This window comes from Cohnella sp. GCM10012308 (assembly GCF_042649185.1).
In the GTDB taxonomy this organism is placed as follows: domain Bacteria; phylum Bacillota; class Bacilli; order Paenibacillales; family Paenibacillaceae; genus Cohnella.
This window is the reverse complement of the sequence record NZ_JBHRYU010000002.1, coordinates 1-57671: the sequence shown is the minus strand read 5'-3', so window position 1 is coordinate 57671 and position 57671 is coordinate 1. Positions and strand designations below refer to the sequence as shown.

At 60.2% G+C, this 57671-nt stretch carries 54 protein-coding genes and 1 other annotated feature (1 of these 55 running past the window's edge); of the genes, 49 read left to right on the top strand and 5 right to left on the bottom strand.

Features of this window, described 5'->3' with window-relative positions:
* The 26 genes from ACFOTD_RS03565 to yajC all read left to right on the top strand — a co-directional run.
* On the top strand, window positions 1-674 hold the 3' portion of the coding sequence (locus ACFOTD_RS03565; protein WP_378115809.1) for an FtsW/RodA/SpoVE family cell cycle protein. The gene continues 475 nt to the left of window position 1, outside the view; only the last 674 of its 1149 coding nucleotides appear in the window; the start codon falls outside the window, past its left edge; it ends in the stop codon at window positions 672-674.
* Between the two features lie 132 nt (window positions 675-806).
* Window positions 807-2012 carry a peptidoglycan DD-metalloendopeptidase family protein gene (locus ACFOTD_RS03560; RefSeq protein WP_378115807.1) on the top strand — a complete coding sequence of 402 codons (1206 nt, stop codon included), beginning with the start codon at window positions 807-809 and terminating at the stop codon, window positions 2010-2012.
* Window positions 2005-2880, top strand: a complete 876-nt coding sequence (locus tag ACFOTD_RS03555) for a M50 family metallopeptidase (RefSeq protein WP_378115805.1) — start codon at window positions 2005-2007, stop codon at window positions 2878-2880. Before ACFOTD_RS03560 ends, ACFOTD_RS03555 begins: the two co-directional genes overlap by 8 nt.
* A gap of 80 nt (window positions 2881-2960) precedes the next feature.
* Window positions 2961-4196, top strand: coding sequence for an Rne/Rng family ribonuclease (locus ACFOTD_RS03550; protein ID WP_378115803.1), 1236 nt, complete (start codon window positions 2961-2963; stop codon window positions 4194-4196).
* Window positions 4197-4273: 77 nt separating this feature from the next.
* Window positions 4274-4358: a sequence feature (ribosomal protein L21 leader region), on the top strand.
* 11 nt (window positions 4359-4369) lie between these two features.
* Window positions 4370-4681 (top strand): 50S ribosomal protein L21, encoded by a 312-nt coding sequence (rplU, locus tag ACFOTD_RS03545; protein ID WP_090115596.1) that lies wholly within the window; start codon window positions 4370-4372, stop codon window positions 4679-4681.
* A gap of 10 nt (window positions 4682-4691) precedes the next feature.
* Complete coding sequence (locus ACFOTD_RS03540; protein ID WP_378115800.1) at window positions 4692-5009, top strand: ribosomal-processing cysteine protease Prp; 318 nt, start codon at window positions 4692-4694, stop codon at window positions 5007-5009.
* Window positions 5010-5034: 25 nt separating this feature from the next.
* Complete coding sequence (rpmA, locus tag ACFOTD_RS03535) at window positions 5035-5343, top strand: 50S ribosomal protein L27 (RefSeq protein ID WP_090115598.1); 309 nt, start codon at window positions 5035-5037, stop codon at window positions 5341-5343.
* A 123-nt stretch (window positions 5344-5466) separates the two neighbouring features.
* A complete protein-coding gene (locus tag ACFOTD_RS03530; RefSeq protein ID WP_378115798.1) occupies window positions 5467-6240 on the top strand; it encodes a Spo0B domain-containing protein in 774 nt (257 codons plus the stop codon).
* Window positions 6241-6292: 52 nt separating this feature from the next.
* Window positions 6293-7636, top strand: coding sequence for a GTPase ObgE (gene obgE, locus ACFOTD_RS03525; RefSeq protein WP_378115796.1), 1344 nt, complete (start codon window positions 6293-6295; stop codon window positions 7634-7636).
* Between the two features lie 171 nt (window positions 7637-7807).
* Window positions 7808-8245: an ACT domain-containing protein gene (locus ACFOTD_RS03520; RefSeq protein WP_378115794.1), complete on the top strand. Its 438-nt coding sequence runs from the start codon at window positions 7808-7810 to the stop codon at window positions 8243-8245.
* A gap of 62 nt (window positions 8246-8307) precedes the next feature.
* Window positions 8308-9594 carry a homoserine dehydrogenase gene (locus tag ACFOTD_RS03515; protein ID WP_378115792.1) on the top strand — a complete coding sequence of 429 codons (1287 nt, stop codon included), beginning with the start codon at window positions 8308-8310 and terminating at the stop codon, window positions 9592-9594.
* A gap of 45 nt (window positions 9595-9639) precedes the next feature.
* Window positions 9640-10650, top strand: a complete 1011-nt coding sequence (thrB, locus tag ACFOTD_RS03510) for a homoserine kinase (RefSeq protein ID WP_378115790.1) — start codon at window positions 9640-9642, stop codon at window positions 10648-10650.
* Window positions 10647-11543, top strand: a complete 897-nt coding sequence (gene pheA / locus ACFOTD_RS03505) for a prephenate dehydratase (protein WP_378115788.1) — start codon at window positions 10647-10649, stop codon at window positions 11541-11543. The genes thrB and pheA overlap by 4 nt, the downstream gene beginning before the upstream one ends.
* A 24-nt stretch (window positions 11544-11567) precedes the next feature.
* Window positions 11568-12449, top strand: a complete 882-nt coding sequence (gene ilvE / locus ACFOTD_RS03500) for a branched-chain-amino-acid transaminase (protein ID WP_378115786.1) — start codon at window positions 11568-11570, stop codon at window positions 12447-12449.
* Between the two features lie 793 nt (window positions 12450-13242).
* Window positions 13243-14115, top strand: coding sequence for an SPFH domain-containing protein (locus ACFOTD_RS03495; RefSeq protein ID WP_378115785.1), 873 nt, complete (start codon window positions 13243-13245; stop codon window positions 14113-14115).
* A gap of 12 nt (window positions 14116-14127) precedes the next feature.
* Window positions 14128-14319, top strand: a complete 192-nt coding sequence (locus ACFOTD_RS03490; RefSeq protein WP_378115783.1) for a type II toxin-antitoxin system antitoxin — start codon at window positions 14128-14130, stop codon at window positions 14317-14319.
* Between the two features lie 177 nt (window positions 14320-14496).
* Entirely contained in the window at window positions 14497-16563 is a 2067-nt protein-coding gene (locus tag ACFOTD_RS03485; RefSeq protein ID WP_378115781.1) for a LysM peptidoglycan-binding domain-containing protein, read from the top strand.
* Between the two features lie 66 nt (window positions 16564-16629).
* Entirely contained in the window at window positions 16630-17334 is a 705-nt protein-coding gene (locus tag ACFOTD_RS03480) for a BofC C-terminal domain-containing protein (protein ID WP_378115779.1), read from the top strand.
* Between the two features lie 157 nt (window positions 17335-17491).
* Window positions 17492-17995, top strand: coding sequence for a crossover junction endodeoxyribonuclease RuvC (gene ruvC, locus ACFOTD_RS03475; protein WP_378115777.1), 504 nt, complete (start codon window positions 17492-17494; stop codon window positions 17993-17995).
* Complete coding sequence (gene ruvA / locus ACFOTD_RS03470) at window positions 17992-18609, top strand: Holliday junction branch migration protein RuvA (RefSeq protein ID WP_378115775.1); 618 nt, start codon at window positions 17992-17994, stop codon at window positions 18607-18609. Before ruvC ends, ruvA begins: the two co-directional genes overlap by 4 nt.
* Window positions 18610-18632: 23 nt before the next feature.
* Entirely contained in the window at window positions 18633-19640 is a 1008-nt protein-coding gene (gene ruvB, locus ACFOTD_RS03465; RefSeq protein WP_378115773.1) for a Holliday junction branch migration DNA helicase RuvB, read from the top strand.
* Window positions 19637-20116 (top strand): thiol-disulfide oxidoreductase DCC family protein, encoded by a 480-nt coding sequence (locus ACFOTD_RS03460; RefSeq protein ID WP_378115771.1) that lies wholly within the window; start codon window positions 19637-19639, stop codon window positions 20114-20116. The genes ruvB and ACFOTD_RS03460 overlap by 4 nt, the downstream gene beginning before the upstream one ends.
* Entirely contained in the window at window positions 20113-22221 is a 2109-nt protein-coding gene (locus tag ACFOTD_RS03455) for a SpoIID/LytB domain-containing protein (protein WP_378115769.1), read from the top strand. Before ACFOTD_RS03460 ends, ACFOTD_RS03455 begins: the two co-directional genes overlap by 4 nt.
* The gene (gene queA / locus ACFOTD_RS03450) at window positions 22218-23267 is read left to right on the top strand and encodes a tRNA preQ1(34) S-adenosylmethionine ribosyltransferase-isomerase QueA (protein WP_378115767.1); all 1050 of its coding nucleotides are present in this window, start codon (window positions 22218-22220) and stop codon (window positions 23265-23267) included. Before ACFOTD_RS03455 ends, queA begins: the two co-directional genes overlap by 4 nt.
* 42 nt (window positions 23268-23309) lie before the next feature.
* Entirely contained in the window at window positions 23310-24446 is a 1137-nt protein-coding gene (gene tgt, locus ACFOTD_RS03445) for a tRNA guanosine(34) transglycosylase Tgt (protein ID WP_378115765.1), read from the top strand.
* Window positions 24447-24478: 32 nt separating this feature from the next.
* Window positions 24479-24793, top strand: coding sequence for a preprotein translocase subunit YajC (yajC, locus tag ACFOTD_RS03440; protein ID WP_378115763.1), 315 nt, complete (start codon window positions 24479-24481; stop codon window positions 24791-24793).
* A gap of 667 nt (window positions 24794-25460) precedes the next feature.
* Here the strand turns inward: yajC and ACFOTD_RS03435 are convergent.
* Together ACFOTD_RS03435 and ACFOTD_RS03430 are read right to left on the bottom strand one after the other, a co-directional pair.
* Complete coding sequence (locus ACFOTD_RS03435) at window positions 25461-26333, bottom strand: phosphatase PAP2 family protein (RefSeq protein ID WP_378115761.1); 873 nt, start codon at window positions 26331-26333, stop codon at window positions 25461-25463.
* An 88-nt stretch (window positions 26334-26421) separates the two neighbouring features.
* Window positions 26422-26829 carry a TIGR04086 family membrane protein gene (locus ACFOTD_RS03430; protein ID WP_378115759.1) on the bottom strand — a complete coding sequence of 136 codons (408 nt, stop codon included), beginning with the start codon at window positions 26827-26829 and terminating at the stop codon, window positions 26422-26424.
* Between the two features lie 175 nt (window positions 26830-27004).
* Between ACFOTD_RS03430 and ACFOTD_RS03425 the strand changes: the two genes are divergently transcribed.
* Window positions 27005-27691 carry a DUF421 domain-containing protein gene (locus tag ACFOTD_RS03425; RefSeq protein WP_378115757.1) on the top strand — a complete coding sequence of 229 codons (687 nt, stop codon included), beginning with the start codon at window positions 27005-27007 and terminating at the stop codon, window positions 27689-27691.
* 9 nt (window positions 27692-27700) lie between these two features.
* On the opposite strand, the gene spoVB is transcribed toward ACFOTD_RS03425, so the two are convergent.
* Window positions 27701-29299 carry a stage V sporulation protein B gene (gene spoVB, locus ACFOTD_RS03420; protein ID WP_378115755.1) on the bottom strand — a complete coding sequence of 533 codons (1599 nt, stop codon included), beginning with the start codon at window positions 29297-29299 and terminating at the stop codon, window positions 27701-27703.
* 204 nt (window positions 29300-29503) lie between these two features.
* Here spoVB and ACFOTD_RS03415 point away from each other — a divergent pair, with 204 nt between their 5' ends.
* The 17 genes from ACFOTD_RS03415 (at window position 29504) to ACFOTD_RS03335 (ending at window position 50155) form a co-directional block, all read left to right on the top strand.
* The gene (locus ACFOTD_RS03415) at window positions 29504-29773 is read left to right on the top strand and encodes a post-transcriptional regulator (RefSeq protein ID WP_378115753.1); all 270 of its coding nucleotides are present in this window, start codon (window positions 29504-29506) and stop codon (window positions 29771-29773) included.
* A gap of 166 nt (window positions 29774-29939) precedes the next feature.
* Window positions 29940-31190 carry a protein translocase subunit SecD gene (secD, locus tag ACFOTD_RS03410; RefSeq protein ID WP_378115751.1) on the top strand — a complete coding sequence of 417 codons (1251 nt, stop codon included), beginning with the start codon at window positions 29940-29942 and terminating at the stop codon, window positions 31188-31190.
* The gene (secF, locus tag ACFOTD_RS03405) at window positions 31180-32088 is read left to right on the top strand and encodes a protein translocase subunit SecF (protein WP_378115749.1); all 909 of its coding nucleotides are present in this window, start codon (window positions 31180-31182) and stop codon (window positions 32086-32088) included. Before secD ends, secF begins: the two co-directional genes overlap by 11 nt.
* A 31-nt stretch (window positions 32089-32119) precedes the next feature.
* Window positions 32120-33049: a cation diffusion facilitator family transporter gene (locus tag ACFOTD_RS03400; protein ID WP_378115747.1), complete on the top strand. Its 930-nt coding sequence runs from the start codon at window positions 32120-32122 to the stop codon at window positions 33047-33049.
* Between the two features lie 67 nt (window positions 33050-33116).
* Window positions 33117-35540: a single-stranded-DNA-specific exonuclease RecJ gene (gene recJ, locus ACFOTD_RS03395; protein ID WP_378115745.1), complete on the top strand. Its 2424-nt coding sequence runs from the start codon at window positions 33117-33119 to the stop codon at window positions 35538-35540.
* A gap of 38 nt (window positions 35541-35578) precedes the next feature.
* On the top strand, window positions 35579-36091 hold the full coding sequence (locus ACFOTD_RS03390; RefSeq protein ID WP_277564015.1) for an adenine phosphoribosyltransferase: 513 nt from the start codon (window positions 35579-35581) through the stop codon (window positions 36089-36091).
* 641 nt (window positions 36092-36732) lie between these two features.
* Entirely contained in the window at window positions 36733-37416 is a 684-nt protein-coding gene (locus ACFOTD_RS03385) for a response regulator transcription factor (protein WP_378115743.1), read from the top strand.
* Complete coding sequence (locus ACFOTD_RS03380; RefSeq protein WP_378115741.1) at window positions 37413-38990, top strand: sensor histidine kinase; 1578 nt, start codon at window positions 37413-37415, stop codon at window positions 38988-38990. The genes ACFOTD_RS03385 and ACFOTD_RS03380 overlap by 4 nt, the downstream gene beginning before the upstream one ends.
* A 294-nt stretch (window positions 38991-39284) precedes the next feature.
* Window positions 39285-41129: a glycosyltransferase family 39 protein gene (locus tag ACFOTD_RS03375; RefSeq protein WP_378115739.1), complete on the top strand. Its 1845-nt coding sequence runs from the start codon at window positions 39285-39287 to the stop codon at window positions 41127-41129.
* Between the two features lie 212 nt (window positions 41130-41341).
* On the top strand, window positions 41342-42988 hold the full coding sequence (locus ACFOTD_RS03370; protein WP_378115737.1) for an efflux RND transporter periplasmic adaptor subunit: 1647 nt from the start codon (window positions 41342-41344) through the stop codon (window positions 42986-42988).
* Between the two features lies 1 nt (window position 42989).
* Window positions 42990-43694 carry an ABC transporter ATP-binding protein gene (locus ACFOTD_RS03365; protein WP_378115735.1) on the top strand — a complete coding sequence of 235 codons (705 nt, stop codon included), beginning with the start codon at window positions 42990-42992 and terminating at the stop codon, window positions 43692-43694.
* Window positions 43691-44857, top strand: a complete 1167-nt coding sequence (locus tag ACFOTD_RS03360) for an ABC transporter permease (protein WP_378115733.1) — start codon at window positions 43691-43693, stop codon at window positions 44855-44857. The genes ACFOTD_RS03365 and ACFOTD_RS03360 overlap by 4 nt, the downstream gene beginning before the upstream one ends.
* Before the next feature lie 37 nt (window positions 44858-44894).
* Window positions 44895-45575 (top strand): response regulator transcription factor, encoded by a 681-nt coding sequence (locus ACFOTD_RS03355; protein WP_378115731.1) that lies wholly within the window; start codon window positions 44895-44897, stop codon window positions 45573-45575.
* Window positions 45572-47014, top strand: a complete 1443-nt coding sequence (locus ACFOTD_RS03350; RefSeq protein ID WP_378115729.1) for a sensor histidine kinase — start codon at window positions 45572-45574, stop codon at window positions 47012-47014. Before ACFOTD_RS03355 ends, ACFOTD_RS03350 begins: the two co-directional genes overlap by 4 nt.
* Before the next feature lie 116 nt (window positions 47015-47130).
* Window positions 47131-49329, top strand: a complete 2199-nt coding sequence (locus tag ACFOTD_RS03345) for a RelA/SpoT family protein (RefSeq protein ID WP_378115727.1) — start codon at window positions 47131-47133, stop codon at window positions 49327-49329.
* Window positions 49330-49415: 86 nt separating this feature from the next.
* On the top strand, window positions 49416-49859 hold the full coding sequence (dtd, locus tag ACFOTD_RS03340; protein ID WP_378115725.1) for a D-aminoacyl-tRNA deacylase: 444 nt from the start codon (window positions 49416-49418) through the stop codon (window positions 49857-49859).
* 125 nt (window positions 49860-49984) lie between these two features.
* Complete coding sequence (locus ACFOTD_RS03335) at window positions 49985-50155, top strand: hypothetical protein (RefSeq protein ID WP_378115723.1); 171 nt, start codon at window positions 49985-49987, stop codon at window positions 50153-50155.
* A 153-nt stretch (window positions 50156-50308) separates the two neighbouring features.
* Here the strand turns inward: ACFOTD_RS03335 and ACFOTD_RS03330 are convergent, their stop codons facing one another.
* A complete protein-coding gene (locus tag ACFOTD_RS03330) occupies window positions 50309-51358 on the bottom strand; it encodes an NAD(P)/FAD-dependent oxidoreductase (protein ID WP_378115721.1) in 1050 nt (349 codons plus the stop codon).
* A 569-nt stretch (window positions 51359-51927) separates the two neighbouring features.
* Here ACFOTD_RS03330 and hisS point away from each other — a divergent pair.
* The 3 genes from hisS to ACFOTD_RS03315 are packed head-to-tail and all read left to right on the top strand — an operon-like array spanning window position 51928 to window position 55846.
* Window positions 51928-53208: a histidine--tRNA ligase gene (gene hisS, locus ACFOTD_RS03325; RefSeq protein WP_378115719.1), complete on the top strand. Its 1281-nt coding sequence runs from the start codon at window positions 51928-51930 to the stop codon at window positions 53206-53208.
* 2 nt (window positions 53209-53210) lie between these two features.
* Complete coding sequence (gene aspS, locus ACFOTD_RS03320; protein WP_378116477.1) at window positions 53211-55055, top strand: aspartate--tRNA ligase; 1845 nt, start codon at window positions 53211-53213, stop codon at window positions 55053-55055.
* 32 nt (window positions 55056-55087) lie between these two features.
* The gene (locus tag ACFOTD_RS03315; protein ID WP_378115717.1) at window positions 55088-55846 is read left to right on the top strand and encodes a tRNA threonylcarbamoyladenosine dehydratase; all 759 of its coding nucleotides are present in this window, start codon (window positions 55088-55090) and stop codon (window positions 55844-55846) included.
* Between the two features lie 333 nt (window positions 55847-56179).
* On the opposite strand, the gene ACFOTD_RS03310 is transcribed toward ACFOTD_RS03315, so the two are convergent.
* Entirely contained in the window at window positions 56180-56752 is a 573-nt protein-coding gene (locus ACFOTD_RS03310; protein ID WP_378115715.1) for a hypothetical protein, read from the bottom strand.
* A gap of 196 nt (window positions 56753-56948) precedes the next feature.
* On the opposite strand from ACFOTD_RS03310, the gene ACFOTD_RS03305 reads away from it, so the two are divergent.
* Complete coding sequence (locus tag ACFOTD_RS03305) at window positions 56949-57149, top strand: hypothetical protein (protein WP_378115713.1); 201 nt, start codon at window positions 56949-56951, stop codon at window positions 57147-57149.
* 42 nt (window positions 57150-57191) lie between these two features.
* On the top strand, window positions 57192-57671 hold a 480-nt coding region (locus tag ACFOTD_RS03300), incomplete at its 3' end, for a transposase (RefSeq protein WP_378115711.1).

Genomic DNA, 57671 nt, shown 5'->3' with positions numbered 1-57671 from the left:
GAAATGCCACCATCTACGTGTTTATCGTGCTCGGCATGCTCTGGATCGGCAACGTGCGTTACACGTACGTTCTTATCGGCCTTGGCGCCGTCGTAGGCGGTTTGGTGCTGTTCGTTACGTTGTTTAATTCTTACAATACGGAGATCAAGACGTATCTGAACGACCATTCCAAAGGGCATTGGTACGAACGGATTAACACTTATATTCATCCCGACGAAGCGTCCGACGACGCGAGGCGGCAGACCGAGTACGCCAAGATTGCGATCGGATCGGGCGGACTGGCCGGAGACGGTTATATGCAAGGCGAGTCCAAAAATCGCAAGTTTATCCCGTACACGTATTCGGACTCGATCTTCGTGGTCGTCGGGGAGGAATTCGGTTTTCAAGGCGCCGCGGTGTTGCTGCTCCTGTACTTCGTCTTTATTTACCGGATGATTATAATCGCTTATCAGTGCATCGACATCAAAGGCTCGTTCATTATTATCGGAATCGCTTCGATGCTGGTGTTTCAAATTTTCCAGAACGTCGGCATGATGATCGGACTGATGCCGCTGACGGGCATTACGCTGCCGTTCGTCAGTTATGGCGGCACCTCGCTCTTGCTCAACATGCTGTCCATCGGACTTGTATTCAGCATCAGGGCGCATCAGGACAAGTACACGATTGAAGAATAGTTTGGTCTTCGCCATGCAGCCGTCCCAAGCCGTCTAATCCAAGACGCCGGGGCGGTTGTTTGCGTTCGGCGAGGTCTATTCCTTGTCCTGCAGCCATAAGGTGTTAGAAGTAGAGGACAAGGAGGGCTCGGCATGGCGAAGAAACCGGACAGGCGGGAGGCGGAACGGACGGGCAGAGCCGCGGGGGACGCGGGTCCCGGAGGCGGAGCGCCGTCGGCGCCCTATGCGTACAGGCCGTATTCGCCGGAGGAGCTGGAGTCCGATCCCGAGCTGTGGTGGAAGGAACGGCAGAGGCAGCTGCGGATGAGCGCGGCGTGGAGTCCGATCGTTAAAACGAGAAAGCGCGCCGAAACCGACGGGATCGCAGCGGGCGCCGGATCGGCCGGCAGCCTGCGCATCGGCGGTGAGAAGACGCTGGGAGACCTTCCGGCTGCAGGCGCCGGTATCGGACACGACCGGAATGCCCGAACCGTCTTTTCTGCCGGAGGAATCGCGGGCGCTTCGAACATGCATGGGGGCGGCGGTATCGCAGGCGAAACAGCAGTAGGAGCCGTAGGCGGAACGATTGGAGGCTCTATGAGCGGAAATGCCGGCAGCGTCTCCGGCGGCGCAGGCTTATACGGAGGGAGTATACCGATCGCGCCTTGGTACAACGAGCCCGCGGGTCCTGGCGCGGGACGGCCTCCCGGCCGGAGCTACGACGATCGCGGAATGCTTGCGAGGCTGCGACGGGGATTCGTCAGGCGGGCGGCCGTCGCCCTGCTGCTCTACGGCGCCGCCTGGGGCTGGCTCAACTGGGATCTGCCGGGCCGCGGCGAAGCCGAGGCGTGGATGACGCTCGCGGTGACCCAGGACATGGATTTCTCCGCCGCCGAAGCCTGGTACGGCCGCGTATTCGGCGATTCGCCGTCCTTCTTGCCCGTTTTCCGCCATGGAACCAACGATGCGGAGGAAGTGACCGCGGAGTGGGACGGCCAAGCGACGGTCGTCCCGGTTCAAGGCCGCGTTGCGGAGAATTTTAAGCAAAACGGCAGCGGCGTCAGGATCGAGGCCGCTCCGGGGAGCGCGGTGAACGCCGTTCATAGCGGCAGAGTCATCCAGGTTACGTCCTCGTCCCAGGGGGACGCGACCGTGCTCGTGCAGCATGCGGGGCGGATCGTGACCGTCTACGGGGGCGTAAGCGCGGCGTCGGTTCGCGCGGACGACTGGGTCGAGGCCGGAGGCAAGCTGGGCGCGCTAGGTCCGGCTGCGGACGGCGCAGGCGTACGCTCCCTCTATTTTGCGATTCGCCTGGGCGACAAGCCGCTCGATCCGCAGGAAGTGATTCCTTTTGATTAAACTCGGGGGAATCGTCTTCAGGTTCCACCCGCTCTTCGTGCTCCTCATGCTGCTCTCCGTGCTCACCGGCCGCTTCCAGGAGATGATCGCCCTCTTTTTTATCGTTTTGCTGCACGAGCTTGCCCATCTCTGGACTGCGCTTCGCTTCGGGTGGAAGGTCCGCGAGGTCAAGCTGCTGCCGTTCGGGGGCGTCGTCGAAACGGAGGAAGCGGGCTCCGTGCCGGTGCGGGAGGAGGCGCTCGTCGCCGCGGCGGGGCCTGCTTTTAATGCGCTGCTGTCTTTGGCGGCTTGGGGGCTGGGCCAAGCCGGACTTATCGACCGGCTCTGGGCCGAGGATTTCGCCAGGGCGAGCGGCTTGATCGCAGCGTTCAATTTGTTGCCGGTACTGCCGCTGGACGGCGGCCGGCTGCTGCAGTGCTGGTTTTGTCTGCATTTCCCCTATCATCGCACGCTTATATGGAGCGCCCGGATCAGCCTGTTGTTCAGCGGGGCTGTCGTCCTCGGCGCCATGTCCCCGCCGCTTTATGGCGGACTCGTGCATCTTAACTTGCTGGCAATCGGCTTGTTTTTGTTCGCTTCGAATTGGACTTATATGCGCAACCTGCCGTTCGTCTTCCTGCGTTTTCTCGTTCGCCGGGCGGAGCGCTCCTCGAGCCGGATCGATGCGGGGACGCTGGCGCAGCCGATCGTCGTATCGCGTCATCGCCAGCTTTCCCACGTCGTCCGATTGCTCATGAAGGAGCGCTACCATCTCGTCTATATGATGGATCACGGAAAAATCTCGCGCGTCCTGCCCGAGGGACAGGTCATCGACGGCTTTTTGGGCAGCTTGACGGAAGGGAATGCGGATTTTCGTTTTTTCATGTAGAATGGGTTAAAACGGCTGTCGTCCGCAGCCCGGCAGCGCTTGCTCCGGGAAATGCGGGACCGTTCGCCCAGGAGGTAGGCATGAAGCAGCTCTTCGTTCACTGCACGCGCAACGTGACCCAGTCGTCGCTTCTCGAAGACGGCGTGCTGACCGAATTCAGCGTCGAGCGCTCGGAAGGCACCTCTCTGGTCGGGAATATTTATTTGGGACGCGTCGTTAATGTCCTGCCCGGCATGCAGGCGGCGTTCGTCGACATCGGGCTCCCCAAAAACGCCTTCCTGTACGTGGACGACGTGCTTCATCCCCATCTGGACCGTCAGCCGAAGACCAAGCCTTCCATCGCCGAGCTTCTGAAGCCGGGCGACAGGCGCGTCGTACAGATTATGAAGGAGCCGCTCGGAGGCAAAGGCGCGCGGATCACGACGCACTATTCGCTGCCGGGCCGTTGTCTTGTGTATATGCCGCACGCCGATTACGTTGGCGTATCCAAAAAGATCGAGCAGGAGCACGAGCGCGCCAGGCTCAAGGGACTCGCCGAGGAGCTGCGGGAGACGGGAGAAGGGCTTATTCTGCGGACCAACGCGGAAGGCGAATCGCGGGAATCGCTCGCGCGGGATCTGGAGGGGCTCCGCAACGTGTGGCGCCACATTTCGGAGCGGGGAGCGGGAGCCGAGGCGCCCGCGGAGCTTCACCGCGACTTCGGGCTCGTGCAGCGGACGGTGAGGGATGTCTTCAAGCCCGATATGGAGGCGCTGATCGTCGACGACGAGCGCGCTTACCGCGATGCGCGGGCTTATCTGCGTCAAGCGGCGCCGCATCTCGAGCATCGCGTCAGGCTCCATGCCGAAGCGGCGCCGTTGTACGAGCATTATGGGATCAAGTCGCAGATCGACCGGGCTTTCCAGCGGCGCGTGACGCTTGGCAGCGGCGGGTATCTGGTTATCGACCATACGGAGGCGTTGACCGTCATCGACGTCAATACCGGCAGGTACACGGGGGCGATCGACCTTGAAGAGACCGTCTTTCAGACGAATCTCGAAGCTGCCGCAGAGATCGCTCGATTGCTTCGCCTGCGCGACATCGGAGGCATCGTCATCGTCGATTTTATCGATATGACCGACGAGGAGCATCGCAGACGGGTGGTCGATCGGATCGAGGACACGATGCGGCTGGACCGGACCAAATGCCAGGTCGTAGGCTGGACAAGGCTGGGCTTGCTCGAGATTACGAGAAAGAAAACCCGCGCCGATCTGATGAGCTACTTTTACGAGACGTGTATCGCCTGCAAAGGAACCGGCAGAACGTACGTGCGTTGAAGTCCGTTACAAACAGGTTGCCACAGGCGACTGCTTGTGATAGAATACTCTAGTGCGTGCAATGGGCTCCTGTCAATTGCAAGCTACAACCGCACTCCAAAGGGTATCGAAGACCGGACGCTCAAGCGGCCGGCACCCCATGAGGCGAGTCTTAGAATGAGGGAGGTGCACACATGTACGCGATTATCGAGACTGGCGGCAAGCAATACAAGGTTCAAGCCGGCGACGTCATCTTCGTGGAGAAGCTCTCCGCAGGCGAAGGCGACAGCGTTACGTTTGACAAGGTTCTGGCCGTATCCAGCGACAAGGGCTTCGTTACCGGAGCTCCGCTTCTGTCCGGCGCTAGCGTGACGGGCAAGGTTGAGAAGCACGTCAAGGGCGAGAAGATCATCGTCTTCCACTATAAACCGAAGAAGAACGAACGCAAGAAGCAAGGCCATCGCCAACCGTACACCAAGGTGACGATCGAGAGCATCCAGGCTTAAGAGGCGCAGGATGATCAAGATCGACATTCGCCGCGACGAGCGGCAGCGGATCATGTCCTTCGCAGTATCCGGGCATGCGGGATACGACGATCCGGGTAAGGATATCGTATGCGCGGGCGTGTCGGCCGTCACGGTCGGCGCTGTCAACGCCATCGAGCGCCTGACCGGCATCGTGCCGAAGGCTAAGGTGAAGTCGGGCTTTCTCTCCGCGGATATGCCTCCCGAGGGCGTCGATTCCGACCGCGCCCAGCTTCTGCTGGAAGGGATGGTCGTCGCGCTCGAGGACATCGCGGAGGAATACGCGAAGCACGTTCGGATCAAGCAATAATTATGCACAGAAGGAGGTTGACACCATGTTGAAGCTCAATCTTCAGCTCTTCGCATCCAAGAAGGGCGTAGGTTCCACGAAGAACGGACGCGATAGCCAATCCAAGCGTCTGGGCGCGAAGCGCGCTGACGGCCAAGCCGTTACGGGCGGCACGATCCTCGTTCGCCAACGCGGCACGAAGATCCACCCGGGCAACAACGTCGGCATCGGCAAGGACGACACGCTGTTCGCTCTTGTCGAAGGCGTCGTGAAGTTCGAGCGCTGGGGACGCGATCGCAAGAAAGTTAGCGTCTATCCGGCTCCGGTGGCGCCAGTCGCCGCCGCACTTGAATAATCGACATCCAGAACCCCGGCCGCGCGTAGTGGCCGGGGTTTTTGCGTAGACGGACACGAATACGGCTTCTGCCATTTACAAGGCAGCCTGCGTCGGCTGTATCCAAAGCGGGGAAAAGTAATGATGCCTGGACAAAAAACCTACGGCTTAATGCTTGCTGCCGCGACGCTCCTGATCCCGGCTTGCGCGGTCGTAGCGTGGCGGGATCAATGGTGGCCGGTCGTACTGTTTCTCGTTTGGGCGGTCGCTGCGGCCTTGGTCGCAGGCATCATCTGTCGGCGCGCCTTGAGGCGCGAAACGGACAGGCTGGTGGAGCGCGCCTCGCGAGACATCGTCAAGTCGCGCCAAGATCTCGTCGGCACGCTGAGCCACCATCGACACGATTGGATGAACGAGCTGCAGATTTTATACGGCTACCTGCGCATGCAAAAAATCGATAAGGCGATCGCGGTCGTGGACAGAATAAAGGAAGAAATGGAGCGAGACAGCCGCATATCGCGGCTCGGCAGCCCGGAGCTGTCCGCATATCTGCTCTCCTTTCGAACATTCTGCGATACGATGACGCTCGATGCCCGGGTCGACGAGAGCCTGCAGGCGTCTTGCGTCGCGTCGGCGGGCCCGGAGCGCGTCTCCCGGGCGGCCATTAGCCTCATCAATGCTTACCGGATACGTGCTTCGGCCGTAACGGCCGAAGAAAACAAGCTCCATATCGCCTTCTTGGAGGCGAGCGGCGAGCTGCGTATCGCAACATCGTACGAAGGCGGCTGGTCCGCCTGGAGCAGCCTGCGCGAGGACGTGTCGCAGTCGCTGCCGGACGGTGCGCGGTTATCCGCATCTGCTGACGGAGACGGGGAAGAAGGCGCACGCAAGCTGACGGTCGTCGTGCCGATCGAGTGAACGCATTTTCAGATTGCCTGCTCATCGAAGCGGAAACGAGAGTGATCACAACATGTTTGTAGACAAGGCAAAAATATACGTTAAAGGCGGGGACGGCGGCGACGGGCTCGTCGCGTTCCGCAGGGAGCTGTACGTACCCGAAGGCGGACCCGCGGGCGGGGACGGCGGAGATGGCGGCGACGTCGTGTTCAAGGTCGACGAAGGACTCCGTACGCTCATGGACTTCAGGTACCAAAAACACTTCAAGGCCACGCGGGGAGAAAAGGGACGCAACAAGTCCCAGCACGGCGCCAATGCGGACGACATGATCGTACGCGTGCCTCCCGGCACGATCGTCTTTGACGACGACACCGGCGAGATGATCGCCGACCTGACGCAGCACGGCCAGGCCGTCGTCATCGCGAAAGGCGGCCGCGGCGGCCGCGGCAATACGCGCTTCAAGAGCTCCGTCAACACTGCGCCGGCCATCGCCGAAAACGGAGAAGAAGGCAAGGAGCGTTGGGTGACGCTGGAGCTGAAGGTTATGGCGGACGTCGGCCTCGTCGGATTTCCGAGCGTCGGCAAATCGACGCTTCTGTCGGTCGTATCGGGCGCGCGTCCGAAGATCGGCGCGTATCACTTCACGACGCTGACGCCGAATCTCGGCGTCGTCGAACTCGGCGACGAGAACAGCTTCGTCATGGCGGATCTCCCCGGACTGATCGAAGGCGCGCATGCGGGCGTCGGGCTTGGCCACGAGTTTCTGCGGCACGTTGAGCGGACCCGCGTCATCGTGCATGTCGTGGATATGTCCGGCCTCGAGGGACGCGATCCTTTTGAAGACTGGGTCAAGATCAACGAAGAGCTCAAGCTCTACAATCTCAAGCTGACCGAGCGTCCGCAGATCGTCGCGGCGAACAAGATGGACATGCCCGAATCCGAAGAGAACCTGGCGGCGTTCAAGGCCAAGCTCGCGGAAGTTCGTTCCGATATCGAAGTGTATCCGATCTCGTCGCTCACGCGAGCCGGCGTGCCGGAGCTGCTGTACAAGACGGCCGAAGTGCTTGCAACGGCACCGGATCCGACGGAGCTGGCCGCGCAGGAGGCAAGGGAAGCAGAAGAGGCCGAAGGCGTCGTGTACCGGCTGGAGCACCGCGAGGAAGTGCACGACTATACGATCACGCGGGAAAACGACACGTTCATCGTCGAAGGCGAATCGATCGAGCGCCTGCTGAGGCGGACGCAGTTCGGCTCGTACGAAGCGGTCATGCGCTTCGCGCGCATCATGCGCAAGATCGGGCTTGACGCGGATCTTCGCAAGCGCGGAGCCAAAAACGGCAACGTCATCCGGATCGGCGAATTCGAGTTCGAGTTTTTCGAAGGCGGCGAGCAAGAGTATTTGTACGAAGACGAATAAGCGCTTGGCGTCCACTCGAACAGCGCTTGGCACGGAGTCTTATCGCCAGCCGGCGTTCGCGCGGCGGGAGATAAGGCTTTTTTTAATGCCATTCGACTATTGCCGCCCCGGTGCCGATCGGATATAATGTCCACTATACACAAACATGCGTCTTTCCTAGGAGGACGGGGAATGGCGGAGCAATATTACGCGGTCCGAGAGGACCTGCTGCCCGAAGGCATGCGCAGGGCCGAGCAGGCGAAGGCGATGCTGCGGCGCGGCGAAGCGGCTACGATTAACGAAGCGGCCGAGCGGGCGGGCATTAGCCGCAGTGCTTTTTACAAGTACAAAGACGGCGTATATGCGCTCGACCAGGCTGCCCGGGAGTCGATCGCGACGCTGTCGATCGATCTGGAGCATCGGTCGGGCATTCTGTCGAGGATGCTGGCGCTGCTTGCGGACAGCGGAGGCAACGTGCTTACGATCACGCAGTCCATCCCGCTGCAAGGCTTGGCGAACGTCGTCGTAACGATCGATGCGGCGCAAATGACGGGCGGCATCGGCGAATTGGTCGAGCGGCTAAAGGCGCTGGACGGCGTTCGGCGTGCGTCCGTCGTCGGCCGCAGTTAACGAAAGCGGTGCGGTCCATGCGTAATAAGAGCTCGCAGAGCATGAAGCGGAGGAGAAAAGCTATGAAGCCGGTAAAAGTTGGATTGATGGGATTGGGCACCGTAGGCACCGGCGTCGTCCGGATCGTGGAGGGCCATCAGGCGGATCTGCAGAGCCAGGTCGCCTCGCCGATCGAGATCGCGAAGATTCTGGTCAAGGACGCGTCCAAGGCGCGCAGCGTGGCCATCGATACTTCGAAGCTGACCGAAGATCCGTGGGAGCTCGTGCGCGACGAGGAGATCGACATTATCGTCGAGGTCATGGGCGGCGTAGGCGCCACCAAGGAGCTGCTGCTCGAGGCGCTTGAGCGGGGCAAGCATATCGTCACGGCGAACAAGGACCTAATGGCGCTGCACGGCCAGGAGATTCTGGCCAAGGCCAAGGAGAAGGGCTGCGACGTATTTTACGAAGCGAGCGTGGCTGGCGGCATTCCGATTATCCGGACGCTAATCGAAGGCTTCTCTTCGGACCGGATCACGAAGATCATGGGCATCGTCAACGGGACGACCAACTATATCTTGACCAAGATGAGCCAAGAGGGCGCCGACTATCAGGACGTTCTGAAGGAAGCGCAGGCACTCGGTTATGCGGAGGCCGATCCGACGTCCGACGTCGAAGGGCTCGACGCCGCGCGCAAGATGACGATCCTGTCGACGCTGGGCTTCCGCGCGAACGTGGCGCTTGAGGACGTGGACGTGCGCGGCATCAGCGCCGTTACGCAAGAGGACATTCGCTACGCGCATCAGCTGGGCTGCGAGATCAAGCTGCTCGGCATCGCCGAGCGCCAGGACGATTACATCAGCGTCAGCGTGCAGCCGACGCTCGTGCGCCGCAGCCACCCGATCGCCTCCGTGAACGGCGTATTCAACGCGGTCTACGTGCACGGCGAAGCGGTCGGCGAGACGATGTTCTACGGACCCGGCGCCGGCGAGATGCCGACGGCGACGTCCATCGTGGCCGATCTCGTGGCCGTCGTCAAGAACATGAAGCTCGGCGTCAACGGACGTCAAGCCTCCCTTTCGTACAAGGAAAAGAAGCTCAAGACCGACGAGCAGATCGCTTCGAAGTACTTTATGCTATTGCATGTCGAAGACCGGGCCGGCGTTTTGATGCAGATCGCCCAGGTTTTCTCGAAATACGATGTCAGCATCGAATCCGTCATGCAGCCCGTCACGCCGGACCAGCAGGGCGCGCAGCTGATTATTTCCACGCATGCGGCAGACAAGGCTTCGATGAAGGCCGTGCAAAAGGCGTTCGAAGAGCTGCCTGCGGTCAAGACGATCAAAAGCGTCTATCGCGTCGAAGGATAATGAGCGGCTTTGCGGCAGTGAATCTGGAGAGGGGTAAGAAATACAATGACGGATAAGGCAACACGTCCCGCGGCCGACCGCGTCGTCGTTCGCGTACCCGCCAGCACCGCGAATCTCGGACCGGGCTTCGACAGCTTGGGCATGGCGCTGTCGCTTTACGCCTGGGTCGACCTGGCGCCGGCGGAGCGGACGGTCGTCACGCTGCACGGCGATCATCTAGAAGGCGTCGCGCGGGATAAGAGCAATCTGATCTACGAGGTCGCGCAGTCGGTATTCGCCAGAGCCGGCGTCGAGCTTCCTGAGCTGGCGATCGGCATCCGCAGCGACATTCCGCTGACGCGCGGTCTCGGGAGCAGCGCATCCGCGATCGTCGGCGCGCTCGTAGCGGCGAATGCGTTGATCGGCGAGCCGCTGACCCAGGACGATCTGTTCCAGATGGCGACCGCCCTTGAGAGGCATCCGGACAATGTCGGCGCTTCGATCTACGGCGGCATGATCGCAGCGGCATGGGACGGGCAGCGGGCCGCAGCGGTTCGATTCGACCCGCCCGCAGCTTTGCGCTTCCTTGCGGCGATCCCGGCCTTCGAGCTGGCGACCAAGTCCGCTCGCGGCGTGCTGCCCCGGCAGGTGGCGCGGGAAGACGCGGTATTCAACGTGGCGCACAGCTCGTTGTTGACGGCTGCGCTCGCAACGGGCAGGCTCGACGTGCTGCGCCATGCCTTGCGGGACAAGCTGCACCAACCTTACCGGGCGCCGCTTATTCCAGGCATGGAGCGCGTGCTGCGCGAGGCGCCGGAGCGCGGGGCGCTCGGCGCGGTGTTGTCCGGCGCCGGGCCTACGCTGCTCGCGCTCGCCGAAGCCGATGCGGACGCACAAGGGCTCGAGACTTTCGTTCGCGAGGCGCTGGCGGAGGCCGGGGTTCAAGCGGAGCTGAGATGGCTTGTTCCCGATCTGAGCGGACCGTCGGTTCGCCTCTTGCAAACGGGCGATACGGATTTCCGCGCGGCGCCTGACGCCGTGCTGCCGTCCCCGATGGGAACGGAGGTGCGGCCATGAATCGCTTACCGAGCGCGGCGGTGCTCCCGAAGGGGACGTTTTCCGACGAGGCGGCCCGCTATTTTTTCCGCGACCGCGAGGTCGATCTTCGCTATCACAAGTTGATCGCGGACGTTTTCAAGTCGACGGCCGGCGACGCGACGGACTGGAGCGTCATCCCGATCGAAAATACGATCGACGGCTCCGTCAGCCTCCACACGGATTGGCTCGTTCACGAAGTCGAACTGCCGATCCGGGCGGAGTGGGTATTTCCTGCCGTACAGAATCTGGTCGGTCGCCTTGACGAACTGGCCGCGGTCGGTCAGGGAGAGCAGGAATCGGCGAGGGCTTGGGATCCCGCCAAGATCGTCAAGATTTTCAGCCATCCGGTAGCGATGGCACAATGCTACGAGTTCATCCGTGCGCATATCCCGCATGCGGAGCTCGAGACGCTTTCGAGCACGGCCGAAGCGATCCGCACCGTGCACGACAATCCGGGGCGCGGATGGGCGGCGATCGGCACGCGCACGGCAGCGGCGGATTACGGATTGGACCTGCTGCAGGAGGCCGTGACCGACCACGACAACAACTACACTCGTTTTCTGCTCGTCGGTCATCGCGTGTACGAATCGGCTGCGGCGCCGAAGCACAAGACGAGCATTCTCATCACGCTGCCCGAGGATTATCCCGGCGCGCTGCATCAAGTGCTATCGGCGTTTTCGTGGCGTAAGATCAACTTGTCGCGTATCGAGTCGCGTCCGACGAAGAAGAAGCTGGGCAGCTACTACTTCTGGATCGACATCGAAATGTCGCTGGACACGGTTCTCCTGCCGGCGGCCATCGCAGAGATCGAGGCGATCGGCTGTCAGGTCCGCATTCTCGGCTCTTATCCCAGTTTCCCATTCGAAGGTTGAACATTTCCGGAGGTGTCCTGAGGCATGTCTGAGCAATGGATTTATTTGAACGGGCAATATGTGAAAAAAGAAGACGCCAAGATTTCGGTGTACGACCACGGCTTCCTCTATGGCGACGGCATTTTTGAAGGCATCCGCATCTACGGCGGCAATATATTCAGATGCCGGGAACACCTGGAGCGTCTCTACGATTCGGCCAAGTCGATCATGCTGAACATTCCGCTCAGCATGACGCAGATGGAAGACGCGCTCTGCGAGACGATCCGGCGGAACGGCCTGCAGGACGGCTATATTCGACTCATCGTCTCCCGCGGACCCGGCAATCTCGGGCTCGATCCGCTCCGTTGTCCGGAAGCGTTCGTCGTCATCATCGTAGAGCAGCTCGCGATCTATCCGGAGGAGGCATACCGGGACGGCCTGCGCTCGGTATCGGTCAGTCCGCGCCGCAATCTGCCGGACGCGCTCAATCCGAAGATCAAATCGCTGAACTACCTGAACAACATTCTCGTGAAAATCCAGGCGAACCTGGCGGGCGTCGGCGAAGCGATCATGCTCAACTCGCAAGGTTACGTGGCCGAGGGTTCGAGCGACAATATTTTTATCGTGAAAAGAGGCGCCGTCTACACGCCGCCGTGTTATATCGGCGCGCTCGAGGGCATCACCCGGGGCGCCATCATCGGGCTGTGCGCGAAGCTCGGGCTGCCGCTGCGCGAGGAGCCGTTTACGCTGCATGACGTCTATACGGCCGACGAAGTGTTTTTTACGGGGACGGCCGCCGAAGTCATCGCGGTGCGCGAGGTGGACGGACGCATCATCGGCGAAGGCCGCGCAGGGCCTCTGACCAGCCGGCTGCTGGACGAATTCCGCAAGATCGTTACAGTCGAAGGTGTCAAAGTATATGGATAAGTCGATCAAGAGACGGCGCTCGCGATGCGGGCGGCCGTTTTTTTAGTTACGGAAGCGACGAGGGTGTCGGGGAGTGCTGTAAGCGAGAAAGTGGGGTATTGGAAAGAGCCGTCGCTTTAAGCGAGAAAACCATCCATGCCGGAGAGACTAGAGTCGGATCTTGCTGTAAGTGACGAAAGCGCCGGGTCTTGCTGTAAGTGACGAAAGCTCGGAGCTTTACGGATGGTTGGCGGTCCCCAAAAGCTGCATTTGTGCAGGTATTTTCTATCGGCTCGTGCTATTTAGAGAAATTCCTGCAAATGTGCAGGTAAATGCAAAGCACAAGCTGAAAATCTGTCTGATCTAGGAAATAACTGCGCTTTTGCAGTTATTCTGTGCAAAAGGTTCGAAATCGGCAAAAAAGGATGTATATTTGCAGGAATTGCGGCGTCAATACGGCGCTGACGGCGATAAGCCGGCCCGTCGGAACGGCTGTTGGGCGAGCGCTGATAGGCATTCCGGGCGACGCCGGTTCGAATTCCACTGAAAATTTCCAATTGCGGAGCGAAACAGCATAAGTAATGCAAAAACGAGCCTGCTGAATCGCTTCTAAGGCTCGTTTCGCGTTCAAGGAGACATTGATATTTTAGTCCTCGCCAGAATCTATCATTTCTGAAGTTAGCCGTTACTTTGTAGCCTCCAATCCTTCCCTCATTTTTATTCTTGCTCATCGTCAGGATGCATTTACATATGCTTACAAAAGTGATATCATAATAATATAAAAATAAAATCAAAGTGAATGGGAGAGGCCGCTATGAAGGAAAAACGCGCTTGGCATATGAATGGATTTTTGGCTTTGCTGTTATGTCTGGCCTCGCTGGCAGGCGGTATCGCGCTAATGGTCATTGGAGGCGATCAAGCGGAGCCCGAGGGAGGTTTAATCGGTCTCGGCATCGCGCTGCTGCTGCTCGCCATGGTCATCCTAAGCTCGCTGACGATCGTACAGCCGAACCAGGCCAAGGTCATCACCTTTTTCGGAAGCTATATCGGCACGGTATCGCGCAGCGGTCTATGGATGGTGCTTCCGTTTACCGTCAAGAGACGAGTGTCGCTCAAGGTTCGCAACTTCACGAGCAATACCCTGAAAGTTAACGACGCGGAGGGCAATCCGATCGAGATCGGCGCCGTGGTCGTATTCCGCGTATCGGATACGGCCAAAGCGGTGTTCGACGTGGACGATTACGAACGGTTCGTGGAGCTGACGAGCGAGACGTCGATCCGGCACACGGCGGCCAAGTATGCTTACGACACGTTTACCGACGAGCCGGGCCAATCGCTGCGGGGCAATTCGGACGAGGTGGCTTCGGAATTGTCGGCCGAGCTGCAGAACAGGCTTCACGTTGCGGGCATCGAAGTGCTCGAGACCCGGCTGACCCACCTGGCCTATGCGCCGGAGATCGCCAGCGCCATGCTGCAGCGCCAGCAGGCCATCGCCATAATCGCTGCGCGGGCGAAGATCGTCGAAGGCGCCGTCTTTATGGTGGATGCGGCGCTGCGGCAGCTTGTAGAAAACGGGATCGAGCTCGACGCGGAGCGGCGCGCGGCGATGATCAACAATCTGATGGTCGCGATCGTGTCCGACCGTGCGGCGACGCCGGTCATCAACACGGGCACGCTGTACGGCTAAGGCTGCGCGGCGATGTCGTCCAAACCGAAGAAGGCCTATCCCCTTCGACTCGATCCCGAGATTTATGCCGCGCTCGAACGATGGGCGGCGGATGAATTCCGCAGCGTCAACGCGCACATGGAGTATCTGCTGCGGGAGGCGCTCCGCAAATCGGGCCGGCTGAAGAGCCGCCCCGAACCGCCGACGGAGTCGGACCAATCCTAGCGACGATAGTGGCCGGCGATCGCCGGCGCGCGAATAGGCGAACCGGAGCGATGCGTTCCGGTTCGCCTATGTTTTTTTGCCGAAGGGATGTCAAATGCCCAGCTCCTGCATAGGATGTAAGGATTGCGCGGGGGCGGCAGCCTGCACGCGAGAGTTCAGCCACCGGGAGGGAACCGAGTGAAGATCCATATCGCCAAAAGCGGTGACACGCTGTACAACTTGGCTAAGAAATACGGCTTGTCTCTTGACGAGCTGATCGCTGCCAACACGGACATCGCGAATCCGGACGAGATCGAGGTAGGCGCCAAGATACGCATACCCAAGCCGGGCCAAAAGCAGTACGAGATCGCTCAGGATTATACGATCCAGCAGGGCGATACGATGTGGAAGCTGTCGAAAACGTACCAAGTGCCATTGGCGGACCTGATCGCGGCCAATCCGCAGATCGTCAATCCGAGCGCGCTTTTGACGGGCCAAGTCGTGCACATTCCGAAGCTGCCTACCCAAGGCACGGGCGCATCGGAAGAAATGCAGCAACATCACCAACATCATGGCAAGCCGGAAACGGGCGCTATGCCTGCCGCCGGAGGAAAGCCGAACACGGCGGTCATGCCCGGTTCTATGGAAAAGCCCAGCACGGCAGTTCTGCCCGGCGCGACGGAGAAGCCAAGCACGGCTGTCATGCCTGCCGTGACCGAAAAGCCCAGCACGGCACCCGTGCCGGTCGTGCAGCCGCCGCAAGTCATGGCTCCGATCGTAGTCCAGATGCCCGAGCCCCCGCCGCCGGCGCCGACTGTGCATGAGCAATATCCGGTCTACATGACCACGTATCAGCAAACGTCTGACCTGTTCCTGCAAATGCCGCAGCCTGCCGTTGAAGCATCGACGGCGCCGGTCGGGTACGGTCACACGAGTTACGGGCACGGGCACGAAACGGTGTCCCCAGCCGCAACGGGACCAGCCGCGAATCAGGGATACGGCTACGGTCAAAGCCACAACGCCTTCGTCAGTCCCGCGACTTCCATGCCCTACAATTTTGGCGACGTCAGCCCTGCGACTGCCAAGCCGAATAGTTACAGCGCCGTTAGTCCGGCGAGCGCAATGCCGAATAGCTACAGCGCAGTCGGACCGGCGAGCGTCATGCCTAATAGTTATGGCGCGGTAAGTCCCGCCGCCGTACAAGGTTATAACGGTTACGGTACCGCCGTTTCCCCTGCGAGCATGCAGCCGTATGCCGGCGTGCCTTGCGGAGGCGGCATCGGACCGCTCGTGGGAGGCATACCCGCGTATCCGGGCCAGATCGGCGGACTTGAAGGGGGGATCCCCGGGCAAATCGGAGGCCTTGAGGGCGGCATTCCTGGCCAGCTTGGCGGGATTGAAGGCGGCATTCCGGGCAATCTGGGCGGCTTGAGCGGCGGTCTTCCCGGCAATCTGGGCGGACTCGAAGGCGGCATCACGGGGCACCTCGGTGGCCTCGAGGGCGGCATTCCCGGCCAGCTTGGCGGCATTGAAGGCGGCATACAGGGTAATCTGGGCGGCTTGAGCGGCGGTCTCCCCGGCTATCTGGGCGGACTCGAGGGAGGCATCCCGGGTCATCTGGGAGGACTCGGCGGCATGCAGACCGGATGGGGCCAGGCGCCATGCCATCCGTGCGCAGGAACGCCAGTCTCCCCTGCTGCGGCGATATCTCCGGTACACACGTCCGGTTACGGTTACCCGAGCGGCGTCATGCCGGTTCACACTGCCGTATCTCCCGTTTCAACGGGCTATGCCCCCAATGCTGTCTCACCGGGCGCGGTATCGCCGGCTGCCGTCGGTCCTGCCGCGAGTCCTTACGGCTATGGCTACGATCCGCGGTTCGCGCTGACGGCCGGCTACGGCGCGCAGCCGTTCGCGACCGAATACTCGCTGCCTTACCGGGACGGCTTCGGCTTCGTCCAGTATCCGCTGGCCGGCGGCGCCATCGACGCGGCCAACAAGGATCTGGCGTATGCAACGGCGGGGAGCGATGCGGAAAACGATGAGGAAAGCGACCGTTTCGCGGACGAAGGCGATTCGGAAATTGAAGCCAAGCCGAAAATCGGCGTCGCCAAGACGGCCCGTTCATCCGCTCAGCGGCAAGGAACGGCGAGTTCCGGCACGGGATCGGCCAAGCGCGTAGCGTCTTCCTCGGCCGGCAAAAATCAGGCGCGCGTAGCGTCCGCCCCCAAGAGCCGGAAGAGCCTTCCTTGGATCAAGTGGTAAGCCTTGATGCATAACCCGACGAGCCCGGGATCACAATAGGGTTAAAACGGAAAAGAAGGGATCCCGGTGCTCGGAAATCGGATTCGCCATTGGAAGAAGCGATTAAAGCGCAACAAGCGTCTGGCATGGTCCCTCGGAATATGGGCTGCCGCCGTATTGACGGCGGCAGCGGCGCTGGCCGCAGTCCAGCCCCGTTTCGAGCGCGCGGAGCGTCAAGACGGCGCCATGATGGACGCCGAGGCCGTATGGCTTGACAAGCGGTCTTCGCTCCTGTCGTTTGAAGGCCCCGATTCGGAACGGGGGCGGGCCATCTCCGCGCTCGCCGGCCTCGAAGGCAAAGTCGAGGTTGTGCTGCAACGCATGTACGTATGCGGAGAGGAGATCCGGCGGCTCGGATCGTTCTCTTCGACGGAAGCGATGGACTTGCTCAAGGCCCATCGGGAATGGACGGCGACGCTCCAGGACGCGGACAGGCTCGTCATGCGGGAATCGGTCGACGACCTTTCGGCGTCCTGCAAGGCATCGGCGCGAATCGGTCTGGACAGGGGCGGCAATCTCTCTTTGTTCGACGGACCCGTGAAAAAAGACAAGGTCATCCGGACTTTTTTTCACATGGACGTCAAGGCGCTGGAGAGCGGATTGTCGTCCGAGGAGCTGCGAAGACTGCAGGAGGGCTTGCCTGTAGGCGAAGGAAACGACTATCACCAAGTCGTGAGCCGTCTCGGCGAATACGCGGACAAACCGGTAAACACCGGCAACGCGGCCGAATAGCCAGGCTGCCGGCAGGCGGCAGCCACGAAGCGCTGGAGCGTTCGCTCGAGCGCTTTTTTATTGTGTTGGCCGGCTGTTCGGCTTTCTGTTCTCATCCCCGTTTTCAAATGGTATAATCAAGTAGTCTGTCAGTAGATACAGGAAGCGGGGAACCCTCATGCGGGTACTCGGGATCGACCCCGGCATTGCAATTATGGGATTCGGATTCATCGACAAGATCGGACATCGTCTCGTACCGGTACAGTACGGGAGCATCCAGACGACGCCGGACACGGCGCAGGAGGTCAGGCTTCAGCAGATCTACGAATCTTCCTGCAAGCTTCTGGACCAATACCAGCCGGAGACAGTCGCGGTCGAAAAGCTATTTTTCAACAAAAACGTAACGAACGCATTCAGCGTCGGCCAAGCGAGAGGCGTACTGATGCTGGCGGCCGCGCAGCGCGGCATTCCGATCGGCGAGTACACGCCGATGCAGGTCAAGCAGTCGGTCGTCGGATACGGCGGCGCGGAGAAGAAGCAGGTCCAGGAGATGGTGAAGCGCCTGCTCGGACTCGCGACCGCGCCCAAGCCGGACGACGTGGCGGACGCGCTGGCCGTCGCGATCTGCCATGCGCATGCGAGCGGCATGAGTCAATTGATGAACGGAGCGACGCGGCGGTGATCGATTATTTAAAAGGTTTTGTGGCGCATATCGAGCTCGAATACGTCGTGCTCGACGTGCGGGACGTCGGATACAGAGTGTTCACGCCCAATCCGTACGGCTTGGCGAGAAGCGAGGAGCAAGTGCAGCTCTACATTCACCATCACGTTCGTGAGGACGCGATCCAGCTGTTCGGTTTCACGACGCGTGAGGAACAGAGCCTTTTTCGCAAGCTGCTCGAGGTATCGGGCATCGGGCCGCGCGTGGCGCTGGGCGTGTTGGCGGGAGGGCGGCCGGAGTCGGTCGTCGCGGCGATCCAGCAGGAGAATCTGACATTTTTGACGAAGCTGCCGGGCATCGGGAAAAAGACGGCGCAGCGCATGGTGCTCGACTTGAAGGATAAGCTTGGTTTTTCATACGATGCGGCGGGCCTCGGTTTGTTTGCGACGGAGCCCGTCTCGCTGCCGGACGACGGCCATGCGTCGTGGTCGGCGGCGAGAGAGGCGCTCGCGGGCCTAGGCTATCGGGATGCGGAGCTGGACAAGGCCTGGATGGCGCTCAAGGACAGGATCAAGGCCGAGGACTCGCCGGACGTGCTTATGAAGCTCGCGCTTCAGCAGTTATTTACCGGTTGAGGAGCGGAAAGGGGGACGCGTAGGTGGAAGACCGCATCGTGACCGCTCATTTGATGATGGAGGACCGGCAGGCGGAGCTAAGCCTGCGTCCGCGGTATTTGAACGAATATATCGGCCAGTCGCAAGTGAAGGACAACATGAAGATCTACATCGAGGCCGCCAAGCTCAGGCAGGAGGCTCTCGATCACGTCTTGCTGTACGGTCCGCCCGGGCTCGGCAAGACGACGCTCTCGAACATTATCGCCAACGAGCTGGGTGTCAGCATTCGGACGACCAGCGGCCCGGCGATCGAGCGGCCCGGCGATTTAGCCGCCATTTTAACGAATCTGCAGGAAAACGACGTCCTGTTCATCGACGAGATCCACAGACTTCATCGCACGGTCGAAGAAGTGCTGTACCCCGCGATGGAGGATTTCGCGCTGGACTTCGTCATCGGCAAGGGACCGAGCGCGCGGTCGGTGAGGCTGGACCTGCCCAAGTTTACGCTGATCGGCGCGACGACGCGCGCAGGATTGCTGTCCGCGCCGCTGCGCGACCGGTTCGGGGTCGTCAGCCGTCTCGAGTTCTATAACGAGGACGAGCTGGCTTTTATCGTGTCGCGTACGAGCGATCTGCTCGGCGTGGACATTATCGGCGAAGCGTCGCGGGAGATCGCGCGCAGGGCGCGAGGCACGCCCCGCATCGCGAACCGGCTGCTCAAGCGCGTGCGCGATTACGCGCAGGTGCGCGGAGACGGCATCATCACCGAGCAGCTTGCGCACGAATCGCTCGAGCGCCTTCAGGTCGATCCGATGGGCCTCGATGCGATCGACCACAAGCTGCTTCATGCGATGATCTCCCGTTACAGGGGAGGACCGGTCGGCGTGGATACGATCGCTGCTTCGATCGGGGAAGAGAGCCAGACGATCGAAGACGTGTACGAACCGTACCTGCTCCAGATCGGTTTTCTGCAACGCACCCCGCGCGGTCGCGTTGCGACGCCCGCCGCCTATCGTCATTTGGGATTGCCGATGCCCGAGCAGCGGGCATGACGGCGGAGGCAGGCGCGGACAGTCAGCGAGTCCTGACCGTTTATTATGACGGCGAATGCAAGCTTTGCTTGACGGCCGTGGACCGGCTGCGACGATCGCGTACGAGATCCGAGCTGCGGTTCGTGCCGCTTCAAGCGGTGCCGGCAGGCAGCCTGGCAGGCGTTCCCGGCGCTTCCGGGGCGCCGGAAGCCGAAGCGGATGCGGGACATCTGTCCCAGATCCTCGTGAAGGACGAGACGGCAGGCAAGGTAACCGGCGGCGCAGACGCGGTTATGCTCCTGCTAAGAGACATGCCGGGACTGGCTTGGCTTGGGCGGTTAGGCGCCCTGCCGGGACTGAGGCTGCTCAGCGCCGCCGTCTATCGGCTCGTCGCGAAGTACAGGTACAGGTTGTTCGGAAGAAGCGACGCCTGCGAGGACGGCTCCTGCAGGACGATCGTCACAGACCAAGATGGATCACACGGAGGATCGAGATGACTAAAATGAATCGCCGGATCGCGCTGGGCGCTTCCGCCGCGGTCCTGCTGGCATGGGCTGGAGCGGGCGGAACGGCGGCGGATGCCGCCCTCGTGCCCGATACGATACGCGTTGGCCTGTTTCTGGACCTGGGGTCCAAGTATCAATCCACGACACCCGTCGCGACCCTCGTATCCGCGGGCGGACTTGGACTGTCCTGGGTCGGCGGACAAGGAAAAGCGGACTATCCGGCTCCCGGCGGCACCGTTCGGTTCGCGGTCGACGCTTATCGGGCGATGGTGCTCGAGACGTCGGATTTTTCCGCTGCGCAGACGGTCCTCAAAAAAATTCAAGCTTCCTCCAAGGCGGGTTTCGTGACCAAGCTGACGAAGAAGGGAAAGACCGTCTATCAAGTGTCGGAAGGCGTCTATAGCACGGCGGCCGCAGCGCAGTCGGCACTGTCGAAGTGGGCATCGGCGGCGGGCGGACAGACCTCGCTCACCCCCGCGTATGTGGCAGGTCCGCTTGCCGTCGAGGCCGGCCCGTACGCCGGCGCGAGCGAGGCGTCTGCAGCGGCTCTGCAGCTCGGCAATGCGGGCTTCGACGCCTTCGTTGCGATCAAGCCCGCTGCAGACGGAGCGGCTTATGTCCTGCGCATCGGACAAGCCGCCAGCCAGGCCGAGCTCACGAAGATCCAGGCGGCCGTTGCAGCCGCCGGCTTCTCGGCTAAGCTGCCGGCGGCGAGCTCCGCCTATGCCGTCATCCGGGACGATGTCACGTACACGGCGTCCGCGACGAATTCCGCTCCGCTGTATGCCTTGCCGGCATCGGGCGGCACCGCGCTGCAGGCTGACGTTCAGAGCGACGGCAACATCCAGGTCGTCGAGCGCAGCAAAAATAAATACCGCGGCAGCATGCAGATCAGCGTGCTGAACAACAATCTCGCAGTCGTCAACGTTGTCGGACTCGAGCCGTATTTGTATTCCGTCGTCGGCGCCGAAGTCGGCTCCAGCTGGCCGGCAGAAGCCCAGAAGGCGCAGGCGGTCGCCGCCAGGTCGTACGCGCTCGCGGGCGGCGTGACCTATCAGATCGCCGACGTCGTCGACAATACGTACAGCCAGGCTTACAACGGGCTCGGCTCGGAGAACGCGAACTCGACCGCCGGCGTGCAGGCGACGGCCGGCGAAGTGATGACGTACGCCGGCAAGATCATCACCGCCATGTTCGGCGCGAGCGCAGGCGGCGTTACGGCGGATCCGCTCGAATATGCGGGCAACGCGATTCCTTACTATGCCGGAGCGGTCAAAAGTCCGGACGACGGCATTCAGAAGGGCAAGCTCGACTGGTACCGCGTCGCGCTCGATTCGGGTACGGTCGGCTATATCCGCAGCGATCTTCTAGCCGACAAGGGCCAAAAAAACGAAGCGGGCCTCGCCATGCTCACCGTGACCGGAGACAACGTGCAGGTTCGCCCGAGTCCGCGCGTGCAGACCGACGTCCAGCCGGTCGCTTCCGTCAACGCGGGCACGCTCGTGCTGTCTCTCGGCAAGACGCCGGAATATACGAACAACAGCTGGGTCGAAGGTCCGCTCGCCGCGGACAAGCTGCTGGTGACGATCAACGCGAAGCTGACCGACAAAAACAAGATTCAAGGTCCGCTTCGCACGCTCGAGGTGTCGGAGACCGGCGCGTCCGGGCGAGCGGTCCGTCTCAAGGCGAACGGGACCACCGTCCAGCTTTACGGCGACAGCTGGCGCAGCGCGCTCGGCGGCGTCAAGAGCACGCTTTTCAAGATCGACGAGACCGCGCGCGCGACGATCGTCGGCGCGAACGGAACAAGCCGGGAGGTGCCGGACGGTACCGGTTCCCTTCAGGTGCTCGGCGGCGACGGCACCGTTCGCTCGCTCGATTCGGCCGGCGGCAACGCCGTCGTTCTTAACGGATCCGGCCAGGTCCGCGCGGTGACCGCTTCGCCCCAATTCATCGTGACGGGCACCGGCTACGGCCACGGGCTCGGCATGTCCCAATGGGGAGCGCTCGGGCTGGCGGAGCAAGGGTATGACTACAAGAGCATCCTGCAATACTATTATAAGGATATTAAGATCGAGAAGGATGGCGCTTCATGAACGTCGGCGATTACGATTTTGAACTACCCGAACGGCTGATCGCGCAGACCCCGTTGTCCGACCGGACTTCTTCCCGTTTGCTCGTCCTTCGCAAGGAGGGCGGACGGGTCGAGCACCGTTCGTTCAAGGATCTCGCAGAATACCTCGTCCCGGGAGATACGCTCGTCCTGAACGATACGAAGGTCATTCCGGCCAGATTGTTCGGACGCAAAGCGGACACGGGCGCGAAGGCCGAAGTACTGCTGCTCAAGGCGCTCGGCGACGATCGCTGGGAGGCGCTCGTGCGGCCGGGCAAGAAGCTTCATAAAGGCGCCGTACTGCATTTCGGAGAAACCGAAGATTCGTTGAAACCGTTGCTGGCCGCCGTCGTAGAAGAAGAAGGCGAAATGGGCGCGAGAACGATCCGTTTTCAGTATGACGGCATTTTTAACGAAATTCTCGATCGGCTCGGCGAGATGCCGCTTCCGCCGTACATCAAGGAGCGGCTGGACGACCGGGACCGATATCAGACGGTCTATGCGAAGAACGAAGGCTCGGCCGCCGCGCCGACCGCCGGCCTCCATTTTACGGAGGACCTTCTGGAGGAGCTTCAGAGATGCGGGATCGCGGTCTGCCGCGTGACGCTGCATGTCGGACTCGGCACGTTCCGTCCGGTATCGGTCGACAATGTGCTCGAGCACAAGATGCACGAGGAATGGTACGGCGTGGACGCGGAAAACGCGGCTTTGCTCAACCGGGCCAGGCAGGCGGGCACGCGGATCGTCGCGGTAGGAACCACTTCGGCGAGGACGCTGGAGACGCTCGGACAACGATTCGGGGATCTGCCTATCGAGGCGTGCAGCGGATGGACGGGCATTTTTATTTATCCCGGCTACCGGTTCCGCCTTGTCTCCGCGCTGCTCACGAACTTCCATTTGCCCAAGTCGACGCTGGTGATGCTGGTCAGCGCGCTCGCCGGCCGCGAGGCCGTTTTGGCGGCCTATCGCGAAGCTGTCGACGCCGAGTATCGTTTTTTCAGCTTCGGCGATGCGATGTTCATTACTTAGACGACTACAGCGCATTAGACAAGAAGGGACCGATCGAGAACAATGCCCGCTATTACTTACGAACTGATCAAGACCTGCGCCCAGACGGGCGCAAGGCTCGGACGCGTCCACACGCCGCACGGCGTCATCGATACGCCTACCTTCATGCCGGTCGGGACGCAAGCGACCGTCAAAGGGATCAGCCCCGAGGAGCTCAAGGATTTGAACGCCCAGATCATCCTGAGCAATACGTACCACCTGTTCGTCAGGCCGGGCCACGAGCATGTCCGCGCGGCGGGCGGCTTGCACAAGATGATGAACTGGGACCGTCCGATTCTGACGGACAGCGGCGGCTTCCAGGTGTTCTCGCTGGCGCAGATGCGCAAGATTACCGAAGAAGGCGTCACCTTCCGTTCGCATCTGAACGGCGACAAGCTGTTCCTGTCGCCGGAGGTGGCGACGTCGGTGCAAAATGCGCTCGGGCCGGACATCATGATGGCATTCGACGAGTGTCCGCCGTACCCCGCAGAGTATGCCTACGTCAAGCAGTCGACGGAGCGTACGAGCCGGTGGGCCGAACGATGCCTCAAAGCGCATGCAAGGCCGCACGACCAAGGCTTGTTCGCCATCGTTCAGGGCGGCATGCACAAGGACCTTCGCGCGCAGAGCGCCGCGGATTTGACTTCCCTGGATTTTCCGGGCTATGCTATTGGAGGCCTCAGCGTAGGCGAATCCAAGGAAATCATGTACGAGGTGCTCGACCACACGGTACCGCTGCTTCCTTCGAACAAGCCGCGCTATCTGATGGGCGTCGGTTCGCCGGATGCGCTCGTCGAGGGCAGCATTCGCGGCGTGGACATGTTCGACTGCGTGCTCCCGACCCGGATCGCCCGCAACGGCACGCTCATGACGAGCGAGGGCCGCGTCGTCGTCAAGAACGCCAAGTACGCGGAGGACTTCGGTCCGCTCGATCCCAAGTGCGACTGCTACGCTTGCCGGAACTACTCGCGGGCTTACGTCAGGCACTTGATCCGCGCGGACGAGATGTTCGGGCTTCGGCTGACGACGATTCACAACCTGCATTTCTTGGTTAATCTCATGAGCCAGGTCCGCCAGGCGATCCGCGACGACCGTCTCGGCGATTTCCGCGACGAGTTTTTCGAAGCGTACGGCATGGCGACCAATGAGAGCGGCTTTTAAGATTTTTTAAAGACGAGAGGGGAGGTAATACTATGTGGTTAGCAACTGAAGGCTCCGGAAACGGCAATCTCTTGATGTCGCTGGCGCCGTTTCTGCTTATGTTCGTCGTTTTCTACTTCCTGCTTATCCGTCCGCAGCAGAAGAAATCGAAGAACCGCAACTCGATGCTCCGGGCCCTTGCCAAGGGTGACAAGGTAACGACGATCGGCGGACTGCACGGCACGATCGCCGAGATTACGGACGATACGATCGTACTGAAGGTCAACGACGCGACCAAGCTTACGTTCGATCGTTCCGCGATCAACAACGTCGCGGCGCGCGCGACGGATTCGAAAAGCGAAAAGTAAGAACGAAGCAAAAAGACAAGACCCCGGATCGTGAGATTCGGGGTCTTGTCTTTTTGGCCTTGCAGACCGATTTTATCGTCGATGATCTGCAGCATAGGGCCTGCCGATGAGCCAGCAATCGGAAGAGGCTATGCGTACCTTCCTGATTCGGAGGGAGGCGATTTGGGGACAGGCAGGCACGGTTTCGGTGTATCGGGCGCAATTTCGCAAGTTTAACAGGGGGGCCCAAAACCTGCTTTTATACATGTATTTTCTTCCGATTCACGACGCTTGAAGAAATACCTGCAAATGTGCAGGTAAATTCAAAGCATACGCCGGAAATTGGGCCTACGAAGGAAAATAAATGCATATTTGCATCTTTTTTGCTGAGATATGCATGCGTTAAAGGAAAAAGATGTATATTTGCGGGCATTAGCAAAAAATAGAACGGTGCAGACGACAATCGACTGAGTCATCGGAACGGCTGTCGGCTGACAATCCGGAACGCTATTGGCTAGCCATTGGGGCAACTGTAGAATGACTTATCGGAACGGCTATCGGCTAGGCGATTGGAACAACGTTCGGCTGAGCCATCAACATACGCTTCGCGTGAAATCGAGCTTCGGCTATCCGCCAAACGTAAAAGGACCGTCAGGGTGGATCGCTCTGACGGTTTCTTCTTTTGCGTTTAAGAATCCGTCAGCCGCGAAGGCGCCAGCTTTTGGAGCTCTTCCTTCTGGAGACGGGGCTGACGCCTGCGACGAATCGCCGAGCGATCCAACCAAGCGCCTACTTTAAGGCCGATGGCAACCACGACAGACGCAAGGACGACACCTGCGAACATGTCGGTCGCCCAGTGGATGCCGAGGTAGAAAATGGAAAAAACGATAATGGAGGCGTTCGCGACGCCGAAGATCGCCCAGCGCTTGCTGCCGGAGCGGAGCGCCAGAAGCGCCATCGTCACGGAGATGGATGTATGCAGGCTCGGGAAACAATTGTCTAGGCCGGACAGGTGCCGATACTGCGTCTCGAAGCTCGGAAAAGCATCGAGCATTAGAAAACGAATATTCGTCGACGCGGACCATGCCTCATGGACGGGGACGAACAAATAGAACGGGACTGCGACCAGATAATTGAGCAATAGGGCGACACACAGGGCAATATACAGTTTATCCTTGCCCGCGCTAACATAGTAGATCAGCGAAGCGATCATAAATCCCTGGAAAACGACGAGGTAAAAAAAAGCGCAAAAGAACGTGAGCGAAGGGGATTCGAGTGCCCGCTGCAAAGCGCCCTGCCAACTGCCTTCCCAGCCTACGAGTAAACGGGTGAGATCGCGGGGGATAGGCAAGGCATCTTCAAGGTTCAGTTCGAACTTGTTGAGCGCCATGATCAGAAGCAACGACAAAAACAAAATCAGGAGTTTGGGAGAGCGATACAGCTTGAGAACGAAGGCGGCCGCAGCGGCAAAGGGCTGCCTCGCCGTAGCATAAGTTACGAGGAGCGCTACCGTGACGGCCGTAAGCGCGGATATCATCTTCATACTGCCGAATACGATCAATTCTTTCGCTCCTTACTGCTAGAAATCATTGTATCAGTATAACACAATTGCCATATTTCTAACGTATGGGAACGGTATTATTTTTTTATCACAAGCGCCTCGAGGATCCTCCGGCGCCCGAGTTGACGCCCAACATGCCTCCGAAGGCGCCAGCCAGCGCCGCGATCAGTCCGAGCAGTCCCATGCGGGAATCGAAGCCGATATCCTGGGAGAGGAAACCGATGACCACGACCGCAATAGCGTATAGCAGACCTGTGACGGCGCCAATGTACCAACCGCGCTTCCCGGACCTTTTGGCTGCCGTAAACCCGCCTGCGAGGCTGGCCGCTCCGTGAACGCCGAATACCCAGTACAGGAGCTTCGTTTCCGGCATCGAGGAGCTGTAAAGCAGGACCGACAATGCAAGCGTGCCCAGACCCAGCCAAATAAACGCCCAGACAAAGCCCGCGACCAGGGGGGATGCGATGCGAATGCCGGATACGCGAACGGGATTCATATCGATGCACTCCTTTGAATTCAAACGATTTGTACCATTGTATGGGCTTGTACCCGCGTCTAGTACTCGGGGATGCCGATAATTTCCGCAGGTGGGACCGTATCGCGCGAAGGAAGCCCGGTGAGACTACTGTCTCAGACCCGAATCCGATATCCGGCAAGGGAGGAACAGCAACGTGGAATTGACTGCGATAACGATTCGGACGCTGCTCATGTACTTATTCGTATTTCTTATTCTGCGGTTGATGGGAAAACGCGAGATCGGAAAGCTGTCGGTATTCGATCTCGTCATCTCGATCATGATCGCGGAGATCGCCGTCATCGCGATCGAAGCGCCGAGCCGTCCCATCCTGTACGCAGCCGCGCCAATGGCCGTACTCGTCATTGTGCAACTGATCGTGTCCAGTCTCACGCTAAAAAACCGCAGGCTCCGCCTTTGGTTCGAAGGCAGGCCCAGCGTCATTATAAGCAAGGGCAATTTGAATTGGAAAGAAATGAAGAAACAGCGCTACAGTCTGGACGATCTGATGATGCAGCTTAGGGAAAACAGAATCGACCACGTCGCGGACGTCGAGCTTGCCGTACTCGAATCGTCCGGCAAGCTGTCCGTCATCATGGCCGACAAGCCAAAGCCCGAAGCGGCGCCCCCCGTAGAGGAACCAAGGCCAAAAGTTCGATACGGATTGCTCCCGCTTCCGCTTATCATGGACGGGCTCGTGCAGGACGAAAGCCTGGAGCGCATCGGCAAAAACCGGTTCTGGCTCCGGCAGGAGCTACGGCGGGAAGGCGTTAAGGAATTTAAGCAGGTTGCTTTCTGCAGCCTGGATCACAAGGGGCGGCTCTATATCAATCGGAGAACGTAAGCGGAGCGGTTATTTGAAAAAGCGTCCGAGTATGGGGATTCTGGCGGCGTCGTGCCTGTCGATGAGTCTCATCGCCATCAGAAGGAGCAAGTACGCGACGAGCGACACGATTCCTGCAGCCAGCAGATCCAGCCAGACGCCGGGAAGCTTGCCCATATTCCATATCCAGAGCGCGATCGCGCCCATTATGGTCATGGCCGCTCCAATCTTGAGAAAATCGCCGGGGAGCAAACGGACGCCCGTCAACCGCACGACGCTGATCCAATGCAGCAGCGTGACGAGCGCCATGTTGGCGCCGATGGCGATGACGGCGCCGCGAATCCCAAGCTCCGGCTTGGACGCCAGCTGAACGATCAAGATCAGCTTCACCAGCGCTCCCGCGAACGTATTGAACAGGGCCGTGCCCGGACGGTCAAGCGCCTGAAGCGCAGCCTGCAGCGGCGCCTGCATGTACAAAAACACAGCGGCGGGAGCGAGCAGGCTCAGCAGGGCGCCGGGTTCGGGGTCTCCATAGATGAGCCCGCAGATCGGGCGACCGAACAGCGCCATGAGTATGATAAAAGGAGCGCCCGTCACGACAGCCAGACGCATCGATTGATGCAGGCGCTTCTGGATGGCTGGCCTGTCGCCTCTGGCGGCAGCCTCCGACAGCGAGGGCACGAGAGACGTCGCCAGCGAAAAAGTGAGCGAGCCGGGCAGCAGCAGCAGCGGAATGACCATGCCTTGCAGAATGCCGTATTGGGCCGTGGCCGCGGCGGTGGCAAGTCCGGCGGCGATCAGTGCGCGGGCCGTTAGAATCGATTCGAACAAGTAGGACAAGGAGCCGATCATCCGGCTGCCCGTGACGGGCACCGCGATCCGCAGCAGCGCGCGCGCCCGGGTTTCCTTTGCCGAGGTCGGGGCAGGTAATTTTTCGAGCGTCGCGGGCGCAGCCGAATTTGAAGTCGCGCCTTTGTTTACTCCGCGTCCGCGGGTTTCTCCCCGCAAATGCATCCACAATGCGGCGAGGCCCGCCAGCTCTCCTGCGCCAGTTCCGATCATCGCTCCTGCCGCGGCAGCCTCAAGTCCCCAAGGCAAAAACATAAAGGCGAGCGTTAACGAGAGTACGATCCGGATCACCGTCTCGACCGTCTGGGAGACCGCGGTCGGCAGCATGTCTTGCTTGCCCTGGAAGTAGCCCCGCCAGATAGAAGACACGGCAACAAGCGGGATGACCGGGATAATAGCCAAAAACGCGGTATGAACCCTCGGGTCGGTCATCAGGCTGGACGAGATCCAGTCCGAGAGCGCAAAGCACAAGCCGCATACGATCAAGCTGGCAGTCATTGCGATGGACAGCGCCGTCCGGCGGATCCGGACCGCTTCCTCCGCGTCCCCGCGCGAATCGGCGGCAGCTACGAGCTTTGCCACCGCCAGCGGCAACCCGCCGGTAATAATCGTCAGCACGACGATAAAAAAAGGGAATACCAGTTGGACGAGCCCCACGCCTTCGGCGCCGATCAGCCTTGGCAGCGCGATCCGCGGCACGAAGCCGAGCAATCGGTTGAGCAGACCGGCGGCGAGCAGGATCATGGCTCCTTGGATAAAGGTTTGTTTGCGCGGCGACAAGGTTCATCCCATCCTTCGCTCTTCGGATCGACTTCTTCTCAAGCATATGCGGGGGCTGTCCGCAATCATGCCAAGCCGTGCCGGACAAGGCGTGCAGGAATTCGGGGAGCGGCGGCGAAAGGTATAATAAATACAGCTGAATTAAAAAGCGTAACGTGCAATACGGCAAAGCAGCAGGCGTGAAGCAGGAAGGGGGAACTGCCGGTGACGGACGAGGTGCGCTTGGACGGCATGGACGAAGCCGAGTTGAACCGTACGATCAGGGAGCTTTGCGAGAGCAAAGCCGAAGAGTTCCGGATGATCGGCTACGAACAGGCGACGGGGCCCGAGATTTGGGAATGCGTGAGCGACAAATATCATAAAAAGGGAACGCCGGCGCTCCATGCGATCGTCAACGACATCCTGTCGCTGAAGGTGACGAACTTCATGAACTTTATTACGCTTAGCATCTATCGGGGAGAAAAAAGACGATAGATTCGATAGGCGGATCGGACGCATGCCAGCTATTGGATGCGGTCCGGCGGCTCCCTTTCGGGGAGCCTTTTTTCGTGCATATCATGATGTTTCGACAAATTGACTTCGCTTTGAGCGCGTAGGTATAATAGGAACATTGAGAATCGAAAGGGGTCGGCAATACCATATGAACCGGATGCTCGCTTTCGTGCTCGTGGTTCTCGTTTCGTTCGGCGTTATCGCGGCTACCAGCCCGTATTTGCTGGACAAGACGAAGCTCGGGCTCGATTTGCAAGGCGGCTTTGAAATTCTGTACGAGGCATCCCCTCTCTCCGGCACGGGCGAAGTCACCAAGGACTCGCTTAACAAAACGGCCGAGAGCATCAAGGACCGGATCGACAAGCAAGGCGTCGGCGAATCCGAAGTGACGCCGGAAGGCAAGAACCGCATCCGCGTCAAGATCGCTGGCGTGGCCAACGAATCCGACGTCCGCAAAATGCTGCAAAAGCCGGCTGTTCTGACGTTCCGCAGCGCGGACGGCTGCGCCGCTGACGCTGGCTATTGCAAGGTTGAATTACAGGGTGACGACTTTAAGGAGGGCGCGGCAAAGGTCGAATACAACCAGCTGCGGGAACCGCTCGTCGCCATTCAAGTTAAGGACAAGAAGAAATTCGAAGATATCTCGAGCAGGCTCGTGGGCAAACAGCTCGCGATCTATCTCGACGAGGACCTGCTGTCCGATCCGACCGTTCAAGGCGTTTTTACTGACGGTACGGCCACCATTTCCGGCCAGCCGACTCCGGCAGCCGCCAAAGAGCTGGCAGACACGATTAATCTCGGCGCGCTCCCGCTTAAGCTGACGGAGAAGTATACGCAGAGCGTAGGCGCTACGCTCGGCAAGAAGTCGCTTGAAGAGACGCTGCTCGCAGGCATCATCGCGTCTATCGCCATTTTCGTATTTATGGTCGTGTTCTATCGGCTGCCGGGCGTCATCGCAGGCTTCTGCTTGCTCGTATTCGTCTGGCTGCTGATCGCCGTTTTCTGGCTGATGGGCGCTACGCTGACGCTGCCTGGCATCGCGGCGTTCGTGCTCGGCATCGGCATCGCGGTCGACTCGAACATCATCACGGCCGAACGGATCAAGGACGAGATCCGTACGGGCAAGAGCATCGCGTCTTCGCTGCGGTCCGGCAACAAGAACAGCTTCCGCACGATCATCGACGCGCATATCACGAACATTATCGCCGGCGCCGTGCTTTACTTTATCGGCCAAGGCTCCGTCAAGGGCTTCGCGGTCGTGCTGCTCGCGTCGATCATCTGCAACATCGCGACCAACATCTTCCTGCCCCGCTACTTGATGCACCTGCTCGTGAAGAGCGGCAAGTTCAACAAAGTCGGCTACTATGGCGTAAAGGAGAGTGAAATCCGTGCGCTATAAGTTTCACGACATCGACTGGATCAAGTGGAGCAAGCCCTTCTTCATCGCTTCGCTCGTCATCGTACTGATCGGCATCTTGTCGCTCTCCATCCGGGGACTGAACTACGGCATCGACTTCCAATCGGGCACGTCCGTGGACATCGCCGTCACCAAGCAGGTGAATGGAGACGACGTCAAGGCGTTCCTCGAGAAGGAAGAACTCGGCGAGTATCATCTGACGACCGCCGCCGAGCGTCTCTCGATCCGGTTCAAGATTGCGCTGACGGAAGCCCAGCAAACCAAGCTCGAATCGGACTTTAAGTCGCAGTTCGACGACAAAGCATCGTTCGAGAAAAATATCGTCGACGTCGAGATCGCCAAGGAACAGCAAACGAATGCTTTGCGCGGCATCCTGATCGCTTCGCTCGGCATTATCATCTATATCGCGATTCGTTTCGAATGGCGGTACGCAATCTCGTCGGTTATCGCGCTTCTGTACGACGCGTTTATCGTTATCACGCTGTTCTCGATCTTCCATCTGGAGGTCAACCTGCCGTTCATCGTAGCCGTACTCACCATCATCGGTTACTCGATCAACGATACCGTCGTCATCTTCGACCGGATCCGGGAAAACATGCGCTTCGCCAAGGTCAAGTCCGAAGCCGATCTCGCCAAGGTCGTCAACGATAGTATCACGCAGACGCTGACGCGCTCCATCAACACGGTCATTACCGTCGCCTTCGCCGCCGTCTGTCTTTTCGTTTTCGGCAGCGAATCGATCAAGATGTTCTCGCTCGCCATGATCTTCGGTTTGATCAGCGGCGCCTATTCCTCCATCTTCATCGCCAGCCCGCTCTGGTTCTGGATGAAGCGCAAAGCGAAGCCTGCCAAGCCCGTCAAGGCGCAGCCGGCGCCCTGACGCAACAAGGGAATAGAGGTGTATCGATAAGATGACTCAAAAAAGGACCGGCAAAACGCTGCATGGCATCAAGGTTTCCCTGCTCGGATTGCTCGTACTGTCGGTCTTCAAGGGTCTCGCAGGTTGGTTTACTGGCAGCAAGGCGCTGATGGCGGACGCTTGCCATTCGGCCGCCGACTTCGCGGCCGCCGTCAATTCTTATCTGCGTCATCGCCGGGCTATCGCGCCCCGGGGAGCCGCCGAGCGGCAGCGCGAAGCCGTGGCAGCCGTCGTCTTCGCGGCGCTGCTGCTGCTCGCCGGCCTCGAGATGGCCATCTCCTCGCTGCGCGCGATCGCATGGGGCCTGGACCGCGCGCCAGGCTGGGGAGCCGTCATCGTCATCGCGGGCAGCATGGTCGCCCGTGAAGCGTTGATCCTGTATAGACGCAGCTACGAGCACCGCATGGGATTGCGCCCCGAAGCTTCCCGTACGGATCGTTCGGACGTGTTCGCTTCGCTGACCGCACTGGTCGGCACGGCCGGCGCCATGACCGGTCATATGCTGGACCTGCCCGTACTGTACGTGCTCGATCCCGCAGCGGGACTCGTCATCGGCGTGTTCGTCCTCCGGATGGGATATCGGCAAGCGGCTTCCGCGATCGGCGCGGTCGAGCGCAGACCGATGGACGAAGTGGACGCGCAGACGCTGCTTGAAGTGGTGCAGCGAGTCGACGGCGTCGTTGCCGTCGACGAGATCAGAGCCAAGGAACATGGCCATTATGTAATCATAGACGTCCTTATTCGCGTGAATCCGCGCATATCGGTATTGGACGGACACGATGTCGCGCAGCGCGTGCGGCGGCAGCTGACCAAGCGGTTTCTGCACGTATCGGACGCAAGCGTGCGCGTCGAGCCGTACGATCCGGGTTATCCTTACAAATCGAATCACCAAGAAGAAGAAATGCCTACTTTAATTCAATAAATCGCTGTGGACTCCGCCGCCCAAGGCGGAGTCCACAGTGCTGTAAGGCAGAAAGGAGCGATTCCGGGTGAAATCCACCTATCGCTGGGTATTGGCGGAAGAAGACGACGAAGCGGCCGCCGCGCTCGGCGCGCAGCTTGGGCTGGCGCCGCTCGTAAGCCGTCTCCTCGTGTCGCGAGGCTATCGGAACGCAGGGGATGCGGAGCGTTTTTTGCATCCCGGACTCCGCGACTTGCACGATCCTTACCTGCTGCTCGGCATGGACCGGGCCGTTGCCCGCATTCGGCAAGCGATCGACGGCGGGGAACGCATCCGCGTATACGGCGATTACGACGCGGACGGCGTGACCTCGACGGCGCTTATGCACAGATTGCTCAGCCGGTTCGGCGCCGACTTCGATACATATATTCCGCATCGCAGCAAGGAAGGCTACGGTCTTAATCTGGCCGCGATCGACCGGGCGGCGGAAGCGGGCGTGAAGCTTATCGTAACGGTCGACAACGGAATCAGCGCGGTAGAGCAGATTGCCTACGCGGCAACGCTTGGCATCGATGTCGTCGTGACCGATCATCATGAGCCGCCTGCAGTTCTGCCGACAGCGGCGGTAGCTATCGTTAATCCGAAGCAGCCGGGCTGTCCGTATCCGTTCAAGGAGCTCACGGGCTCCGCGGTCGCGTTCAAGCTGTCGCACGCCATGCTCGGCGAACCGGATCTCGCGTTCGCGGACGTCGCGGCGATCGGCGTCGTTGCGGACTTGATGCCGCTCACCGGCGAAAACCGCGCGATCGTAAAGCTCGGGCTGGAAGAGATGAACGCGCGGCCTTCTCCGGGCATCAAGGCGCTGGCGCAAATTTCCGGCGCCGAGCCCGGGCGGCTCACAAGCGGCCGCATCGCATTCGGCCTTGCCCCGCGGCTTAACGCGGGGGGCCGGTTGGCCGAGGCGGACACCGCGCTGCGGCTGCTAATCACCGCCAAGCAGGACGAAGCCGAGATGATATCCGCCGAGCTGGATATGCTCAACCAGGAGCGTCAACAGCTCGTCGAAGATACGCTCGTCCAGGCGGATGCCGCTTGGCAGTCAATCGTCTCCGCGCATGGCGGCCTTGGCCCTGCGGTCATCGTCGTCGCGGGCGAAGGCTGGAACGCGGGCATCGCAGGGCTTGTCGCCTCGAAGCTCGTCGAGCGCTATTACAAGCCGACCGTCGTATTGGCGGCGGACGCTGCTACGGGCCTGTGCAAAGGCTCGGCGCGCTCGATCGAAGGCTTCGACCTGCATGCCGCGCTCACCGCTTGCTCGGAGGAGCTGGAGCACTTCGGCGGCCACAAGGCGGCCGCCGGCATGACGATGCGCACCGAGCGGGTAGCCGCATTGGGCGAGAAGCTGTCCGCGCTCGCGGATAGCTGGTTGTCGGCGGACGACTGGATCCCGCGCAAGAAAGCGGACCTCGTATGCAGGGCTTCCGAGCTGACGCTCGAAGCCGCCGAGCAGCTGCGCGCGCTCGAGCCGTGCGGCATCGGCAACCCCTCGCCGCGCTTTGTGCTGCGCGGCGCGGAGGTAATCGATGCCAAGGCGATGGGCAAAGAAAGCAGGCATCTGCGTGCGGTTCTGGGTCAGGGCGGCCGCAAGCTGGAGGCGGTATGCTTCGGCAGAGGCGCCGACTGCGGCGCCATGCTGGGGTGCGGAACGGCAAACGTGTTGGGCGAGCTGTCCGTGAACGAGTGGAACGGCAGCAAGCGCGTGCAGCTCATGCTGCAGGATTGGCAGTCGGCCGCGCTGCCCGTGCACGACCGGCGCAACGAGGCCGACTGGCAGCGTATCTTGCGGACGCTGGCCGCGGCGCAAGGCACGGCGAGCTTGCTCGCGGTCGCGTCGGGCGAGGCGGCGCTCTCCGAATTGCGCCAAGCGCACGGCGACGTTGCCGGGCTGCTTGTCGCGTCCTATGCGGAGGCGGCTGCAGCCGCTGCAGGCACGGAGAAGTTGCGTCTCGCGCTTATCGACCTGCCGGAGGCGGGAGACGGCCTCGAGGGGCTGCGAGGGCTGCTGACCGGCTGCGTCGTCGAGGAGATCCATCTCCTCACGGCCGGCCGCGTATCGGCCGGATCCCGCAGCCGGCCGACGCAGAGTGGACGCTTGCCGAGCAGGGAGCAGTTCGGCGAGGTATACGGTCTGCTCAAACGCAAGGCGAGCTGGATCGAGACGCCCGACGGATTTCTTCGCCAGGTAGCGGAGCGAACCGGCCGAACGCTGGCGGACGTGGTCATGATGCAAGACGTATTCGAGGAGCTCGGCTTCCTGAGGCGCAGCCGGGGTTCGGTCGAGGTTGTCGCCCAGCCGCCGAAGCGTCAGCTGGAGGAGTCCCCGAGATACCGCAAGGCGATGCTCCGGGCGGAGGCCGAAGCGCTGGGAGCGATGTCACCCGCCGAGCTGCGGAACTGGCTGCGCGCGCTCGCCGAAGGTAACGATGGCAAGCGGATGAGATCAAGTGTATAATGCAAGCTGGCGAACTTGTTTTGAAGGAGCGATAGTGAATGGATTTTAAACCATATATTCGAGTTATTCCCGATTTCCCCGTACCCGGGATCCGATTCAAGGATATTACGACCCTGCTTAACAATGGCGAGGTGTACCGCGCCGCGATCGACGAGCTCAAAGAACGCGTGAAGGACTGGGAGATCGACATTGTCGCAGGTCCTGAGGCGCGCGGCTTTGTCATCGGCGCGCCGCTCGCGCTTGCGCTCGGCGTCGGCTTCGTGCCGATCCGCAAGTCGGGCAAGCTGCCCGGCGAGACGGTTGAGGCCGGCTACGACCTGGAATACGGCAAGGACACGCTGGCCGTGCACAAGGACGCAATCAAGCCGGGACAGCGCGTGCTGATCGCGGACGACCTGCTGGCTACGGGCGGCACGATCGCTACGACGATCAAGCTCATCGAGCAGCTTGGCGGCGAGATCGTCGGCGCTTCCTTCCTGATCGAGCTGAGCTATCTCGACGGACGGGACAAGCTTAAGGGCGCACGACTCGAGTCGCTTGTCCAATATTAACCGAATATCGCGGCGATTCGCGGCATAGCTGCCGGGGCCGGACGTTCCGCCAGCCGGAGCGTCCGGCCTTTCTTTGAAGATCACAAAGTATGTATTGGGAAGGCCAAACTCGGAAAGGGAAGCGCGATTTCGGCGTTTCGTAGCCTTACGGAGGTTTGACGGGCCAAATAACTGCATTTGTACAGGTATTCTCAGCCGACGCGCGCCACCTGATGAAATCCCTGCAAGTATGCAGGTAAATGCAAAGCGCCGGCCGGAAATTCGGCTGACGGCGTAAAATAACTGCGCTTATGCAGCTATCTTGTTTAAACGGGGAGAGATCCGCAGAAATAGATGTATATTTGCAGGGCATTCGGCCAAAGAGCGACACTGGCGGCGATACGCCGGCTCGTCGGAATCGCTGTCGGCCGAGCTATCAATAAGCGTTCCTCGCAACGCCAGTTACGGATATTTGCCAAACTTGAATGGATCGTCAGGACGATCTGCCTCTGACGGTTTTTCCTAGTATCGTCCATGCCGTTTTCGCCGAGCCGAACGCTTCATCTTCAGCCGATCTTCAGCATCGCCTCAGAGGCGCTTCAGCGCCTCGAAGCATAATGGGAATACACGAATAGCGGGCAACGCAGAGGAGCGACATCGCGATGAATCCATTAAAAGGCATTCGTATTCTCGCCGTAGACGACGAACCGAACATTTTGCAATTTCTGGAGCTGGGACTGATCAACGAAGGCTTCGAGGTACAGACCGCGCCCGATGGCATGACGGCGATCAACCTGGCCAAAAGCTTCAAGCCGCATGTCGCCATACTCGATGTGATGATGCCCGGCATGGACGGCTTCGAGGCTTGCAAGCTGCTGAAAAAGACGGAGAACGTGGCTGTCATCATGCTGACGGCCAAGGACGAGGTAGACGATCGGGTCAAAGGGCTCTTGCTTGGCGCGGACGACTATATGGTCAAGCCGTTCAGCTTCGAGGAACTGCTGGCTCGCATTCATGCGAGGGTACGCAATCAATTTCCGCTCATGTCTGGCCAGGCCGTGTTCGGTCCGATCAGCATCGACGACCGTCGCAAGGAGATTAGCCTTAGCGGCCGAGTGCTGGAGCTGTCGCCGACCGAATACGAGCTGCTCAAGTATATGGTCATCAACCATGGCATCGTGTTGAGCAAAGCGCTCATTCTCGACAAGGTTTGGGGCTACGATTTTGGCGGCGATGAAAATATCGTCGAAGTATACATCCGCTCGCTGCGAGAAAAGCTCGGCGACAAGGAGCATCAGCTGATCCGCACGCTGCGCGGCGCGGGCTACAGGATCGATCTGCCATGAGGCGGGCGTCGGGGGGCTCCTCGCGCACGCAGTTGAAGGGCTCCCTGCGCCTGCAGCTGCTATCGCGGTCGCTGCTCGTCGTGGCGGTGCTGCTGGTGTTCATCGGCTTGTTCCAATACGTGCTCATGCGCAAGTTCACATACGAAAACAAAGCTTCGGCGCTCAGAAGCCAGATTTTGTCGCTGCCGCCGGATATCTGGCGTGACCGTCAAGGACACGGCGTCGGGGGTACGGACCGCTCGATCAAATTAGGATTCGGGCTAGGCGTCGGTAAACCGGAGGACAACGCGGCGAACGGAGCGGACGATTGGACGAACGGAGAAGCGGGGCAGTCGGACGATTCGGGCGAAATGCGCGGACGGTATTATGTTCCGGATGCGACCGTCGTCCTGATCGGAACCGATCTGAGCTTTACGACGTTGTCCGAATGGACGGACCAGGCCGAACCGCCGAGGCTCGCCGACGAGACGTATCAGGCAGTCATGAACAACGGAGAGAGCGAATCCAAAGGCGTGGATTACCGGATCGCCAAGGATGCCGAAGGCCGCGAGCAGCTCGTGGTGCTTCGTTCGCTCGGCAAGGACGGTCAGGGCTCCGGCGTTATCCAGATCAGCACAGGCACGGAAGAGCTTAAAAAGACGCTGAACGGCCAGCTGTTGATGTTCGGCGGACTCGCGCTGCTGGCGTTGTTCGCAGGGCTGCTCACGCTGCTGCCCGTGCTCCGGCGCACGCTCACACCGCTCTCCGAATTGGTCGACAAGGTCGAACGGATCGATGCGGGCAATCTGGACGAACGATTCCCGGCTATCGCGAAGCCGGTCGAGATCGGCCGGCTGTCCGCTTCATTCAACGGCATGCTGGCGCGGCTGGACGAAGCGTTCGAGACCGAGAAGGAAGCGAAGGAGCATATGCGGCAATTCGTAGCGGACGCCTCGCATGAACTGCGCACGCCGCTGACTTCGATTCACGGCTTCCTTGAAGTGCTGCTGCGGGGGGCATCGAGCAATCCGGAGCAGCTCGAGCGCGCGCTTCGCAGCATGCACGGCGAATCGGAGCGCCTGCGCAAGCTGGTCGGGGACCTGTTGATGCTGGCGAAGCTCGATCAGCGGAGCGGCGTACATGCCGTCCGGGGCAATCTGAGCGACACGCTGCGCGAGATGGAGCCGCAGCTGCGAATGCTGGCCGGCGCCCGCGAGGTCGGTTTTTCTTTGCCGGAAGGCATGTACTGCCTGTACGATCCGGATAAAATCAAGCAGGTCGTGATCAATTTATTCCACAACGCCGTACAGCACACGGACGGCGACGGGGGAGCGGTATCGCTCTCGATCCATCGCGCGGGCGGCTTCGTGAATCTCGATGTCGACGATAATGGCTCGGGCATCGATCCTGCTCATTTGCCTCACGTATTCGACCGGTTCTACCGCAGCGACTCTTCCCGTACGCGCAAGTACGGGGGCGCCGGACTCGGCCTCTCGATCTCCAAGTCGATCGTCGACGCGCTCGGCGGCGGCATCGCGGTAGCGAGCGAGCCCGGCCGAGGCACGACCTTCACGATTCGTTTGCTTGAAGCGTAATTGGAGTTCTATATAGAGTCTCATGGCCTCGGTTGATAGCGAGTCCTTGCGATGTCTAATCAAGAGAACTGCCATCGATCAAAAAAATTAAACAAGGATGAAGCGGGTAATGCCGGCTTCATCCTTGTTTGCTTTTTGCGCTCAAACCGATCTCCAACAAGGACCTTTGCAGGCCGTCATTCTTCAGGCAATCTTCAGCCATAGCTCATGAAGCGCTCAGTCCGAGTTAAGGGAGCATTCAGAACCGCCTTCTATAGTTAGGGGCATGGGCTATCGTCGCGGAAGAGTGAAGGCATGACATCCGAAAAGAAATCGAAGCCGCGACGCGTGCAGAACGCCGCCGCTCTCGGCGCGATCGCGGCGTTAGCGTCATTTTTGAACATTTATCGCATCTGGCAGGACGAGACGGGCAATGCGTACTATACGGCAGCGGTCACTAGCATGCTTCAAAGCTTCAAGGCATTTTTCTTTGCTTCGCTCGACGCGGGCGGATTCGTAACCATTGACAAACCCCCGGTTACGTTTTGGGTGCAGACGCTGTTCGCCGCCGTATTCGGCGTCCGCGGCTGGAGCGTCATCCTGCCGCAGGCGCTGGCCGGCGTCGGATCGGTATTGCTCATGCATGCGCTGGTCAGGCCGACCTTCGGAAGGGCAGCCGGCCTTATTTCCGCGCTGGTGATGGCCGTCACGCCCATCGCGGTGGCGGTAGCGCGAACGAACAACGTGGACGCTCTTCTCGTCTTCACGCTGCTTCTGGCGGCATGGATGCTGATGAAGGCGACGACCGGAGGGAAACGGGGCTGGCTTTTCGGCGCCTTTGCCATGATCGGGGTCGCTTTCAACGAAAAAATGCTTGAAGCATTCATGGTGCTGCCCGCATTTTATTTATTCTCAGCGCTTGGGCTTCGCGCCGGATGGCTCAAAATAATAAAACTGCTGGCCGCATCGACCGCTGTATTGGCGGCAGTGTCTTTGTCCTGGCCGCTCGCCGTCGACCTGACGCCGGCGGATAGCCGGCCTTACGTCGGGAGCAGCCAGACCAATTCCGTGCTCGAGCTGGCGTTCGGATACAACGGCATCTCGCGGCTGACCGGGGAAGGCAAAGGCGTTCCCGGCAGCGATGGCAGCGGCAGCGCGTTTAACATTGGCAGCCAAGGTCCGCTCAGGCTGTTTCAGCGCGAATTGTCCGGTCAAATCAGCTGGCTCCTGCCATTCGCGCTATTTGGCGCAGTATCGCTGCTGACGGGAATCCGGCGGGGCAAACCGCTGTCCCGACGCGTCAAGGAGACGCTTTTCTGGTCAGCCTGGTTGGTCCCGGTCATGGGCTTTGTCAGCGTCGCGGGCTTTTTCCACGAATATTACCTCATCATGCTTGCGCCGCCGATCGCGGCGTTATGCGGAGCGGGGTGGAGCCGGATGTTCGGCTTGCGCAAAAACGCTGCGGGCTGGCAAAAACTGCTGCTGCCTGTCGCCTTGATTGCAACCGCCGTTTTCGAGCTGTCCGTGCTGGCCTCTTACCGGACGCTGATCGGCACAGGCTGGCAGGTTGCGGTCGGTGCAGGCGCGCTTGGTGCAATCGCGGCAATGACAATGCCTGGCGGCGGACGCCCGCTGCTTAAAGGTTCCGCGATCGCAGCAATGTGCGTGCTGCTTGCCGCCCCGCTCTATTGGTCGGCGACGCCGCTGCTCTACGGCGGCAACAGCAAGCTTCCAGTTGCGGGTCCAGGCCTGCGAAGCTCGAACAGCGTCGAAGGCGACGATCAGGGCGCGGCGTCCCAGGTCGATCAAGCTTTATACAAGTATTTGTCGGACCGCAATACGGGAGAGACATACCTTTTCGCCACGGACAACGTGAGCACGGCAGAAAGCTATATTATCGCTACCGGCAGCGCGGTGATGGCGATGGGCGGCTATAGCGGGAACGATCCGATTTTGACGCCGGAGCGCCTGGCGCAGCTTGTCCGTGACGAGGAGGTCAAATATTTTCTCATCGGGAACGGCGGCAGAGGCGGCGGCTCGACAACGTCGGTATCGGACTGGATCGTCGCGAACGGACGAGAGATAGCGGCCGGAGAGTGGGCGCAGAACGGACAAGCGCGAATAAACGGTAAGTTGTACGAGGTGACATTGCCAACATGAGAGGACGGCAGCAGCGGCGAAGGGGCCAAAAAGGCCGGGTAACGGGCGAATCAGCTACCGAAAGAATGAAGGGTCGCGGGCGGATCGGCCTCTCGCCCATATGCCGAAAGAGGTGCGCAAATGGCATTTTCATCTAGCTTTAAGCCCGTGTTCATCTTTAATTCACGCAAGTCTGCTAGTCTCCTCTTATCGTACATAGGAGGTCGTCTAGGATGAGGAAGAGCAGAAAGTGGGTCGCCTGGATCGTGATCGTCTGCCTGATCGCGGCCGGCGGCGGAGGCTATTGGTGGTATACGTCCAAAGACACGAAGGCGGCGACAAGCGGTCCGTCCTTCACCCAATCCCGCGTGACCAAAGGGACGATCACCAAGAGCGTCTCCGGCAGCGGCGCCGTCGAGGTAAGCGAATCGGAGACGGTGAAGCCATCGGATTCTGCCACAGTGGAGAAGGTCAAGGTAACCGAAGGCCAGACGGTCAAAAAGGGAGCCGTGCTCGCGACATTCGAGGGCGAGGATGTCAGTCTGTCCCTGAGCAAGTCGGAGCTGAGCCTCGAGCAGCTGCAGATGCAGCTGGAGCAGGCCCAGGAAAAGTGGAAGTCGCTGCAAATTTCCAGCGCCGAACAGGCCGACATCGAATCGGCTGAGATGAGCATCAAGTCGATTCAGTTGAACATCAAGCAGACGAAGCTGGACATGCAGGATACGCAGGAAAAGGCCAAAGCGCCCGATCCGATCGTCGCGTCGATCGACGGCACGGTAACGGCCGTAAACATTAAGGAAGGCGACACGGTGAACGGCCAGATCGAAGCGTTCACGATCGTGAACTACGACAAGCTGGATATCCAGATCTCGGCGGACGAGCTCGATATCTCGCAGCTCAAGCTCGGACAAACCGCGAATATTACGATGGATGCGCTCAGCGGCCAGGCGTTCACGGGCAAGGTGACCAAGATCGCGAAGGAAGGCACCTCCACGAACGGCGTCGCGACGTTCCCCGTCACGGTGAGCCTGGATAAGACGGACGGCGTCATGCCGGGTATGAACGGAAGCGTCGACGTCGTTATCGAATCGAAGCAGGACGCGCTGCTTGTGTCGGTCGAGGCGGTAACGCAGATGGGCACCAGATATTTCGTGCGCGTTCCGGCTGACGGCACGACGACGGGACAAACGTCGGGCGGCCAATCGGCCGGCGGTCAAGGTGCTGGCGGCCAGGCGGCAGGCGGGCAAGCGCAAGGCAGCGGCCAGTCGACTAACGGTCAGGCACAAAGCGGCGGCCAAGCGTCGGGCGATCAGGCAGCGGCCGGCGGCGCGGCTGCAGGCGGCCAGGCGGCAGGAGGCCAAGCGGCCGGTGGCGAGATGCCTGAAGGGATGCCGCCGTTCGACGGCGCAGATGCGCCTGGAGGCGCGGCCGCGGGCGGCAACGGAGCGGGCGCTCAAGGCGGCTATGGCGGCCAGGGCAGGCAGGGCGGCTACGGCGGCGCAGGCCGTCAAGGCGGCTATGGCGCGGCGGGAGGCTTCACTAGAGGCGGCCAAGGCCAGACGACCGCGGGCGCAGCGAGCACGGAATTTACGCTCAAAGAGATTACGGTCGGCATCACGACGGATTCGCAGGTCGAAGTATTGACCGGACTTACCGAAGGGCAGACGGTGCTGATTCCCGTCACGGTATCGACAAGCTCCGGCAATCAGCAGCAAACGGGATTCGGCATGGGCGGCGGCTTCCAGATGGGCGGCGGCGCATTCCCGGCAGGCGGCGGCAATTTCGGCGGCGGCAACTTTGGCGGCGGGGGCGGCGGCAATCGTACGACCGGCACCGGCACCGGGGCCCGTACCGGCACCGGCTCCGCGGGAGGTCGATGACATGAGCAAGTCCGCGCCCTCTCCTCTGATCACCATGGAGGACGTATTTAAGAAGTACACGCTGGCAGGAGAGACGCTGAACGCGCTCGACGGCATCACGCTTACGGTCGACAAAGGCGATTTTATGGCTATTATCGGCCCGTCCGGTTCCGGCAAGTCTACGCTTATGAACGTGCTCGGCTGCCTCGATACGCCGACCAGCGGCAAGTATATGCTGGACGGCGCGGAGATCGGCAAGCTGAGCGACAATAAGCTGGCGAACATTCGCAACAACAAGATCGGCTTTATCTTTCAAAGCTTCCATCTACTCCCTCGTCTGCGGGCGATCGACAACGTCGAGCTGCCGCTTGTCTACCGCGGCATGTCCGGCCGCGAACGCCGGGCGCTCGCGAAGGAGGCGCTCGAGAAGGTCGGGCTCGGCGATCGCATGTATCACGTCCCGAACCAACTGTCGGGCGGTCAGCAGCAGCGCGTCGCCATCGCCCGGGCGCTCGCGGGACGGCCGCCGCTGCTGCTCGCGGACGAGCCGACGGGCGCGCTCGACAGCAAGACGAGCCGGGACGTCATCGGCCTGCTCAAGGATCTGAACGCCGAAGGCAATACGATCGTGCTCATCACGCACGATCCCAAGGTCGCCGAGCAAGCGCAGCGCGTCGTACGCATTCAAGACGGCAAGCTGACCGAGGAGAGGAGCGTCGCTTCATGAAGCTGAGCCAAGGCATTCGCATGGCTTGGGGGAGCATTCGCGCCCAGCCGCTTCGCACGCTGCTCACCGTTCTCGGCATTCTGATCGGCGTCGCTTCGGTCACGATCATGGTCGCGATCGGCAACGGAACCTCGGAGCAGGTCAAGAGCCAGCTCCAGGGACTGGGCACGAACATGCTGACGGTCAACGTCGTCGGCCGCGGCGCCGTTACCAGCATCAAGCAGACAGACGTCCAGTCGCTCGCGGACGTGGACAACGTCGACGGCTATGCGCCGAACATCAGCGGCAACGTGACCGCGAAGTCCGGCACGCTGACCTATTCCGCTTCCGTCAACGCGACGACCTCGGCTTTTGCCGACATCCGCGATTACGACGTGGAGCAGGGACGCTTCATCATGGACATCGACGACTCGTTCAAGCAGAAGGTGGCCGTCATCGGCTCCGAGGTCGCGACCGAGCTGAAGCTGAGCAACCCCGTCGGCAGCAAGATTTCGCTGAACGGCATTCCTTATAAGATCGTAGGCGTGCTCGCTTCGAAAGGCAGCACGACGAACGGCTCGAGCGACAACGTCGTCATCGTGCCGCTGTCCACGGCGCGCGTCGTCCTTCAGACCGACGCGATCCGCACGATCTACGTGCAGGTCGACAGCGAGAAAAACGTGGACAAAGTACAGACGGCGCTCGAAAGCAATCTCAAATCCTTTTTCCGCAACGACGAAGATAGCTATAATGTATTCAACCAGCAGGATCTGCTCGAGACGATCACGTCGGTATCGACATCGGTCTCCACGCTGCTCACCTATGTGGCGGCCATCTCGCTGCTCGTCGGCGGCATCGGCGTCATGAACATGATGCTCGTCTCGGTCACGGAGCGTACGCGGGAGATCGGCATCCGCAAGTCGCTCGGGGCCAAGCAGCGCGACATTCTGTTCCAGTTTCTCGTAGAGGCTTCTATAATCGGTCTGCTCGGCGGCATCGCGGGGGTGGCGGTCGGCGCGAGCGGCTCCAAGTTCGTCGGCAAAATGATGGATTCGCCGGCGTCGCCGTCCGTCGATATCATGGTGATCGCAGTCGTCTTCTCGATCGGCGTCGGCGTATTGTTCGGGTTTCTGCCTGCAAGGCGAGCTTCCCGACTTAATCCGGTCGAGGCGTTGCGCCAATAACATATCGTTATCTTGAATGAAAAAGGAGGCAGGCCGGTTGTCCGCGCACATACTCGTCATCGAAGACGATCCGTACATCAGCGAGTTGATCGGCCTGTACTTGAAGCGAGAAGGCTTCGACTACGACGTCGCGGGCGACGGGGAGGACGGCTGGGATCTGTTTTCCTCCGGACCTCCCGATCTTGTCATTCTCGACTTGATGCTGCCCGGGCTCGACGGCTGGGCCGTCTGCCGCAAGATCCGAGCGGAGCGCTCGACGCCGATCATCATCCTGACTGGCAAAGGCGAGAGCTACGACAAGCTTAAGGGTTTCGAGCTGGGCGCGGACGATTACCTCGTGAAGCCGTTCGATCCGAAGGAGCTGATGGCGCGCGTGCGCGCCGTCCTCCGGCGGACGATGCCGGGATTCACGCGGGAGCCGATCCGAATTCCAGACCTGACGATCGACCTTGACCGCTATATCGTCGAGTGCTGCGGGTCGGAGCTCACGCTTCCGCCCAAGGAAATGGAGCTTCTGCATCTGCTGGCGTCGATTCCCGGCCGGGTTTTTACGAGGGATCAGTTGCTGGACAGGATCTGGGGTTACGAATTCGACGGCGATCCCCGCACGGTCGACGTACATATCAAGCGAATCCGGGAGAAAATCGGCATGACGGCACACTATCGGATCGAAACCATACGGGGCGTCGGTTACAAATTCGAGGTGAGCGGGACATGAGGCGGTACAGCGGCATTACCGTCAAGCTGCTGCTCGCCTTTTTTGCCGTTCTGCTCATATCCTTCGCCATCACGCTGTTCGTCTCCGACCGCTTCGTCAGAACGCAGCTGCGGGAGCGCAACGACCAGATGGAGGCGCGTCAGCTCGACGTGACGGCTGCGCTTGTACGCAGCGCGTACAGGGAACAGTGGAGCCGTGCCCAACTGACGTCCGCCCTACAGATGAGCGGCGGGCCAAACCGGACGATCGTTATATTGAACAGCGCCGGGGAGGTCGTGCTCCAGTCGGGCAACCCGGGCGCCGGCGAGAGCGTCGAGATCGATCCGCAAGCCTTGAAGGAGACGCTGGCGGCCCGAGACAAGCATTGGCGGCCCGGCGACGCATCCGGCGAAGGCAAGATACGGATCGCGGCCGGTCCGGTCGGCGGGGATATCTCATGGAACGCGCAAACGATACTGGTCGTCTCGCAGGCGTTTCAGCAGGATTTTAACGTCTTCAGCGGATTGTTCCGCAACATTATGATCACGATGCTCGTGGTCTCGACGATTATGGTGCTCATCGTCTCGCGCAGCATGACGGCGAGGCTGAGACGCATGACGCAGGCAGCGAGAGATATCGCCAAAGGCAGGTTCGATATCCGTCTGCCGGACCGGCATCGCGACGAGATCGGCGAACTGGCTTCTTCTCTTAATCATATGTCCGCCGAGCTTGGCAGCCTCGACCGGATGCGCAGGGAGTTTCTCGCCAACGTGTCGCACGACCTCAGGTCGCCGCTCACCTCGATCGGCGGCTTCGTCGAAGCGATGCTGGACGGAGCCGTGCCTCCCGAGAGAGAGAGGCATTACCTCGGTCTCGTTCGCGAACAAACGCAGCGCATGAACCGGCTGGTGAACGACCTGCTCGACGTGGCGCGCATGGAGGGAGGACAGCTCGAGATCTCGCCGGTGACATACAATCTCAGCAGCTGGATCCGGGGGCTGCTCGCCCGGATGTCCCCCGACGCGGAGCGCAGGGGCATCAAGCTCGAGCTGATCGGAGACGCCGAGGATCTTTGGGTGCGGGCGGATCCCGACCGGATCGACCAGGTGCTCGCGAATCTGGTGCTCAACGCCATTCAATTTTCGCCGAACGGACGGACCGTGCAGGTCGAGGCTGTTCGCACAGGGGCCGACTCAAGCATCAGCGTAAGGGATCGCGGCGTCGGCATCCCCGACGGCGAGCTCGATAAAATCTGGCAGCGATTCTATAAATCCGACAAAGCCCGCTCCGCGCGAACGGGCAGCGGCCTGGGCCTCGCCATCGTTCAATTCGTGCTCGAGAAGCATGGCACCGCGGCTTCCGTAATCAGCGCTGAGGGGGTAGGAACGGTGTTTACTTTCTCGCTGCCGCTGGAGGAACAGCCATCCAATTCGCCTTATTCTGTCCGCGACGGCGTCTGACGGCGTTCGCGGGCTGTTGACGGTTCCCTCCGCCAAGAGGCATAATGGAAGGAATACCTCACGATTCGCGGCGGCCCGCGCTTTTTTCGCAGGCCCGGAGCGGAAAGGAACATGGCATGGGCATGGAGCAGCTGCTTGAAAAAGCGTCGACATACATGAAGGAACAGGACTTAGAGCGCATCCGGGAGGCCTACGCGTACGCCGACGAGGCGCACCGGGGGCAGCTGCGCAAATCTGGCGAGCCTTACATTCTCCACCCTGTAGCGGTCGCGGAGATTATGGTTCAGATGCAGATGGACGTCGTTACCGTCGAAGCGGCGCTCCTGCACGACGTCGTCGAAGACACTACCGTGACGGTCGAGGACGTGCGCGGCGAGTTCGGCGAGACGATCGCAGGTCTCGTGGACGGGCTCACCAAGCTGGAGAAGATCCAGTTCCGGTCCAAGGAAGAGCAGCAGAACGAGAATTACCGCAAGATGTTCGTCGCGATGGCGAACGACATCCGCGTCATCCTTATCAAGCTGGCGGATCGCCTGCACAACATGCGGACGCTGAAGTTCCAGTCCGAGGAGAGCCAGCGGCGCATCGCGCACGAGACGATGGAGATCTACTGCCCCATCGCGCACCGGCTCGGGATGAGCGCCATCAAGTGGGAGATGGAGGATATCGCGCTGCGATATCTCAACCCGCAGCAGTATTATCGGATCGCCAACCTGATGAAGAAAAAGCGTACGGAGCGCGAAGCGTACATTTCCGAACTCGTCGACAAGATCCGCGAGAAGCTCGAGGAGATGGGCATCCAGGGAGATATCTCGGGCCGTCCCAAGCATATTTACAGTATCTACAAAAAAATGACGGAACGCGGCAAGCAGTTCAACGAAATCTATGACCTGCTGGCGATTCGCATTCTCGTGGACAACGTCAAGGATTGCTATGCGACGTTGGGCATCATCCACACGCTCTGGAAGCCGATGCCGGGCCGCTTCAAGGATTATATCGCGATGCCCAAGGCCAACATGTACCAGTCCCTCCATACGACCGTCGTCGGTCCGACCGGCGAGCCGACCGAGGTGCAGATCCGTACCTGGGACATGCACCGCACGAGCGAGTACGGGATCGCCGCCCATTGGGCCTACAAGGAAGGCAAGGACTCCGGCAACGTCGCGAGCAGCTTCGGCGACAAGATGAACTGGTTCCGCGAGATCATCGAGCTCCAGCAGGAGACGCGCGACGCCGCCGAATTCATGGAGTCGCTGAAGATGGACTTTTTTACCGATCTTGTTTTTGTATTCACGCCAAAAGGCGAAGTGTACGAACTGCCTGCTGGGGCCGTGCCGCTCGATTTCGCGTACCGGATTCATACCGAGGTCGGCAATCGGACGATCGGCGCCAAGGTCAACGGACGGATCGTCCCTCTCGACCATAAGCTCAAGACCGGCGATATCGTCGAGATCCTCACGTCCAAGCATTCGTACGGACCGAGCCAGGATTGGCTGAAGGTCGCGCAATCCTCGCATGCGCGCGCCAAGATTCGGGCTTGGTTCAAAAAGGAAAAGCGCGAGGAAAACGTCGCGAAGGGACGGGACGCGATCGAGCGCGAGCTGAAGCGCCTGGGGCTTGAGCCTTCCGAATGGATGAGCGACGACAAGCTGCTCGAGGCGGCCCGCAAATTCACCTTTAACGATATCGAGGATATGATGTCCGCGATCGGCTTCAGCGGCATCACGGCCGCGCAGGTCGTCACCCGGCTGACGGAGAAGCTGCGCAGGGAAGCCGAAGAAGCCCAGCAGATTCAGCTGACCAACGAGGTCAAGGAAGTACGCGCGCCTTCCGCAGCCGCCGCCGCGAACCGGTCGCGCACTTCGAGCGGCGTCCGGGTCAAAGGCGTCGACAATCTGCTCGTGCGCTTCGCGCGCTGCTGCAATCCGGTTCCAGGAGATCCGATCATCGGCTACATTACGCGCGGACGCGGCGTATCCGTGCACCGTTCGGACTGCCAGAACCTGCCGACCGCCGCCGAGGGCGAAGAGGCGCAGCGCGTCATCGAGGTTGAATGGTGCGAGGAGGTCGAGGCGAGCTACAGCGTCGAGATCGAGATTCTCGGGCACGACCGGCGGGGCCTGCTCAACGAGGTGCTGCAGACGGTGTCGGAGAGCAAGACCAATATCGCGGCCGTATCGGGCCGTTCGGACCGCAACAAGGTCGCAATCATGCACCTGACGATTTTGATCCGCAACAAAGAGCATCTGCAAAACGTGGTCGACAAGATCAAGCGGATCAAAGATATATTCTCGGTGCAGCGGCTTATGCAGTAGGCAATTGATAGATTTCGATAAATTTGAAGCAACTATTGCGGCGGCCGAATCGGCCGCCGCTTATGCGTACAGGAGCGGATGAGGAGATGAAGGTCGTATTGCAGCGGGTTTCCCATGCCCGAGTCGATATCAAAGGGAAGACGGTCGGAGAGATCGGAGCGGGACTGCTGCTGCTCGTCGGCGTCGGTCACGAGGATACCGAGCATGACGCCGCCAAGATGGCGGACAAGATCGCCGGCCTGCGCATATTCGAGGACGACGGCGGCAAGATGAATCTGTCGGCGAAGGAGACGGGCGGCGCGATATTGTCCGTCTCGCAGTTCACGCTGTTCGGGGATACGCGCAAGGGGCGGCGCCCGAACTTCATGGGGGCGGCAAGGCCGGAAGCGGCATCTGCGCTCTATGACCGGTTTAACGGGATGCTGCGTGAAAAGGGACTGACCGTCGAAACCGGATCTTTTGGCGCGATGATGGATGTGACGTTAACAAACGACGGTCCGGTGACATTGATTCTGGACACGAAAGAATAAGGAGAGCCGCGAGAAGCGCCCGCGCCTTTGCGTTTTTTGCGCGAACGGCGCTTCTGAATGGGAAAGGGATGCATGGGCAACACTACGTATCGTTACTCTTTTCAACCCGGAAAGGAGCCGATCGTGTGCGCCAGTCTCCCAAGGAAGCCCGGATGGATCGGGCGGCCGGCACGATGCCGGGCGCGGATCGCCGGGAAGCGCAAGCGCTGATGGCCGAGGAATTCGCGGCCGAGCTCGCGCCTCGCGACACGTCCGCAGACGGCGGCATGCGACCCCGTCGTCCGAATCGCGGATGAGGATGCGTTTTTTGAGATTGTAACAAAGACGTAATGTTAGCTTCATGCTCCCTTAATGAATTCCGACTATTATAGTTGGTGACCCCCTTTTTCTATAAAGCAACAAACTGAAGCCCGCTCGAATTTCGAGCGGGCCCTTTTTTTCTCAAGATGCTATTTCGCGAACATTTGCTTTTTAAGCTCCGCGTTGCGCTTGGCGAACACGTCGTTGTGCGAGGACACCATCCCGTATGCGTTCGCTTCCGGCGTAATGTATTGCTTCGCCTTGTTGACGGCGTTGGCGGCGTCCTGGAAGGCGCCTGCGATCAGGTGAAGCTTGCCGTCATGCGCGAGAATATCGCCGGCGGCATACAGGCCGGGCACGGACGTCTCGCTCATCGGCGTGCCGTCGATGCCCCAATCCGGTCTCATTCGGACGTCGATGTCGCTCTTGTCGAGCATGTCGCTATCGCGCTCGTAGCCGTGGTTGATGATGACTTCGTCGACCTGGAGCTCGACCGTGGACTCGTCTTCCATATTTTTCAGCAGGACGCTGCAGATCGCGTCATGGCTGTCCGAAGCGACGAGCTTTTCGATGGCCGTGTTCAGAAGGCAGACTACCGTCCCGCTGTTCAGCTTGGTGATCTCGGCTTCGTGGCCCTTTAAGGTATCCTTGCGGTAGGTCAGGTACACCTTGGCCGCGATCGGTTCGAGCTCGTTGGCCCAGTCGATCGCCGAGTTGCCGCCGCCCGAGATCAGGACGGTTTTGTCCTTGAAGCGGGAGAGCGACTTCACGGTATAGTGGAGGTTGGACACTTCGAACCGGTCCGCGCCGTCGATATCGAGCTTGGTCGGCTTCAGAATACCGCCGCCTACGGCGAGAATGACCGTTTTCGAATAGTGCTTGTCGCCCGAATCCGTGCAGAGGACGAACAGGCCGTCCTCGCCTTTGGAGATGGACGTGACCTTTTCGCCAAGAACGACTTCGGGTCCGAAGGTGAGCCCCTGCTGGATCAGCTGCTTGATGAGCTGCTCGCCGGTCACCGGCGTCAGTCCGCCGACGTCCCAGATCATTTTCTCGGGATAGACGTTGACCTTGCCTCCGAGAATCGGCTGATACTCGATGAGCTTCGTTTTCATTTCCCGCAGACCGCTATAAAATGTGGAGTATAGCCCGGCCGGGCCTCCGCCGATGATAGTGACGTCGTATACGTTCGGTTGCATAAGCGATCGATCGCTCCTTTATGGTCGCGTATTGAGCCGGGCTGCAGGAGGGCTGCAGGACTCTTTTCCAATATCGTACCACATTCTCATGAGAATGAGAATCGTTATTGATCAGTTCAGCTGAGCTATCTTTCATAATTGAGGCCATTTCTTGACACGCGAGCCCGCCGAAGGGTAAAATGAAACTCAATTGTATCAAACTTCGATTCAATGACGGGAACAAGTACTCCGGACCCACTTCTCCAGAGAGGATCGCCTTCAGGCTGCGAGCGATCCGCCGATGACCGGACGAACGACATCTCCGAGAACCTCCCGCGAACGGGCGGACGAGAGGCGAATGCGCCACAAGCGCGTACGCCGACATTCCGCGTTCAGTAGCGAGCAGGCGTCCGCCGGGCGTTAACCGGTTCGAGAGCGAGCGCAACTTCTTCTGCATCCATTGCAGTTGAGCGCGTTCGAACGACGGGTGGTACCGCGGGAGCATATACGAGCTCTCGTCCCGGATGACGCAGCGATGCGCTATCCGGGACGAGAGCTTTTTTTGACGAATTCGAGAGGGTGGTGCAGCAATGGGATTTCAAAAACCGCCGGGCACGCAGGACTTTTTGCCGGACGCATCCGAGCTGTGGCAATACGTGGAGCGGACCGCAAGGGAGATCGGCAGAAGATTCAGGTTCAGAGAGATACGCACGCCCGTATTTGAAGCGACCGAGCTGTTCCAGCGGGGCGTCGGCGAGACGACGGACATCGTCGAGAAGGAAATGTACACGTTCGTGGACAAAGGCGACCGCAGCATGACGCTTCGGCCGGAAGGCACCGCGGGCGTCGTACGCGCCTATGTCGAGAATAAGCTGTACGGAGAGCCGGAGCTGTCCAAGCTCTACTACATCGGGCCGATGTTCCGGTACGAGCGGGCCCAGGCTGGCCGCTACCGTCAGTTCCACCAGTTCGGGGTGGAGGCGATCGGTTCGGAGGATCCTGCGCTCGACGCCGAGGTCGTAGCGCTCGGCTACGCCTTTTATAAGGAAGTAGGCTTGACCGGCGTGACCGTGGACATCAACTCCGTCGGTACGCCCGAGGTGCGCGCGGCGTACCGGGAGACGCTGCTTGGATTCCTCCGTCCGATCAAGGACACGCTGTGCAAGGACTGCCAGTCGCGAATGGAGCGCAATCCGCTGCGCGTGCTCGACTGCAAGGTGGATCAGGACAAGTTCGAAGGCGCGCCTTCGATCCTCGACAGCCTTGACGAGGCTTGCAGCTCGCACTTCGCGCTCGTGCGGCAATACCTGGACGATATGGGCATCCCGTATCGGGTCAATCCGCGGCTCGTACGCGGCCTGGATTACTATACGCACACGGCGTTTGAGTACAAGGCGCAGGGGATCGGCGCGATCGACACGATCGGGGGCGGCGGGCGGTACAACGGCCTCGTCTCGCAGATCGGCGGCGAGGACCGTCCGGGCGTCGGCCTTGGCCTCGGGCTCGAGCGCACGGTCATGCTGCTCGAGAGCCAGAACGCGAAGCCGGACTTCGGGCCGGCCGTCGACGTGTTCGTGATCGCGCTCGGCGAGCGGGCGGAGCGGGAGACGCCGGGGCTGCTCTATCGGCTCCGCGAAGCCGGATTGTCGGCCGACAAGGACTATCAAGGGCGCAAGACGAAGACGCTGTTCAAGGCCGCCGACCGCATCGGCGCGCGTTATGCGGCCGTCATCGGAGACGACGAGCTGGAGCGCGGCGAGGTCGGGCTTAAAAACTTGAAGACGCAGGAGCAGAGGCAAGTGCCGCTTGCGAAGCTGGCCGAGACGGTACGCGAATGGAACCAACAAGACGAAGAGGGGTTAGCGCAATGACAATGCTTAAAACATTTGACGCAGGCAAGCTGACAAAAGAACACGTAGGACAGACCGTCGTACTGAACGGATGGGTGCAAGGCTGGCGCGACTTCGGCGGCATTCTGTTCATCGACCTCCGCGACCGCAGCGGAATCGTGCAGATCGTGTTCAATCCCGAATTTTCCGGCGACGCGCTGGATCTCGGCGGTCGCGCGCGCAACGAATACGTGCTCGCAGTGAAGGGGAAGGTCGTCGAGCGCGATTCGGAGACGGTGAACGCAAATCTCGCGACCGGCGAGATCGAAGTGCAAGTCACCGAAGTCGAGATCATGAACAGCGCCAAGACGCCGCCGTTCCCGATCGAGGACGGCGTTGAGGTAGACGAGTCGCTGCGCCTGAAGTACCGCTATCTTGACCTGCGCCGTCCGGAGATGCAGCGTACGCTATATCTGCGCTCCAAGGCGACCAAGGTATTCCGCGACTTCCTCGACGACCACGGCTTCCTCGACGTCGAGACGCCGATCCTGACCAAGAGCACCCCTGAGGGCGCGCGCGATTATCTCGTGCCGAGCCGCGTGCATCCGGGCGAGTTCTTCGCCCTGCCGCAGTCGCCGCAACTGTTCAAGCAGCTGCTCATGATCGGCGGCATCGAGCGCTACTATCAAGTCGCGCGCTGCTTCCGCGACGAGGACCTGCGTGCCGACCGTCAGCCGGAGTTCACCCAGGTCGACATCGAGACGTCGTTCCTGTCGCAGGACCAGCTGCTCGGGATGATGGAAGAGCTGATGGCGCGCCTGTTCCGCGAGACGATCGGCGCCGAGATCGAGACGCCATTCCAGCGTCTCACCTATCACGACGCCATCCACAAGTACGGCTCGGACAAGCCGGACCTGCGCTTCGGGCTCGAGATCGAGGACGTCACCGACATCGTCAAGACGAGCGAAGTCAAAGTTTTCGCTTCGGTCGCGGCAGGCGGCGGCGTGGTCAAGGCGCTTAACGCCAAGGGCTGCGCGAGCTGGAGCCGCAAGGAGCTCGACGACCTGCAGCCGTTCGCGGCCCGCTACGGCGGCAAGGGCATCGCCTGGATCACCGTCAAGGACGGCGAATGGAAGGGGCCGATCGTCAAGTTCTTCAAGCCTGAAGAAATTGCTGCGCTGACCGAGCGCCTGGGCGTCGAAGACGGAGACCTGCTCTGCTTCTCCGCCGACAAGCTCAAGACGGCCGCCGATGTCATGGGCAACCTGCGCCTCAAGGTCGGCCGCGATCTCGGCCTGATCGACAACGCGAAGTTCAAGTTCCTATGGGTCGTCGACTTCCCGCTGCTCGGCTGGGACGAAGAAGGCAAGCGCTTTGTCGCCGAACACCATCCGTTTACCCGCCCGCGCGACGAGGACGTTGCTTTGTTCGATACCGACCCGGGCGCCATCCGCGCGCAGGCTTACGATATCGTCCTCAACGGCTATGAAGTCGGCGGCGGCTCGATGCGGATCTACCGTCGCGAAGTGCAGGAGAAGATGTTCACCGCGCTCGGATTCACGCTCGAAGAGGCGAAGGAGCGCTTCGGCTTCTTCCTCGATGCGTTCGACTATGGCACGCCGCCGCACGGCGGCATCGCCTTCGGCCTGGACCGTCTGATCATGCTGTTGACGGGCCGCACGAACCTGCGCGAGACGATCGCCTTCCCGAAGACGGCGAGCGCGACGGACCTGCTCACGGACGCGCCTTCCGGCGTCGAGCACAAGCAACTCGAGGATCTGCACATTCGCCTGTCGGCCAAAGCCATTGCCGCCCAAGCGAAGGCGGCCGCACCGGCCGAGCAGTCCGAGACCGAAGCCGGCGCCGAGCCGGCTGCCGCCAAGGAATAACCGGATCCTAAGGCCAAGGGAGGAGCGATCCTATGCTGCATCAGTTCTCGCGCACGGAGCTTGCCATCGGACCCGAAGGACTCGAGACGCTTAAGGGAAGCACGGTCGCCGTGCTCGGGATCGGGGGCGTCGGCGGCATCGCCGCCGAGGCGCTCGCCCGGTCGGGCATCGGGCGCATTATCCTGATAGACAAGGACGTCGTAGACATTACCAATGTCAACCGGCAGATCCACGCGCTCACGACGACCGTCGGTCAGCCGAAGGCCGAGCTGATGCGCGATCGCATCAAGCTGATCAATCCTGAATGCGACGCGATCGCGCTGAAGATGTTTTACACCGAGGAGACGTACGAAGAGCTGTTCAAGTATCCGCTCGATTATGTGGTCGACGCCTCCGATACGATCTCTTACAAGATTCATCTGATCAAGCAGTGCCTCGAGCGGCGTATCCCGATTATCTCGAGCATGGGCGCCGCGAACAAGACGGATCCCAGCCGGTTCCAGGTCGCGGACATCTCCAAGACGACGGTCGATCCGATCGCGCGCGTCATTCGCACCAAGCTGCGCAAAGAGGGCATTAAGAAAGGCGTCAAGGTCGTTTTCTCCACGGAGGATCCGATCAAGCCGCGCGAAGACGTGACCCAGCGGATCGTGCCGGATACGGCGCCGAAGGAAATCCGCAAGGCGCAGCAGCCGCCGTCCAGCAATGCTTTTGTGCCGCCGGTCGCGGGACTCATTATGGTAAGCGTCGTTTTCCGCGAGTTGGTGGAGGCGGGCCGGAAGAAAGAGTAGACAAGCGCCATTTTTAAAGCCGATTACCGAATATTTCAGACAAAATGCCTTTTGTGGACGCCTGCCGTTGGCGTTTCGCAAGAGGCTTTTGTTGAAATTAAGAAATTCAGGAATTTTAAACTTGAGCAAACTTGAGCGTCAATTTGCGAAGAGGATAGCGCGTTTTCGGCGTATCGGCACTTTAGGATGATTGGCAGGCCCAAAAACCTGCATTTGTACAGGTATTTTCGACCGGCACGCGACGCTTGAAAAAATGACCTGCAAATGTGCAGGTAAATGCAATGCGCAAGCTGAAAATCTGGCTGATGAAGGAAAAAACCTGCACGGATGCATCTATTTGTACAAGAAGGCCGACATTAACGGAAATAGATGTATATTTGCAGGCTTTGCCGTGAAAGAACGACGCGGACGACGATATGCCGGACCGTCTGAAAGGCCGTCGGACGATCCATTGACTGGCGTTCCGCGAGACTCCCGTTTCGGATTCGCAGAACTTAATGAGAACGTCAGGGCAATCTTTCGAAGCCGCCGAAAAAGTCCGAATAACTGTGCGGAACGGTCTGAAGTTGGCTGTTTTCTATGGTCTCCGAACTTTCCATGACGGATTTTTTTAATGCTGCGGAAAATCGCGCTTGGGCGAAAGCGATATTTCGTGCCAGGCGCCCAAATTGTGCCATTGTCCCTGTCACTCCGCAGTTGTCCTTCATACACTGGATCATCCTTGTCGTATGGAGGTGTGAAGTCATGAGCAAGCAATTGTCCGCTAACAAGAAAAACGTGCTGCTTGCATCCAGTTGCCGCAAGCCGCATCCCAAAAAGCGTCGCAAAAAATGCGGCTGCAAGCCGCATCGGAAACATCGCGACGACCATCACAGCCATCGCAGCCACCACAGCCACCACAGCCACCGGAGTCATCACCATGCGCGCTCTGGCGCGGCACCTGTCCGTCCCGAGCCGATCGAACCGGTTGGGGAAGGTCTCGGGGGCCTCGGCGGTCTGGGCGGTATCGGAGGGTTAGGCGGCCTTGAAGGCGGCCTCGGTTGGGGCGCGGAGTCCGGACTAGGTTCGCTGGGCGGTCTCGGAGGAGAACCGGGGCCCGGTCGTGACGGAGATCATCATTCGTATTCGGGCTCGCATCCGCACCGTTCCGCAAGAACGGCTTCCGCTATTCGCGGCCGAAAAAAACGTTATCGCTAGCGAGCGTAACGAAGCTGCCGCAAGGGGGCTGTCCCAAAAGGGTCATGAAAATGACCTGCGGGGCAGTCCTGTTTTTGTAAAACAAAAAGAAACCGTTCTTTGGTAAAATGGAAGTGTCTAGCAACCATTTACGAAAGGAACGGTTTCTTTGTACATTCAATATAGCATGGATCAACTTTGTCTGCCAATGGATCTGGAAACAGATATTCCTGAAAATCATCTTGTACGTGTCGTGAATAGCGCTGTTAACCGCCTAAGCGACAGGCTTTTCGACGCAGCCTACCCCGGAGGCGGACGACACAGCTATCACCCCAAGATGCTCACCAAAGTCATCATCTTCGCCTACACGCAGCGCCTCTACTCCTCGCGCCAGATTGCCAAAGCCGTCCGCGAAAACATCATGTTCATGTGGCTGGCCGGCCGCCAGCAACCGGATTTCCGCACCATCAACCGTTTTCGTTCAGAACGGATGAAGGATGTGCTGGAACAGATTTTTACAGCTGTGCTGGAACTTCTGGTGGAAGAAAAATACGTACAACTGGAACATTACTTTGTCGACGGCACGAAGATCGAAGCGAACGCCAATCGCTATTCGTTCGTCTGGAAAAAGGCTGTTGTGAAGCAGCAC

Coding starts and splice junctions, on each gene's coding strand:
- ACFOTD_RS03370 (WP_378115737.1), top strand. CDS start 41,342: ATGAGGAAGAGCAGAAAGTGGGTCGCCTGGATCGTGATCGTCTGCCTG.
- dtd (WP_378115725.1), top strand. CDS start 49,416: ATGAAGGTCGTATTGCAGCGGGTTTCCCATGCCCGAGTCGATATCAAA.
- ilvE (WP_378115786.1), top strand. CDS start 11,568: ATGTCTGAGCAATGGATTTATTTGAACGGGCAATATGTGAAAAAAGAA.
- ACFOTD_RS03400 (WP_378115747.1), top strand. CDS start 32,120: ATGACTCAAAAAAGGACCGGCAAAACGCTGCATGGCATCAAGGTTTCC.
- ACFOTD_RS03375 (WP_378115739.1), top strand. CDS start 39,285: ATGACATCCGAAAAGAAATCGAAGCCGCGACGCGTGCAGAACGCCGCC.
- ACFOTD_RS03550 (WP_378115803.1), top strand. CDS start 2,961: ATGAAGCAGCTCTTCGTTCACTGCACGCGCAACGTGACCCAGTCGTCG.
- rpmA (WP_090115598.1), top strand. CDS start 5,035: ATGTTGAAGCTCAATCTTCAGCTCTTCGCATCCAAGAAGGGCGTAGGT.
- ACFOTD_RS03380 (WP_378115741.1), top strand. CDS start 37,413: ATGAGGCGGGCGTCGGGGGGCTCCTCGCGCACGCAGTTGAAGGGCTCC.
- tgt (WP_378115765.1), top strand. CDS start 23,310: ATGCCCGCTATTACTTACGAACTGATCAAGACCTGCGCCCAGACGGGC.
- aspS (WP_378116477.1), top strand. CDS start 53,211: ATGCTTAAAACATTTGACGCAGGCAAGCTGACAAAAGAACACGTAGGA.
- ACFOTD_RS03390 (WP_277564015.1), top strand. CDS start 35,579: ATGGATTTTAAACCATATATTCGAGTTATTCCCGATTTCCCCGTACCC.
- ACFOTD_RS03385 (WP_378115743.1), top strand. CDS start 36,733: ATGAATCCATTAAAAGGCATTCGTATTCTCGCCGTAGACGACGAACCG.
- ACFOTD_RS03495 (WP_378115785.1), top strand. CDS start 13,243: ATGAAGGAAAAACGCGCTTGGCATATGAATGGATTTTTGGCTTTGCTG.
- thrB (WP_378115790.1), top strand. CDS start 9,640: ATGACGGATAAGGCAACACGTCCCGCGGCCGACCGCGTCGTCGTTCGC.
- ACFOTD_RS03345 (WP_378115727.1), top strand. CDS start 47,131: ATGGGCATGGAGCAGCTGCTTGAAAAAGCGTCGACATACATGAAGGAA.
- ACFOTD_RS03330 (WP_378115721.1), bottom strand. CDS start 51,358: ATGCAACCGAACGTATACGACGTCACTATCATCGGCGGAGGCCCGGCC.
- yajC (WP_378115763.1), top strand. CDS start 24,479: ATGTGGTTAGCAACTGAAGGCTCCGGAAACGGCAATCTCTTGATGTCG.
- ACFOTD_RS03530 (WP_378115798.1), top strand. CDS start 5,467: ATGCCTGGACAAAAAACCTACGGCTTAATGCTTGCTGCCGCGACGCTC.
- rplU (WP_090115596.1), top strand. CDS start 4,370: ATGTACGCGATTATCGAGACTGGCGGCAAGCAATACAAGGTTCAAGCC.
- ACFOTD_RS03460 (WP_378115771.1), top strand. CDS start 19,637: ATGACGGCGGAGGCAGGCGCGGACAGTCAGCGAGTCCTGACCGTTTAT.
- pheA (WP_378115788.1), top strand. CDS start 10,647: ATGAATCGCTTACCGAGCGCGGCGGTGCTCCCGAAGGGGACGTTTTCC.
- ACFOTD_RS03360 (WP_378115733.1), top strand. CDS start 43,691: ATGAAGCTGAGCCAAGGCATTCGCATGGCTTGGGGGAGCATTCGCGCC.
- ACFOTD_RS03365 (WP_378115735.1), top strand. CDS start 42,990: ATGAGCAAGTCCGCGCCCTCTCCTCTGATCACCATGGAGGACGTATTT.
- ACFOTD_RS03430 (WP_378115759.1), bottom strand. CDS start 26,829: ATGAATCCCGTTCGCGTATCCGGCATTCGCATCGCATCCCCCCTGGTC.
- ACFOTD_RS03540 (WP_378115800.1), top strand. CDS start 4,692: ATGATCAAGATCGACATTCGCCGCGACGAGCGGCAGCGGATCATGTCC.
- ACFOTD_RS03490 (WP_378115783.1), top strand. CDS start 14,128: ATGTCGTCCAAACCGAAGAAGGCCTATCCCCTTCGACTCGATCCCGAG.
- ACFOTD_RS03515 (WP_378115792.1), top strand. CDS start 8,308: ATGAAGCCGGTAAAAGTTGGATTGATGGGATTGGGCACCGTAGGCACC.
- ACFOTD_RS03350 (WP_378115729.1), top strand. CDS start 45,572: ATGAGGCGGTACAGCGGCATTACCGTCAAGCTGCTGCTCGCCTTTTTT.
- ruvC (WP_378115777.1), top strand. CDS start 17,492: ATGCGGGTACTCGGGATCGACCCCGGCATTGCAATTATGGGATTCGGA.
- ACFOTD_RS03560 (WP_378115807.1), top strand. CDS start 807: ATGGCGAAGAAACCGGACAGGCGGGAGGCGGAACGGACGGGCAGAGCC.
- queA (WP_378115767.1), top strand. CDS start 22,218: ATGAACGTCGGCGATTACGATTTTGAACTACCCGAACGGCTGATCGCG.
- secD (WP_378115751.1), top strand. CDS start 29,940: ATGAACCGGATGCTCGCTTTCGTGCTCGTGGTTCTCGTTTCGTTCGGC.
- ACFOTD_RS03315 (WP_378115717.1), top strand. CDS start 55,088: ATGCTGCATCAGTTCTCGCGCACGGAGCTTGCCATCGGACCCGAAGGA.
- obgE (WP_378115796.1), top strand. CDS start 6,293: ATGTTTGTAGACAAGGCAAAAATATACGTTAAAGGCGGGGACGGCGGC.
- ACFOTD_RS03455 (WP_378115769.1), top strand. CDS start 20,113: ATGACTAAAATGAATCGCCGGATCGCGCTGGGCGCTTCCGCCGCGGTC.
- ACFOTD_RS03520 (WP_378115794.1), top strand. CDS start 7,808: ATGGCGGAGCAATATTACGCGGTCCGAGAGGACCTGCTGCCCGAAGGC.
- hisS (WP_378115719.1), top strand. CDS start 51,928: ATGGGATTTCAAAAACCGCCGGGCACGCAGGACTTTTTGCCGGACGCA.